General features: G+C 58.0%; 49 protein-coding genes (2 of these 49 only partly in view). 28 read left to right on the forward strand and 21 right to left on the reverse strand.

Annotated elements, in window-relative coordinates:
- Nucleotides 1-12,342: the 5' portion of an Ig-like domain-containing protein gene (locus NUX24_RS05745; RefSeq protein WP_257830207.1), read on the reverse strand. Its footprint begins 5,664 nt before the window's first position; 12,342 of the gene's 18,006 nt are visible here — the first part of the coding sequence; the start codon lies at nt 12,340-12,342; its stop codon lies beyond the left edge, outside the window.
- Between the two features lie 121 nt (nt 12,343-12,463).
- The gene (locus NUX24_RS05750; protein WP_257830208.1) at nt 12,464-13,801 is read right to left on the reverse strand and encodes a TolC family outer membrane protein; all 1,338 of its coding nucleotides are present in this window, start codon (nt 13,799-13,801) and stop codon (nt 12,464-12,466) included.
- A gap of 738 nt (nt 13,802-14,539) precedes the next feature.
- Between NUX24_RS05750 and NUX24_RS05755 the strand changes: the two genes are divergently transcribed.
- Nucleotides 14,540-15,283 (forward strand): DeoR/GlpR family DNA-binding transcription regulator, encoded by a 744-nt coding sequence (locus tag NUX24_RS05755; RefSeq protein ID WP_047651235.1) that lies wholly within the window; start codon nt 14,540-14,542, stop codon nt 15,281-15,283.
- A gap of 13 nt (nt 15,284-15,296) precedes the next feature.
- Nucleotides 15,297-16,364, forward strand: coding sequence for an oxidoreductase (locus tag NUX24_RS05760; RefSeq protein WP_257830209.1), 1,068 nt, complete (start codon nt 15,297-15,299; stop codon nt 16,362-16,364).
- A 46-nt stretch (nt 16,365-16,410) separates the two neighbouring features.
- Here the strand turns inward: NUX24_RS05760 and cybB are convergent, their stop codons facing one another.
- Nucleotides 16,411-16,941: a cytochrome b561 gene (cybB, locus tag NUX24_RS05765; protein ID WP_047651233.1), complete on the reverse strand. Its 531-nt coding sequence runs from the start codon at nt 16,939-16,941 to the stop codon at nt 16,411-16,413.
- 189 nt (nt 16,942-17,130) lie between these two features.
- On the opposite strand from cybB, the gene gap reads away from it, so the two are divergent.
- Nucleotides 17,131-18,132, forward strand: a complete 1,002-nt coding sequence (gene gap / locus NUX24_RS05770; RefSeq protein ID WP_214575723.1) for a type I glyceraldehyde-3-phosphate dehydrogenase — start codon at nt 17,131-17,133, stop codon at nt 18,130-18,132.
- Nucleotides 18,133-18,172: 40 nt separating this feature from the next.
- Here the strand turns inward: gap and NUX24_RS05775 are convergent, their stop codons facing one another.
- Nucleotides 18,173-18,976 carry a YdcF family protein gene (locus NUX24_RS05775; protein WP_257830210.1) on the reverse strand — a complete coding sequence of 268 codons (804 nt, stop codon included), beginning with the start codon at nt 18,974-18,976 and terminating at the stop codon, nt 18,173-18,175.
- Nucleotides 18,977-19,179: 203 nt separating this feature from the next.
- On the opposite strand from NUX24_RS05775, the gene NUX24_RS05780 reads away from it, so the two are divergent.
- The 4 genes from NUX24_RS05780 (at nt 19,180) to NUX24_RS05795 (ending at nt 24,049) form a co-directional block, all read left to right on the forward strand.
- Nucleotides 19,180-20,832 (forward strand): MFS transporter, encoded by a 1,653-nt coding sequence (locus NUX24_RS05780; RefSeq protein ID WP_257830211.1) that lies wholly within the window; start codon nt 19,180-19,182, stop codon nt 20,830-20,832.
- Between the two features lie 22 nt (nt 20,833-20,854).
- Complete coding sequence (locus NUX24_RS05785; RefSeq protein ID WP_257830212.1) at nt 20,855-21,934, forward strand: HlyD family secretion protein; 1,080 nt, start codon at nt 20,855-20,857, stop codon at nt 21,932-21,934.
- Nucleotides 21,934-23,313 (forward strand): efflux transporter outer membrane subunit, encoded by a 1,380-nt coding sequence (locus NUX24_RS05790; protein ID WP_257830213.1) that lies wholly within the window; start codon nt 21,934-21,936, stop codon nt 23,311-23,313. Before NUX24_RS05785 ends, NUX24_RS05790 begins: the two co-directional genes overlap by 1 nt.
- A 76-nt stretch (nt 23,314-23,389) precedes the next feature.
- Nucleotides 23,390-24,049, forward strand: coding sequence for an O-methyltransferase (locus NUX24_RS05795; protein ID WP_257830214.1), 660 nt, complete (start codon nt 23,390-23,392; stop codon nt 24,047-24,049).
- Nucleotides 24,050-24,090: 41 nt separating this feature from the next.
- Here the strand turns inward: NUX24_RS05795 and hrpA are convergent, their stop codons facing one another.
- A complete protein-coding gene (gene hrpA, locus NUX24_RS05800; RefSeq protein ID WP_257830215.1) occupies nt 24,091-27,993 on the reverse strand; it encodes an ATP-dependent RNA helicase HrpA in 3,903 nt (1,300 codons plus the stop codon).
- Between the two features lie 205 nt (nt 27,994-28,198).
- On the opposite strand from hrpA, the gene azoR reads away from it, so the two are divergent.
- Together azoR and NUX24_RS05810 are read left to right on the forward strand one after the other, a co-directional pair.
- A complete protein-coding gene (azoR, locus tag NUX24_RS05805; RefSeq protein ID WP_008502313.1) occupies nt 28,199-28,804 on the forward strand; it encodes an FMN-dependent NADH-azoreductase in 606 nt (201 codons plus the stop codon).
- Between the two features lie 89 nt (nt 28,805-28,893).
- Entirely contained in the window at nt 28,894-29,580 is a 687-nt protein-coding gene (locus NUX24_RS05810; RefSeq protein WP_257830217.1) for an RluA family pseudouridine synthase, read from the forward strand.
- Between the two features lie 7 nt (nt 29,581-29,587).
- On the opposite strand, the gene NUX24_RS05815 is transcribed toward NUX24_RS05810, so the two are convergent.
- Nucleotides 29,588-30,127: a DUF2058 domain-containing protein gene (locus tag NUX24_RS05815; RefSeq protein WP_257830218.1), complete on the reverse strand. Its 540-nt coding sequence runs from the start codon at nt 30,125-30,127 to the stop codon at nt 29,588-29,590.
- A gap of 268 nt (nt 30,128-30,395) precedes the next feature.
- Between NUX24_RS05815 and NUX24_RS05820 the strand changes: the two genes are divergently transcribed.
- The 4 genes from NUX24_RS05820 (at nt 30,396) to NUX24_RS05835 (ending at nt 33,862) form a co-directional block, all read left to right on the forward strand.
- Nucleotides 30,396-30,917 (forward strand): DUF2778 domain-containing protein, encoded by a 522-nt coding sequence (locus tag NUX24_RS05820; RefSeq protein WP_047651224.1) that lies wholly within the window; start codon nt 30,396-30,398, stop codon nt 30,915-30,917.
- Between the two features lie 253 nt (nt 30,918-31,170).
- Nucleotides 31,171-31,662 carry a type VI secretion system tube protein TssD gene (locus NUX24_RS05825; protein ID WP_257830219.1) on the forward strand — a complete coding sequence of 164 codons (492 nt, stop codon included), beginning with the start codon at nt 31,171-31,173 and terminating at the stop codon, nt 31,660-31,662.
- A 173-nt stretch (nt 31,663-31,835) separates the two neighbouring features.
- Nucleotides 31,836-32,810: a DUF1852 domain-containing protein gene (locus tag NUX24_RS05830; protein ID WP_257830220.1), complete on the forward strand. Its 975-nt coding sequence runs from the start codon at nt 31,836-31,838 to the stop codon at nt 32,808-32,810.
- A 23-nt stretch (nt 32,811-32,833) separates the two neighbouring features.
- Nucleotides 32,834-33,862, forward strand: coding sequence for a methionine synthase (locus tag NUX24_RS05835; RefSeq protein ID WP_023311627.1), 1,029 nt, complete (start codon nt 32,834-32,836; stop codon nt 33,860-33,862).
- Between the two features lie 4 nt (nt 33,863-33,866).
- On the opposite strand, the gene NUX24_RS05840 is transcribed toward NUX24_RS05835, so the two are convergent.
- A complete protein-coding gene (locus NUX24_RS05840; RefSeq protein ID WP_126328473.1) occupies nt 33,867-34,799 on the reverse strand; it encodes a LysR family transcriptional regulator in 933 nt (310 codons plus the stop codon).
- Between the two features lie 95 nt (nt 34,800-34,894).
- On the opposite strand from NUX24_RS05840, the gene NUX24_RS05845 reads away from it, so the two are divergent.
- Nucleotides 34,895-35,329: a DMT family transporter gene (locus tag NUX24_RS05845; protein ID WP_047647834.1), complete on the forward strand. Its 435-nt coding sequence runs from the start codon at nt 34,895-34,897 to the stop codon at nt 35,327-35,329.
- Between the two features lie 3 nt (nt 35,330-35,332).
- Nucleotides 35,333-35,791, forward strand: coding sequence for a DMT family transporter (locus tag NUX24_RS05850; RefSeq protein WP_214575711.1), 459 nt, complete (start codon nt 35,333-35,335; stop codon nt 35,789-35,791).
- Between the two features lie 2 nt (nt 35,792-35,793).
- Here the strand turns inward: NUX24_RS05850 and NUX24_RS05855 are convergent, their stop codons facing one another.
- Genes NUX24_RS05855 through NUX24_RS05890 form a run of 8 tightly spaced genes read right to left on the reverse strand, consistent with a single transcriptional unit; the run spans nt 35,794 to nt 41,668 of the window.
- On the reverse strand, nt 35,794-36,321 hold the full coding sequence (locus NUX24_RS05855; protein ID WP_257830221.1) for a DUF3833 domain-containing protein: 528 nt from the start codon (nt 36,319-36,321) through the stop codon (nt 35,794-35,796).
- Entirely contained in the window at nt 36,318-36,842 is a 525-nt protein-coding gene (locus tag NUX24_RS05860; protein WP_257830222.1) for a hypothetical protein, read from the reverse strand. Before NUX24_RS05860 ends, NUX24_RS05855 begins: the two co-directional genes overlap by 4 nt.
- On the reverse strand, nt 36,839-37,324 hold the full coding sequence (locus tag NUX24_RS05865) for a DUF2878 domain-containing protein (protein WP_047651217.1): 486 nt from the start codon (nt 37,322-37,324) through the stop codon (nt 36,839-36,841). The genes NUX24_RS05860 and NUX24_RS05865 overlap by 4 nt, the downstream gene beginning before the upstream one ends.
- Nucleotides 37,321-38,541 carry a cyclopropane-fatty-acyl-phospholipid synthase family protein gene (locus tag NUX24_RS05870; protein WP_257830223.1) on the reverse strand — a complete coding sequence of 407 codons (1,221 nt, stop codon included), beginning with the start codon at nt 38,539-38,541 and terminating at the stop codon, nt 37,321-37,323. Before NUX24_RS05870 ends, NUX24_RS05865 begins: the two co-directional genes overlap by 4 nt.
- Nucleotides 38,538-39,260: a DUF1365 domain-containing protein gene (locus tag NUX24_RS05875; RefSeq protein ID WP_257830224.1), complete on the reverse strand. Its 723-nt coding sequence runs from the start codon at nt 39,258-39,260 to the stop codon at nt 38,538-38,540. Before NUX24_RS05875 ends, NUX24_RS05870 begins: the two co-directional genes overlap by 4 nt.
- 1 nt (nt 39,261) lies before the next feature.
- Nucleotides 39,262-40,521: an NAD(P)/FAD-dependent oxidoreductase gene (locus NUX24_RS05880; protein ID WP_257830225.1), complete on the reverse strand. Its 1,260-nt coding sequence runs from the start codon at nt 40,519-40,521 to the stop codon at nt 39,262-39,264.
- Nucleotides 40,518-41,237 (reverse strand): SDR family NAD(P)-dependent oxidoreductase, encoded by a 720-nt coding sequence (locus NUX24_RS05885; protein ID WP_047651213.1) that lies wholly within the window; start codon nt 41,235-41,237, stop codon nt 40,518-40,520. Before NUX24_RS05885 ends, NUX24_RS05880 begins: the two co-directional genes overlap by 4 nt.
- Entirely contained in the window at nt 41,234-41,668 is a 435-nt protein-coding gene (locus NUX24_RS05890; RefSeq protein ID WP_047651212.1) for a nuclear transport factor 2 family protein, read from the reverse strand. Before NUX24_RS05890 ends, NUX24_RS05885 begins: the two co-directional genes overlap by 4 nt.
- 257 nt (nt 41,669-41,925) lie before the next feature.
- Here NUX24_RS05890 and NUX24_RS05895 point away from each other — a divergent pair, with 257 nt between their 5' ends.
- Together NUX24_RS05895 and NUX24_RS05900 are read left to right on the forward strand one after the other, a co-directional pair.
- Complete coding sequence (locus NUX24_RS05895) at nt 41,926-42,123, forward strand: hypothetical protein (protein ID WP_023311615.1); 198 nt, start codon at nt 41,926-41,928, stop codon at nt 42,121-42,123.
- A 1-nt stretch (nt 42,124) separates the two neighbouring features.
- Nucleotides 42,125-42,913, forward strand: a complete 789-nt coding sequence (locus NUX24_RS05900; protein ID WP_257830226.1) for a hypothetical protein — start codon at nt 42,125-42,127, stop codon at nt 42,911-42,913.
- 89 nt (nt 42,914-43,002) lie between these two features.
- On the opposite strand, the gene NUX24_RS05905 is transcribed toward NUX24_RS05900, so the two are convergent.
- A complete protein-coding gene (locus NUX24_RS05905) occupies nt 43,003-43,380 on the reverse strand; it encodes a helix-turn-helix domain-containing protein (RefSeq protein WP_257830227.1) in 378 nt (125 codons plus the stop codon).
- Nucleotides 43,381-43,470: 90 nt separating this feature from the next.
- Between NUX24_RS05905 and NUX24_RS05910 the strand changes: the two genes are divergently transcribed.
- Nucleotides 43,471-44,250, forward strand: a complete 780-nt coding sequence (locus NUX24_RS05910; RefSeq protein ID WP_033145455.1) for an SDR family oxidoreductase — start codon at nt 43,471-43,473, stop codon at nt 44,248-44,250.
- A gap of 51 nt (nt 44,251-44,301) precedes the next feature.
- Here NUX24_RS05910 and NUX24_RS05915 read toward each other — a convergent pair whose 3' ends face one another.
- The gene (locus NUX24_RS05915) at nt 44,302-44,880 is read right to left on the reverse strand and encodes a TetR/AcrR family transcriptional regulator (RefSeq protein WP_257830228.1); all 579 of its coding nucleotides are present in this window, start codon (nt 44,878-44,880) and stop codon (nt 44,302-44,304) included.
- Nucleotides 44,881-44,983: 103 nt separating this feature from the next.
- Here NUX24_RS05915 and NUX24_RS05920 point away from each other — a divergent pair, with 103 nt between their 5' ends.
- On the forward strand, nt 44,984-45,451 hold the full coding sequence (locus NUX24_RS05920) for a DUF1348 family protein (protein WP_047651208.1): 468 nt from the start codon (nt 44,984-44,986) through the stop codon (nt 45,449-45,451).
- A gap of 39 nt (nt 45,452-45,490) precedes the next feature.
- On the opposite strand, the gene NUX24_RS05925 is transcribed toward NUX24_RS05920, so the two are convergent.
- Nucleotides 45,491-46,027 carry an ester cyclase gene (locus NUX24_RS05925; RefSeq protein ID WP_047651288.1) on the reverse strand — a complete coding sequence of 179 codons (537 nt, stop codon included), beginning with the start codon at nt 46,025-46,027 and terminating at the stop codon, nt 45,491-45,493.
- 38 nt (nt 46,028-46,065) lie between these two features.
- Nucleotides 46,066-47,178, reverse strand: a complete 1,113-nt coding sequence (locus NUX24_RS05930; RefSeq protein ID WP_257830230.1) for an alkene reductase — start codon at nt 47,176-47,178, stop codon at nt 46,066-46,068.
- A 99-nt stretch (nt 47,179-47,277) separates the two neighbouring features.
- On the opposite strand from NUX24_RS05930, the gene NUX24_RS05935 reads away from it, so the two are divergent.
- From NUX24_RS05935 to NUX24_RS05970, 8 genes are all read left to right on the forward strand, one after another.
- Nucleotides 47,278-48,189, forward strand: coding sequence for a LysR family transcriptional regulator (locus tag NUX24_RS05935; protein ID WP_257830231.1), 912 nt, complete (start codon nt 47,278-47,280; stop codon nt 48,187-48,189).
- Nucleotides 48,190-48,272: 83 nt separating this feature from the next.
- Nucleotides 48,273-48,587 (forward strand): PTS sugar transporter subunit IIB, encoded by a 315-nt coding sequence (locus tag NUX24_RS05940; RefSeq protein ID WP_047651206.1) that lies wholly within the window; start codon nt 48,273-48,275, stop codon nt 48,585-48,587.
- 236 nt (nt 48,588-48,823) lie between these two features.
- Nucleotides 48,824-49,438, forward strand: a complete 615-nt coding sequence (locus NUX24_RS05945; RefSeq protein WP_126328458.1) for a TetR/AcrR family transcriptional regulator — start codon at nt 48,824-48,826, stop codon at nt 49,436-49,438.
- A 74-nt stretch (nt 49,439-49,512) separates the two neighbouring features.
- Nucleotides 49,513-50,622, forward strand: coding sequence for an efflux RND transporter periplasmic adaptor subunit (locus NUX24_RS05950; protein WP_257830233.1), 1,110 nt, complete (start codon nt 49,513-49,515; stop codon nt 50,620-50,622).
- Complete coding sequence (locus tag NUX24_RS05955) at nt 50,619-53,708, forward strand: efflux RND transporter permease subunit (RefSeq protein ID WP_257830234.1); 3,090 nt, start codon at nt 50,619-50,621, stop codon at nt 53,706-53,708. Before NUX24_RS05950 ends, NUX24_RS05955 begins: the two co-directional genes overlap by 4 nt.
- Nucleotides 53,709-53,742: 34 nt before the next feature.
- On the forward strand, nt 53,743-54,336 hold the full coding sequence (locus NUX24_RS05960; protein ID WP_023335591.1) for a TetR/AcrR family transcriptional regulator: 594 nt from the start codon (nt 53,743-53,745) through the stop codon (nt 54,334-54,336).
- Between the two features lie 73 nt (nt 54,337-54,409).
- A complete protein-coding gene (locus tag NUX24_RS05965; RefSeq protein WP_257830235.1) occupies nt 54,410-55,009 on the forward strand; it encodes an NAD(P)H-dependent oxidoreductase in 600 nt (199 codons plus the stop codon).
- Nucleotides 55,010-55,308: 299 nt separating this feature from the next.
- On the forward strand, nt 55,309-55,851 hold the full coding sequence (locus NUX24_RS05970; RefSeq protein WP_047651202.1) for a cysteine hydrolase family protein: 543 nt from the start codon (nt 55,309-55,311) through the stop codon (nt 55,849-55,851).
- Between the two features lie 64 nt (nt 55,852-55,915).
- Here NUX24_RS05970 and NUX24_RS05975 read toward each other — a convergent pair whose 3' ends face one another.
- Entirely contained in the window at nt 55,916-56,392 is a 477-nt protein-coding gene (locus NUX24_RS05975) for a WbuC family cupin fold metalloprotein (RefSeq protein WP_257830236.1), read from the reverse strand.
- 268 nt (nt 56,393-56,660) lie between these two features.
- Between NUX24_RS05975 and NUX24_RS05980 the strand changes: the two genes are divergently transcribed.
- The gene (locus tag NUX24_RS05980) at nt 56,661-57,131 is read left to right on the forward strand and encodes a hypothetical protein (RefSeq protein WP_257830237.1); all 471 of its coding nucleotides are present in this window, start codon (nt 56,661-56,663) and stop codon (nt 57,129-57,131) included.
- A gap of 47 nt (nt 57,132-57,178) precedes the next feature.
- Here the strand turns inward: NUX24_RS05980 and NUX24_RS05985 are convergent, their stop codons facing one another.
- Nucleotides 57,179-57,433, reverse strand: partial view of a LysR substrate-binding domain-containing protein gene (locus NUX24_RS05985; RefSeq protein ID WP_257830238.1) — the 3' end only. 669 nt of this gene lie beyond the right edge of the window; only the last 255 of its 924 coding nucleotides appear in the window; its start codon lies off the right edge, out of view; the stop codon is at nt 57,179-57,181.

The following is a 57,433-nucleotide window of genomic DNA, read 5'->3' on the forward strand; positions in this document are numbered from 1 at the left end:
CACGGTGGTGGTGTACTGGTTCGAACCGATGGTGATGACCAGCTTATCGCCGACGCTCGCGCCGGTTGCCGTGCCGCTGACGATCTGCGCCTGCCCGTGCTCCACGCTGTTGATGACGTCATCGCCCGCGACAGCGTTAAAGCTGACGGTCGGCGGCGTGGTATCAAGCGTAATCGCTTTGCCCGCGCTGCCCGGGTTACCCGCGGCGTCGCTCACGCTGACCTGCACGGTGTAGCCGTTATCCGCCAGAGCGGACAGGTCGGTACCCGGCACGTTCACGCTCCAGATTCCACCCTGCTGCACCTGCGCGGTATAGCTCTTACCGCCCAGCGCCACGGTGACCGTCTGACCGACTTCCGCCGTGGTGGTGCCGGAAATAGCCACGCCCGCAGACGCTTCGCTGGCGTTAATCACGTTATCGCCCGCGACCGTATCGATGGTCACGGCTGGCGCGGTCGCATCCACGCTGTACTCCCGGCCCGCAGAGGCGCTGTTGCCGTGCGCGTTGGTGACGCTCACCTGCACGCTGGCATCGCCGTCCTTCAGGCCCGCGAGATCCGCAGACGGCACGGTGGCCGTCCAGTTACCGTCAGCGTCCACTTTCGCGGTGTACGTCTTGCCGCCGAAGGTGATGGTAACGGTCTGGTTTTCCTCCACGTTCGAGGTGCTGCCGGACAGGACCAGATCCGCGCCTTTCTCCGCCGCGTTAATCACGTCGTCGGTGGCAATCGCATCGATGCTGACGGCAACGGCAGACAGATCGACGGTGACATCGTGGCTGATGGTCACCAGGTTGCCCGCCGCGCTCTGGCCTGCAACGGTCACGGTGACCGTACCTGCTGAGAAGGCGCCGACGTCTGCCGCCGGGATCGCCGCGCTCCAGGTGCCGTCTGCCAACACGGAGGCCGCATAGGTTTTTCCGTTGACGGTGACGGTGAGCGTGGTGCCTGCCGCCAGCCCGTCGCTGGAGCCGGTGACGATCAGATTCTGCCCGTGCTCGATGCTGTTGATCACATCGTCGCCCGCCACGGTATCGACGCGCAGGCCCGGCAGGCTGGCGTCGATAGTGATTTCGCGCTCGCCCGCGCCGGTGTTGCCGTGGCCGTTGGTGACGGTCGCCGACACGGTCAAATCACCGTTGCCCAGCGCGGTCAGGACGGATTCCGGCACGTTAACGGACCAGGTCAAATCGTTCTGTACCGTCGCGGTGTACGTATTGCCGCCAATGGATACGGTGACGGTATTGCCCGCTTCCGCGTTCGCTACCTTGCCGCTGATGGTCTGGCCAGTTGCCACTTCCGCCGCGTTGATGACGTTATCGCCCGCAATGGTGTTGATGGTAACGGTCGGCAGCGCGGTGTCGACCAGCAGGGTCGCCGTATTGCTGACGCTGTTGCCCACGCCGTTGGTCGCGGCTGCGCTCAGGGTGTAGTTGGCTTCGCCCAGACCCGCGAGATCCGCTGCCGGAACCGTCAGGCTCCAGGAGCCGTCTGCCGCGGTCGTGGCCGAATAGTTTTTGCCGTTGAGGGTCACGGTCACCACGGTGCCTTCCGCCAGGTTGGCGCTGGTGCCGCTCACGCTCAGATCCTGACCTTTTTCCAACGCGTTCAGCACGTTATCGCCGCTGATGGCGTTGAACGCCACGGACGGCAGACCGGTATCGACGGTCACGTTATGCGTGCCGGTGCCGGTATTGCCCGCCGCGTCGGTGACGGACGCCGTGACGGTCACGGTGCCGTCGCTGAGGCCGGAAATCACGCTTGCCGGTACGCCGACGCTCCAGTTCCCCACCGCGTCCAGCACGGTGGTGTAGGTCTGACCGTCGATGGTCACGGTGACCTTATCGCCCGCTGCCGCGCCGGTGGCGGTGCCGCTGATGATGTGCGCCTGGCCATGCTCAACAAGGTTAATCACGTCGTCGCCCGCCACGGTGTTGATGGTCACCGCCGGAACGGTGACGTCCACTGTCAGGTTGTGATCAACGGACGCCGGGTTACCCGCCTTGTCGCTGACGCTTACGGTGACGGTCACGCTGCCGTCCGTCAGGGCCGCAACATCGGCCGCCGGGACGTTCAGCGTCCAGCTGCCGTCCGCGCCTGCGGTTGTTGTGTAGTCTTTGCCGTTCAGCGTCACGGTCACCGTCTGGCCCGCTTCGGCGGTGGTGGTGCCGGACACGGTCAGGTCGCTCTTCGCTTCGGCGGCATTCAGGATATCGTCGGTCGCCAGGGTGTTGATGGTCACGGACGGCGCGGTCGCATCCACGCTGTACTCGCGGCCCGCCGAGGCGCTGTTGCCGTTGACGTTGGTGACGCTCACCTGCACGCTGGCATCGCCATCCTTCAGACCCGCCAGATCCGCAGACGGCACGGTGTAAGTCCAGTTACCGCTGTCGTCTACTGTCGCGGTATAGATTTTGCCGTTCAGGCTGATGGTCACGGTCTGCCCGGCTTCCACGTTGGTGGTCGCACCGGACAGCACCAGATCCGCGCCCTTCTCCGCCGCGTTAATTACGTCGTCGGTGGCGATGGCGTTGATGCTGATGGCAACGGTCGCCAGATCCACCGTCACGTCGTGGCTGATGGTAATCGGATTGCCCGCTGAGCTGTCGCCGGTCACGCTGATTTTGACGGTGCCTTCCGGCCACGCGCTCACGTCGGTAGACGGAACAGCTGCACTCCAGGTGCCGTCCGCCAGCACCGTGGCCGCATAGTTTTTGCCGTTGACGGTGACGGTCAGCGCCGTGCCTGGCGCCAGCCCGTCGCTGGATCCGCTGACGATCAGGTTCTGCGCGTGCTCGATGCTGTTGACCACGTTGTCGCCCGCCACGGTATCGACGCGCAGACCCGGCAGGTTAGCGTCGATCGCGATCTCGCGCTCGCCGGTGCCGGTGTTGCCGTGTCCGTTGGTGACGGTCGCCGTCACGCTCAGGCTGCCGTTGCCGAGCGCCGTCAGCACGTCTGACGGCACGTTGACGGACCAGGTCAGATCGTTCTGCACCGTCGCGGTGTAGCTGTTGCCGCCAATGGTCACGGTCACGGTATTGCCCGCTTCGGCATTCGCCACGGTGCCGCTCAGCGTCTGGCCTGCGGCCACTTCCGCCGCGTTGATGACGTTATCGCCCGCCACGGTGTTGATGGTAACGGTCGGCAGCGCGGTGTCCACCAGCAGGTTCGCGGTGTTGCTCACGCTGTTGCCCACCCCGTTGGTGGCGGTCGCGTTCAGGGTGTAGTTGGCCTGACCCAGACCGGCCAGATCCGCTGCCGGAACCGTCAGGCTCCAGGTGCCGTCTGCCGCCGTGGTGGCCGTGTAGTTTTTACCGTTGAGGGTCACGGTCACCACGGTGCCTTCCGCCAGGTTGGCGCTGGTGCCGCTGACGCTCAGATCCTGACCCTTTTCAACCGCGTTCAGGACGTTGTCATCGCTGATGGCGTTGAAGCTGACCGAAGGCAGACCGGTATCAACGGTCACGTTATGCGTGCCGGTGCCGGTGTTGCCCGCCGCGTCGGTAACCGACGCCGTGACGGTCACGGTGCCGTCGCTGAGGCCGGAAATCACGCTTGCCGGTACGCCGACGCTCCAGTTACCTGCCGCGTCCAGCACGGTGGTGTAGGTCTGGCCGCCGATGGTGACGGTCACCTTATCGCCCGCTGCCGCGCCGGTGGCGGTGCCGCTGATAACGTGTGCCTGACTGTGTTCAGCCACGTTAATCACATCATCACCCGCGATGGTGTTGATAGTGACCGCAGGAACGGTCACATCCACCGTCAGGTTGTGGTCTACGGACGCCGGGTTACCCGCCTTGTCGCTGACCGATGCGGTAACGGTGACGCTGCCGTCGGTTAATCCTGCCAGATCGGCCGCCGGAACGTTCAGCGTCCAGCTGCCGTCCGCGCTGACGATTGTTGTGTAGTCTTTGCCGTTCAGCGACACGGTCACCGTCTGGCCCGCTTCGGCGGTACTGGTACCGGACACGGTCAGATCGCTCTTCGCTTCGGCGGCATTAAGAATGTCGTCCGTCGCCAGGGTGTTGATGGTCACGGACGGCGCGGTCGCATCCACGCTGTACTCGCGGCCCGCCGAGGCGCTGTTGCCGTTGACGTTGGTGACGCTCACCTGCACGCTGGCGTCGCCGTCTTTCAGACCCGCCAGATCGGCCGCTGGCACCGTGGTCGTCCATTTGCCGTCGGCGCCTACGGTCGCGGTGTAGCTCTTGCCGCCGAAGGTGATGGTAACGGTCTGGTTTTCCTCAACGTTCGAGGTCGCCCCGGAGAGCACCAGATCCGCGCCCTTCTCGACGGCGTTAATCACGTCGTCGGCGGCAATCGCATCGATGCTGATGGCAACGGTCGCCAAATCCACTGTCACCTCATGGCTGATGGAGACCGGATTACCGGCGCTGCTCTGGCCCGCAACGGTGACGGTGACCGTGCCTGCATTCAGCGCACCCACGTCCGCAGCCGGGATCGCCGCACTCCAGGTGCCGTCCGCCAGCACGGTCGCAGGATAGGTTTTGCCGTTAACGGTCACGGTCAGCGCCGCGCCCGCCGCCAGCCCGTCGCTGGTGCCGGTAATAATCAGGTTCTGCCCGTGTTCGATGCTGTTGATCACGTCGTCACCCGCCACGGTATCCACGCGCAGGCCCGGCAGGTTAGCGTCGATAGTGATATCGCGCTCAGCGGATCCGCTGTTGCCGACGCCGTTGGTCACGCTGGCCGACACCGTCAAATCGCCGTTGCCCAGCGCCGTCAGCACGTCCGACGGCACGTTAACGGACCAGGAGAGATCGCTCTGCACCGTGGCGGTGTAGCTGTTGCCGCCAATGGTCACGGTCACGGTGTTGCCCGCTTCGGCATTCATCACCTTACCGCTGATGGTCTGCCCGGCTGCCAGCTCCGCCGCGTTAATCACGTCATCGCCCGCAATGGTGTTGACGATCACGCCCGGCAGAACGGATTCCACGTTCACGGTGTGCGACGTGCTGGTATTGTTGCCAACGCTGTCCGTTGCCGATGCGGTGACGGTGTAAAGCGCCTCACCCAGCTGACCGACTTCGCTCGCCGGAACGGTAGTCGTCCATTTCCCGTTATCGTCCACCTGCGCGCTGTACGCTTTGCCGTTCAGCATCACGGTCACCACCGCGCCCGCCGCCAGGCCGGAAGCCGTACCGGAGAGGGTGAGATCCTGTGTTTTCTCAGTATTGTTGATCACATCGTCACCGGAAACGGTGTCAATGGTCAGCCCCGGCGCGGTCAGGTTCACCTCCACGCCGTGCGTGGCGCTGTTGCTGTTGCCCGCTTTATCGGTCAGCGCCGCGGTAATGGTGTAATCCCCGGCGGCCAGCGCGGTGACGTCCACCGCAGGCACGCCAACGCTCCAGTTGCCGGAGGCATCCAGTGTGGCGGTGTACGATTTGCCGTTGAGGGTAACGGTGACCACATCACCCGCCGCCGCGCCGGTCACGGAACCCGTGACAATCAGGGCCTGCGCATGCTCGGCGCTGTTGATCACGTCGTCGTCGGAAACGGTGTGGATGGTCAGCTGCGGAACGGTGGTATCCACCAATACGTCGCGATCCGCAGAGGCCGGGTTGCCTGCCTTATCCGATACGGCGGCGCTGATGGTGTAGTTGCCGTCGGTAATACCGCTCAGATCCGCGGACGGCACGGTCACGCTCCAGCTGCCGTTAGCCTCAACGGTGGTGGTGTAGTCCACGCCGTTCAGCGTCACGGTGACGGTCTGGCCCGCTTCGGCGTTGGTCACGCCGTTAACGACCAGATCCTGCTGCGCTTCGGCCGCATTGATGATGTTGTTGTCGCTGACAATTTCAATAGATACCGTCGGCGCGGTGGCGTCCACGCTGTACTCGCGGCCTGCCGACGCGCTGTTGCCGTTCACGTTGGTGACGCTTACCTGCACGCTGGCATCGCCGTCCTTCAGGCTGCCCAAATCGGCAGACGGTACGGTCGCCGTCCAGTTGCCGTCGGCATCCACCGTCGCGGTGTACGACTTGCCGCCGAAGGTGATGGTGACGGTCTGGTTTTCTTCTACGTTGGTGGTGGAGCCGGACAGCACCAGGTCCGCGCCTTTCTCCGCCGCGTTGATTACATCGTCGGTGGCGATGGCGTTGATACTGATGGCAACGGTCGCCAGATCCACCTTCACGTCATGGCTGATGGAAACCGGATTGCCCGCCGCGCTCTGGCCGTCCACGGTCACGGTGACCGTGCCCGCATTCAGCGCGCTGACGTCCGCCGCCGGAATGGCTGCCGTCCAGGTCCCGTCCGCCAGCACGGTGGCCGCGTAGGTTTTGCCGTTGACGGTGACCGTTAACGCCGCGCCCGTTGCCAGGCCTTCGCTGGAGCCGGTGATAATCAGATTCTGGGCGTGCTCAATGCTGTTGATCACGTCGTCGCCCGCTACGGTATCGACGCGCAGGCCCGGCAGGTTGGCATCAATGGTGATGTCGCGCTCGCCGGTTCCGGTGTTGCCGTGGCCGTTGGTGACGCTGGCTGACACGGTCAGATCGCCGTTCCCGATGGCGGTTAAGACCGTAGACGGCACGTTGACCGACCAGCTCAGATCGTCCTGAACCGTCGCGGTCCAGATGTTGCCACCAACTGAAATAGTGACAGTGTCACCGCTCGCCGCGCCGCTTACTTTGCCGCTCAGGGTCTGACCGGCAGCCACTTCCGCTGCGTTGATAACATCGTCCGTGGCGACAGGGTTGATGGTGACCTGCGGCAGCGCGCTGTCGACCAGCACGCTGTGGCCGGTGCTCGCGCTGTTGCCTGCAGCGTCGGTTACGCTCGCCGTCACGACGTAGCTTGCTTCGCCCAACGCGGAGACGTTTGCCGCCGGAACGGTAACGCTCCAGTTCCCGCTGGCGTCGGTAGTCGCCGTATAGTTAATCCCGTTCAGGGTCACTATGATGCTGGTTCCGTCCGGCTGGTTGCTGGTGCCGGACACCAGCAGATCCTGGCCTTTCTCGGTCGCGTTGATCACGTCGTCAACCGCCAGGGTATTGATGGCAACCACCGGCGCGGTCAGGGAAACGTTAAACGCGTGCGTCTCGGTGGTGCTGTTACCGGCTTTATCGGTGAGGGTCGCGGAGATCGTCTGTTCGCCGTTAACCAGCGCACCTACGTCCGCCGCCGGAACGCCCACGCTCCAGCTGCCGGACGCGTCCAGCATGGCGGTGTAGTCTTTGCCGTTCAGGGTCACGGTAATCACGTCACCCGCCTGCGCGCCCGTCACCTTACCGGAGACGATCAGCGCCTGGCCGTGCTCGGCAATATTCACGACGTCGTCGCCCGCAACGATGTTGAATGAAATCTGCGGTACGGTGGTGTCGACCAGCACCGAGGAGCCCGCGCTGGCCGGGTTGCCAGCCTTATCGGACACGGTCGCCGTGACCGCCGCGCTGCCGTCGGCGATGCCTGCCATATCCGCCGCAGGCACGTCCAGCGTCCAGCTGCCGTCCGCCTGCACCTGCGCGGTGTACTGATTGCCGTTGAAGGTCACGGTGACCGTCTGGCCTGCTTCGGCAGTCGAGGTGCCGCTCAGGGTCAGATCCTGCGCCGCCTCAGCCGCATTAAGCATGTTATCGCCGCTGATGGTGTTAATGGTCACCGTCGGCGCGGTGGTATCGACGCTGAATTCCTGCGCCGAAGACGCCGCGTTGCCGTTCACGTTGGTGACGGTGACCTGCACGCTGGCGTCACCGTCTTTCAGGCTGCTCAAATCGGCTGCCGGAACGGTCCAGGTCCAGTCGCCGTTGGCATCCACCGTCGTGGTATAGGTTTTACCCGCGAAGGTGATGGTCACGGTCTGACCCGCTTCAACGTTGGACGTGGTGCCGGAAAGCAGCAGATCCTGGCCTTTTTCCGCCGCGTTGAGCACGTTATCGTCGGTCACGCTGCTGATGGTGATGGCGACAGGCGCGAGATCGACGTCCACGACGGTGCCGATAGCCACCGGGTTGCCGGAAGCATCCTGCGCGCTTGCCTTGATATCCAGCGAACCGTCCGTCCACTGGGACACATCAGCCGCCGGTACTGCCGCCTGCCAGGTACCGTCCGCCAGCACCGTTGCAGAATAGGCTTTACCGTTAATGGTCACGGTTACGGCGCTGCCCGCCGCCAGATCGGTGCTGGTACCGGACACAATCAGGTTCTGGGCGTGTTCGATCGCGTTAATGACGTTATCGCCCGCGACGGTATCAATGCGCAGCCCCGGAAGCTGGGCGTCGATGGTGAAGTCGAGAGAAGAAGAGCCGGTATTGCCGTGGCCGTTGGTCACGCTGGCGGATACGGTGAGGTCGCCGTTGCCGAGCGCGGTGAACTGGCTCTCACTTAACGGCAGGCTCCAGGTGAGATCGTCCTGCACGGTGGCCGTGTACGTCTGGCCGCCAAGGATGATAGTGACAGTGTCACCTGACGCCGCGTTCGTCACCTTACCGGTCAGGGTTTGCCCTGCCGCCACTTCCGCTGCGTTAACGATATTGTCGCCCGCCAGGGTGTCGATCGTGACCACCGGCAGCGAGCTGTCCACCAGCACATCGTGCGTGGTTGAGGCGCTATTGCCTACGTTATCCGTGACGCTCGCCGTCACGGTGTAATGGGCTTCTCCCAGCGCGCTTACGGCCGAGGCCGGTACGGTCACGCTCCAGTTTCCGCTGGCGTCAGCGGTGGCGGTGTACTGAATGCCGTTCAGAGTCACCGTAATGGTTGTGCCTTCCGGCTGGTTGCTGGTGCCGGAGAGCAGCAGATCTTCGCCCTTCTCGGTCGCGTTGATCACGTCGTCCGCCGCCAGCGTGTTGATACCGATGACAGGCGTCAAGGTGTTCACCACCACATCCAGCGAATTGCTTCCGGTGTTGCCGGATCTGTCGGTCACGGAGACGTCGATAGTCCAGGTGCCGTCGGTCAGCCCCTGTACGACGGATGCCGGCAGGCCAAGGCTCCAGTTGCCGGATGCATCCACCACGGTGGTGTAGTCGACGCTGTTAATGGTGATGGTGACCAGGTCGCCCGCCGCCGCACCGGTGACGGAACCGCTCAGGATCTGCGCCTGTGAATGGGCGAGCTGGTTTACGGTGTTGGTGTCGGTGACAAAGTCGTTGATGGTCACCTGCGGTACGGTCGCGTCCACCAGACCCACGCGATCGGCGCTGCTGGCGTTGCCCGCCACGTCGCTGACGGTGGCCGTCACGGTAACGATGCCATCCGTCAGGGCACCCACATCTGCCGCCGGGACGCTCAGCTGCCAGGTACCGTCCGTCTGGACCGTGGTCTGATACGTTTTGCCGTTCAGCGTCACGGTGACCGTCTGGCCGGGTTCCGCACTGCTGCTGCCGCTTAACAGTAAATCCTGCTGCGCTTCAGCGGCATTGATGATGTTGTCGGCGGTCAGGTTATCGAGCGTAATCGCCGGAGGCTGCGTATCCACCGTGACCACGCGCGACGCGTCGGCGCTGTTGCCGCTGACGTTAGTGACGCTGACGCTCACCTGCGCGCGCCCGTCGATCAGGGTTTCCATGGCGCTGGCGGGTACGGTCAGGCTCCAGGAGCCATCCTGCTGCACCTGCGCGGTGAAGGTCTGGTCGGCGAATTTCACCACCACGGTCTGCCCCGCCTCCACGCCCTGCGTCTGGCCGGAAAGGGTTAAATCACTGCCTTTTTCTGCCGCATTCAGCAGGTCATCGCCGGAGACGGTATCAATGGTGACCGCCACGGCGTTCAGATCGAGTTCAATCGGGTGTTCAGCCGCAACCGGATTGCCCCAGGCATCTACCGCGCTGACGCTAACCGTCATGCCGCCCGCCGTCCAGGCCTGCAGGTCCGCCGCCGGAACGCCGATCTGCCAGTTGCCGCTGGCGTTCACCGCGGTAACGTACTCCACGCTGTTGATGGTGACGATAATCTGCGTGCCTGCGGCCAGATGGGTGCTGGAGCCGGTGACGCTCAGATCCTGCTGCTGTTCGATGGCGTTGATCACGTCATCGCCGGAAATGGTGTTCACGCGCAGACCCGGCAGCTCCGCGTTGATGTTGATATCACGCTCGCCGGTGCCGGTATTGCCGTGCCCGTTGGTGACGGACGCGCTGAAGGTTAAATCCCCGTCGCCGAACGCCTGAAGATCCGCTGACGGGATTTTCACGCTCCAGGTCAGATCGCTCCCAACCGTTGCGGTGTAGCTCTTGCCGCCGGCTGTGATGGAGACGGTATCGCCCGCCGCCGCGCCGGTGACGCGACCGCTGAGGGTTTGTTCGACGCCCGCTTCGGCGTTATTGACCAGGTTGTCGCCCGCAAATGTGTTGATGATGACCTGCGGAAGTACGGTATCCACCAGCAGATTCGCCTCGGCAGAACCGCTGTTACCTACGCTGTCGGTCCCGCTGACGCTGACGGTATAAAGCGTGTTCGCCAGATTCAGGACGTCGGAAACCGGCACCTGGACTGCCCAGATACCGTTTTCTACGGTGGCCTGATAGCTGACGTTGTTGAGCGTCACGGTGATGGCGCTGCCGTCCGGCAGATTGCTGGTGCCGGTCAGGCTCAGCGGCTGCATCGCCTCCTGGGCATTCAGCACGTTGTCCTGGCTGATGGCGTCAATCGTAAATTCCGGCGGGTGTCCACTCAGCGTAATGCCGTGCGTGGCGCTGCCGGTGTTGCCTGCCGCGTCAGTGACGGAAACCGAAAGCGTGTGGTTGCCTTCACCCAGCGCGCCCAGCACGGACGCCGGAACGCCCACGCTCCAGCTGCCGTCCGCCAGCACCACGCCGGTGAAGGTCTGGCCGCCAAGGGTCACGGTGACCACATCGCCCGCCGCCGCGCCGCTCGCCAGCCCGGAGATAATCTGCGCCTGGCCCTGCTCGCTGATATTGAGTGTATCGTCGCCCGCCACGGTATGGATGGTGACGACCGGTGCGGCGGTATCCACCGTGAAATCTGCCGTTACGGACGAGCCGTTGCCCGCTTTGTCGCTAACGTTAACCGTCAGGGTGTGATTGCCCTCATTCAGCGCCTGCACGTCGTTCACATCAAGCGTGACGGACCAGGTGCCGTCGCTGCCCACCGTGGCGTTATAGTTTTTACCGTTCAGCGTGACCGTGACGATCTGACCGGCTTCCGCGTTCGTTTTACCGGTCAGGGTCAGCGGCTGGTTGTGCTCAGCCGCATTAATGATGTTGTCCTGCGCGAGGGTATCGACAGAGAGGGTTGGCGCAGTGGTATCCACGCCAATCGTCTGGCTTCCGCTGACGGTGTTACCCGCCGCGTCTTTGCCGCTGACGTTGACCGTCCAGGTACCATCGCCCAGCGCCTTCGCGTCTGCCGCAGGCACGTCAACGCGCCACGCGCCGTCTGCTCCCACTTCAGCCGTGTAGGTTTTGCCGTTCAGCGTCACGGTGAGTTCGGTACCCTGCGCCAGGTTTTTGCTGGCACCCGAAAGCGTAAAGCCCGCGGATTGCTCGCTGGCGTTCAGCACGTTATCGCCCGCCGTGGTGGCCAGCGTAATGGCGGCTTCGGCGGTAGAGACCGTCACGGTGATACTGCCCGCTGAGGTGGTTTTACTGCCGTCGATCTGCACGACTGACCAGGTGTGCTCCCCGTCCGTCTGGGTCGGTAACATTACCGTCCAGGTGCCGTCTTTACCGACCATGGTGCTGGCAATGGTGCTGCCGCTGCTGTCTTTGATCTGGATGGTCGCACCCGGCTGACCGGTGCCGCTAAAGGTTGGGTTGCTGTCGTCCGTGATCTCGTTTGCACTCAGCACGCCCTGCTTGTCACCCGCTTTATCCGAGAGCAAGAAGGTCGGCGTAGCGCTTTCAACTTCTTTGGTGTTATCAATAACTTTCGTTTTAGTTTCGCCGTCACCGCCGTTTGCCAGCAGCGCCCCGATGGCACCGCCACCTAATGCCGCTCCCGCAATCCAGCCCCACGGGGCGTCGCTTAAGACGCTTTCCTGCTCGAGGAAAGGCTGAATGCTGCTAATCGGTGTGGCCTGCGCGGTTAACTCGGTCACCGCAGCACCCGATGCTTCCCCGGTATCGGCAAAAGAAATATGCGTCAGTTCCTGACGATCGTTGAATACCAGCTCTGACTGATTATGCGTTTCAGGATCTTCAACAAAATAGTTATTGCAGCGAATAACGCTGCCATCTTTCATATAAATGAGGAGATCTTTACCCTGGCGGACATAGCGCACCACATCCTGAGCAGAACCCTGGATTTCAATCACGCTCGGGGATGAAATAGAGACCGACAGATTTCCTTCGCCGGTTAATTTCGTTTTCTCCGCCGTTTTGCGAATGATGACATCAACAACTTTTACGTTACTCATATTCTTCTCCTTGCAGGTGTACGGATTCCTGTGGATATGTCCACCAGACGGATGTAGCTATCCCTGGGAAAAAACACCCATTATTGTCAGACTTATTTCGCGCAGAAAGGCGCGTCTTTTTTTAACTCAAATCGGGTAATTTTGCGGCTGCGTTTTTCTCTATTCCGATAAGCGGCATCAAATTATCAACCGCGGAAGCAAAATTAATTGCCGAACTCCAGCCGTCATACTCGGCGAGTATTTTCGCTGAGGTGGCCTGCCAGACATCCTGCTCAACGCTGAGCAGATCGTTAATGCTGCGCTTGCTCAGGGTGTATTCATTTTTATAAACATCGCGGGCCCGCAGGGCATTTTCCAGCTGCTGCTTTCCGGCCTCCATTCTTCCCCGTGCGCCGGTCCAGTCCGCCTGCGCGACGGAGGCTTTTTGCAGGACATCAAAACGCGCCTGATCGACCTGAGAAGAGGCCATGGCCCGTGCGCCTTCAGCCTGCCGAACGCGAGCGGAAACCGCGCCCCCCTGATACAGCGGCGCGTCGATATTGAGCTGGATCTGGTCGTCCCAGTACGAACGGTTGTCCGATTCATAACGGGTGCGCCCACCCTTCAGGCTTAACGTCGGCCAGTGCTGGGACTTCGCCGTTTCCACGCCATACTGAGCCGAACGTTCCATGTTCTGCGCGGCCATCACCGCCGGTATCAGGGAATAATCGATGCGGTTGAGCGAGTCAGGCTCCACGGCAAGATTCGCGGGCACCGGCGAATAAGCCTCTGCCTGCATTCCGGTTAATACCGCAAGCCTGGCGCGCGCGCTGTTTAAGGCGGCGTGATACTGCGCGACCGTCGCCTGCATGCCGGCAATGCGCGTGCGGGTCTGAAGCTCATCGGAGGTGGAACTCACGCCCGCGTCTGCGCGCAGCTTTGCCAGCTGCTCGACGTTTTTGAGCGCCTGAACGTTATCAATTGCCGCCTGCAGCAGATCGGAATAGCGTTTGACCTCTACATAGCTCAGCGCCGTTTTCTCCGCCACGTCCGAAAGCGTGCCCATCAGCTGATAGCGGTAGCTATCGCGCTGGGCGGAGGACTGGCTGATGCTGTTATTGGTTTTGCCAAAATCGTACAGCAGCTGCGTCAGGCTCAGCCCCCAGGCGGCTGAATTTTTCAGCGACCCGCTGGAATCGGTGGTCTGGCTGTGCCCTGTACTTCCGTTCAGCGATATTTGCGGCATCCAGCCGCTGCGCGCTTCATCTATTTGTGCCTGGCCAATGCCTAATTGCGCGGCCTGTTGACTAATTGACGGATCGCGATCGATCGCAAAAAGAATACTTTCTTTTAAGGTTGTCGTGGCAACCGGGGCAATGCCCACCTGACTGCTATTGGCGTACGCCGTATTTATGGCTAATGAAATGAATGCCAGTGCTGCTGTAAATCGGCGTAACATAGGCTTTCGTAATATCGTCATGTTATCTCCCTGACTCTGAGTGTTACTCAAGCAAATACCCAAGAAGAGGTATAGATAATTAGACAAATATCTTATTTAGCTACCTTGCTGAATTTAAGGTAATACTCCCCACACCCATTTCCATTGGAGATGAGATCTGCCTGCGTCTAATTTCAATTAAGAATTTACTTATTTCTTAAAGTGGTTAGCAGCATAACAAAATGCGGTATAGCCCACTACACCCACAATGTTAATGCGGTGTTACAAATAAGAAAAAACATGGGGTTTCTGGACAAAACCCTGAAAATAGACTTTCAAATGAAACATATAAACCCACTGTTATTTAAGGAAAATTCCTAATTCGTAATATGCACATTTTTGCGTTAATTTCAGCGCGGGTCAGACACAAAGATTTTCAAAGAAGTGTCAGTTTAAGTAACCCGGCGGATTTGATTGAAATTAAAAACCATTAAATAACTAATGTAAGCAATTAAATACCAATAATTATGGATAAATCAGCTTTTTATTCCACCCAGAAGCAATGTACTGGTTGCATAATCCAAACCGTTAAATAAAACATAACAATAACATAGTGATTAACATTCTAAACGGCTTACTTATACCTGCTTAATAATATTTTAATAATCACGCATCTGAATCATCATGCCTCTGCACATCGTCCTAAGGACATTCCTCTTCTCTCTGCGGCTAAATGCTGTATTATGCAAACTATTGCAACATTTTGCAGGAATACCCCCCATGCACAAAACCGCTCGTCAACGCTACGTCCTGGATTTACTCAGCGAGCAAGGCCAGGCCACCATCACCGAGCTGGCAGAAAAGCTGCAGGTATCAGCGGACACCATCCGTCGGGATCTGACCGACCTGGAAAACCAAGGCCTTGCGCAGAAGAACCACGGCGGAGCCATCGCGCTCAACCTTTCCGCTATGAATCGTCATGGACGCAACACGCTGCTGCCGGAGACCAAACAGCGCCTGGGTAAGCTGGTTGCAAAGCAGGTTCCACCGGGCTCCACCCTGTTTCTGGATGCCGGAAGCACGGTGATGGCCGTCGCCACCTTTCTTCAGGGGCCGCTCACCGTCATTACCACGTCGCTGGATATCGCCCAGCATTTTAGCGACCGGGAAGATATTGAGCTGATCCTGCTCGGCGGGAAATGGGACCACAAGCAGCGACTGTTTGCCGGAAGCGCCACGCTGTCTTTGCTGTCCCGGTATCGGGCAGATATCGCCATACTTGGGGCGTGCGCCATTCATGCCGAACTCGGGTTGAGCGCCGGTAAAGAAGCGGATGCCGAGGTTAAACGCGCGATGCTCGACGCAAGCCATGCGCACTGGATTGTCGCCGACCACCTGAAAATTAACCGCTGCGAGCCGTATCTGGTTTCCGGGTTATCCAGCATCCAACAACTCTTTTTAGATCGTCCCTGGCCTGAGCTTGGGGACCATAGCGCACTGCAGGTTACGGTGTGCGCGAATTAACGTGGAGAAGGTCATGAGTAAAGTTCAAACAATCAACATTGCGCTGATCGGGTATGGATTTGTCAGTAAAACCTTCCATGCCCCGCTGATCCAGTCTGTGGACGGGATTAAGCTGGCCGTGGTCTCTTCTCGTGATGAAGAGAAGGTTAAACGCGACCTGCCGGACGTACAGGTGGTGGCAACACCGGAAGAGGCTATTCAGCATCCTGATATCGATCTGGTGGTGATTGCCTCCCCCAACGCCACGCACGCCCCGCTGGCGACACTTGCCCTGAACTCGGGTAAACACGTGGTCGTGGATAAACCTTTTACCCTCGACATGCAGGAAGCCCGCGACCTGATTGCGCTGGCGGATGAAAAGCAGCTGCTGCTCTCGGTCTTCCACAACCGCCGCTGGGACAGCGATTTCCTCGGCATTAAGCAGATTATCGAGCAAGGCACGCTCGGCAAGGTTAAACACCTGGAATCGCACATCGACCGTTTCCGCCCGGAAGTTCGCGTACGCTGGCGCGAGCAGAACGTACCCGGGAGCGGTCTGTGGTTTGATCTGGGTCCTCATCTGATTGACCAGACGCTACAGCTCTTTGGCCTGCCGCAGTCGGTTCAGGGGAATATCGCGACGCTGCGCGACGGCGCAGAAATTAACGACTGGGCGCACGTGGTCTTAAACTACCCGGAGCATAAGGTCATTCTGCACGCCAGCATGCTGGTGGCTGGCGGTACGGCACGCTTTACCGTCCACGGGGACAAGGGCAGCGTGGTAAAAGCCAGAATCGATCAGCAGGAAGCGCAGCTGCTCTCAGGGGTAACTCCCGGCAGTGAAGCCTGGGGCGAAGACAGCGACAGCATGGTGTTCTTTGGGGCTGACGGCTCACCGCAGACGATCCCTACCCCGAAAGGCGATCAGCGCCAGTATTACGTCAACGTACGTGATGCGCTGCTCGGGAAAATCACCAATCCTGTCCACCCTGTTGAGGCACTGGCGGTGATGGCCGTATTGGAAGCGGCGGTGAAGTCGTCGGAGACGGGGTCAACGCAGCCGCTGGCGTTAACTGATGAAGAGCGTGCGCTACTGAGTTAAAAAACAAGCCGGGTGGCGCTGCGCCTACCCGGCCTGTTTTTCGCCTTTATTGACGCTTATTCGGCATCATGCGCAGGAGGGTATTATCTTTCCAGAAATAGTGGTGCATCAGCGCCGCCGCCGCGTGCAGGCCAATCACAAAATAGCCCAGGTTCGCCAGCGTCTCGTGCCACTCTTTCAGCACATCAACCAGGTCAAAATTGGACTCCGCCGCATGCGGCATCGCCAGGCCGAAAGCAAACCATTCGCTTCCCCGGTTATACATCATCACAATGCCAATCAGCGGCAGCGCAATAAATAGCAGATACACCACCAGGTGCCCCAGATGGGACATCCCCGTCACCATCGCTTTTGGCTTCGGCTGAATCGGTGGCGCGCGGAATTTCAGGCGAACCAGCAGACGCGTCACCATCAGCACCAGGATACTGATCCCGCACGAGACGTGGATCATATTGATCGCTGGACGCGCGGTGCGAGGGAAGAAACCTTTGAACTCCATGGCGCAGTAGGCGACGATGATTAACAGAAACACCAGCCAGTGGATGCCGATTTGCAGGCTTGTATATTTAGTGCGCATGTCATTTCCCGATTAAAAACAGTTATCGCGCCAACATAATCCCCTTTCCTTAAAAATTCATTAACTTTTCTGTATGGTTTTTCAAATACTTCCTCCCGCATGAAGCATCTTCAATTGCCGCCCTGTCCGTGATGGTCTAAGCCTGGATGAGTTCAAACTGTCGTATCGACACGTTTACAGGAGAACACCATGAGTAAAATTGGCATTAACGGCTTTGGACGCATTGGGCGCCTAGTACTGCGTCGCCTTCTTGAAACCCAGGACAGCAATACCGTCGTCGCCATCAACGACCTCACCTCACCGAAAGTGCTGGCCTACCTGCTCAGGCATGATTCCAACTACGGTGGCTTCCCGTGGAGCGTCGATTTCACCGAGGATGCGCTGATTGTGGACGGTAAAACCATTGCGGTGTACGCCGAAAAAGAGGCGAAGCACATTCCGTGGAAAGCCGCAGGCGTGGATATCGTCGTGGAGTCCACCGGCTTTTATACTTCAGAAGAAAAATCACGGGCGCACCTGGACGCCGGCGCGAAGAAAGTGCTGATCTCTGCGCCAGCGGGTGAGATGAAAACCATCGTCTACAGCGTGAATGACGACACCATTGACGCCAGTGACACCATTATTTCCGTCGCATCCTGCACCACCAACTGCCTCGCCCCGCTGGCGAAAGCCCTGAACGATGCGTTTGAAATAAAAGTGGGCACCATGACCACCATTCATGCCTATACCGGTACGCAGGCGCTGGTGGATGGCCCGCGCGGGAAAGACCTTCGCGCTTCGCGGGCGGCAGCAGAGAATATCATTCCCCACACCACCGGTGCGGCAAAGGCCATCGGTCTGGTGATCCCTGCGCTCAGCGGCAAGCTGAAAGGCCACGCGCAGCGCGTGCCGGTAAAAACGGGTTCGGTCACCGAGCTGGTGGCGATTCTCGGCAAGAAAGTGACCGTTGAGGAGATCAACGCCGCGCTGAAAAAGGCGACGCAGGGCAATAAATCGTTCGGGTATACCGACGAAGAGATTGTGTCGTCCGATGTGATTGGCTCGCATTACGGTTCGGTGTTTGACGCCACGCAGACGGAGGTGTCAGAAGCGGGAGAGCTGCAGCTGGTGAAAGCCGTCGCATGGTATGACAACGAGTACGGTTTTGTGACGCAGCTGGTGCGGACGCTGGATAAGTTTGCGGCGCTGTAATATGTTCCCCCTCTCTCCTGAGAGGGGGTTTACTGAATATTCAGAGAAGCGAGCGTCTGGCCAACGCATCCGCCAGGACCGGGTCCTGCTTTAACTGTCCCCATGCGGCAATCACCGCCTCAGGGAATTCAACATGCGCGATAAAATCCCGCCCGGCCGGACCATAGCCGTTAACGTCATCATACAAACGCGGCAGCTCACCCAGAACCAGTGAAATGTAGCGGTCAACGGGCCACAGTCCGCTATTGCCCGCGCTAAATTCCACGCCCTCTTTGCCATTTTGCAGCGTTGGCGTAAACCCGGGATGGCTTATCCACTGCGGTGATACGGGCTCATCCCGGCAAACGCGGGCAAACGTCGCCATCGTACGGCGCTGCATCGTCGGGTCCTGCACCACCAGCACCCGCCCGGTCACTCGCTGATGCTGTTTCAGCATATTCCAGCTGAAGCGCGCGTTTTCACCGCAGTTGGTGGATTGATCCTCAACCCACAGCTGCGCCTCGGGGATCTGCCAGAACGCCCGCGCAATGTCGGCAAGAATGCTCGCTTCGGCCCGCCCCGTGACCGGTACGGTGTGATAACGCGGATGACTGCCGATGGCGGCGTATAAAAAGGTGGTTGAATGCCCGATGCCGCCGCTAATCAGAAGCGGCACGTCTTTCTGAGAGGCAATCCGGCAGGCCGCCTCAATGGTTGGGATCACCGCGTTTCCTGCCAGGATGACCGCATCGACGTCCGGTTGCTGGCGGCTGCCGCTCAGGTCATCCTGCGCCAGCCATTCACCGACAGTATTGATGGCCGCCAGCGTGGCATCCGGCAGGATGGGAAAATGGGGCTGTTCCATGATGAACTCCTTCTCTCTATTCCTTCAGGGTAGCGACTTCAGGTTCTCAACACAACGGCGACATCGGGCCGCTCTTTTTCCTTAAACTTCCCTTCTACATTTGATTAACATGCGTAAATCATATTCACTTGAATTATCATTTGCGGCAGACGTAGAATCGCTAGCCCGCTAATTATTCAATCATTTCTAAGGTAAACGACGTTATGCGCCTGCCCGAACGCGACCCTTATGCTCCTCGCGAGTGGCAGCCACATGAGAAACCCGCCCTGCTGGGTTCCCCTTCCACGCCCGAGCACAGTATGCCAAAACGCATTGCCTACGGCGTCGTGGGCCTGCTGGTGTGCCTGACGGGCGCGCTGGGGAATGCGGTGGTGACCGCCAACCTGCAAAACCTGCAGGGGACCTTCGGGGCCTGGTCGACCGAAATCGCCTGGCTTCCCGCGGTCTACGTCATGACCAACATCTCTATCAACCTGCTGCTGGTCAAGTTCCGCCAGCAGTACGGTCTGCGCGCCTTCACGGAAGGTTTTCTGGTGCTGTACGTGCTGGTGACCTTTTTCCACCTGTTCGTTAACGATCTCAGCTCGGCGCTGATGGTGCGCGCCGCGCATGGGATGGTGGCCGCCGCGCTCAGCTCGCTGGGGATTTACTATCAGATCCAGGCCTGGCCTGCGAAGCACCGCCTGAAGGCGCTCACCATCGGGATTACCGGCTCATCGCTCGCCATTCCTCTGGCCCGTCTGTTTTCCACCGAACTGCTACAGTTGGACGAATGGCGCGGGCTCTATTTCTTCGAGCTGGGGCTGGCGCTGATCTCCCTGGCCTGCGTGATAGCCTTAAAACTGCCCCCGGGTGACAGGCGCAAGGTCTTTGAGAAGAAAGACTTTATCACCTTCTTTTTAATGGCTCCCGGAATGGCCCTGCTCTGCGCCGTGCTCTCGCTGGGCCGCCTTGACTGGTGGTTCGAGGCGCCGTGGATCGGCTGGTCGCTGGCGCTATCGCTGGTGCTGATTGTGGCCGCCATCGTCTTTGAACATAACCGCGCCAACCCGCTGCTTAACACCCGCTGGCTGTCGAGCGGCAGCATCGTCCGTCTGGGGCTCATCATGCTGCTGATCCGTATCGTGCTGGCGGAGCAAAACACCGGCGTCATCGGCTGGCTGCAGTACGTGGGGTTACAGAATGAGCAGATGACCCACCTGGCGTGGTCTATTTTCGCCGGGATCGTCTGCGGGATAGTCACCAGCTGCCTCACAATTAAGCCGGCCAAACTGGCGTGGCCAATTATCACCTCTCTGGCGCTGATGATTGTCGCCTCGCTGCTGGACAGCCAGTCCAATAACCTGACCCGGCCGGATCAGCTGATGCTCAGCCAGTTCCTGCTGGGCTTCGGCAGCGCCTTCTTCCTGGCGCCCGCCATGCTGGCGGCCATTGGCGGGGTGATCGCCGATCCGCGCAACCTGGTCAGCTTCTCGGTGCTGTTCGGCATGAGCCAGAACCTCGGCGGCCTGCTGGGCTCCGCGATCCTCGGAACCTTCCAGACCTGGCGCGAGAAGTACCATTCCAGCCTGCTGGCGGACCAGCTCACCACGCTCAATCCGCTGGTCAACGAGCGTATCCAGATTTACACCCAGATGTACCGGAGCCTGATTGGCGACAGTTCGCTGCTGGGAACGCAGGCGATCACGCAGCTGCAAACGGTGACGACGCTTGAGGCGAATATTCTGGCTTACAACGATACTTATCTGCTGACGGCGGGCATCGCTGCCGCCACGCTGGTCTGGATTTTATGGCGCCTGTTGCGCCTGCGCATCACTGCCCGTATGGCGCTGAAGAACGCCACCGGCAATAAATAATTGAAATATTTCTGGAGAGTTTATGAGTCAGCAGGATGCCGCTAAAGAGCAGGCCAACACCCGCAAAAATGTGCGCATTGTTTCCGTTTTCACCGCCGCTGCCATCGGCATCGTCGGCGTGCTGGTGATCCTTTACGCGTGGCAGTTGCCGCCGTTCACCCGCCACGCGCAGTTTACCGACAACGCCTACGTGCGCGGCCAGACGACGTTCATCAGTCCCCAGGTGAATGGTTATATCACCGAGGTGAAGGTTCAGGACTTTGTGCAGGTCAAAAAAGGCGACCTGCTGCTGCAGATCGATGACCGCATCTATCGTCAGCGCGTGCATCAGGCCGAGGCACAGCTGGCGATGAAAATTGCCGCGCTCAATAACAACCTGCAGCAGCGTAAAAGCGCCGAAGCGACGATCGCCAAAAACGACGCGGCGCTGAAAAATGCCCGCGCCCAGAGCCTCAAAACGCAGGCGGATTTAAAGCGCGTTAAGGATCTGGCGGCTGACGGTTCGCTTTCCGTACGCGAACGCGATGCGGCGCTGGCCAGCGCGGCCCAGGGCAGCGCCGATATCGAGCAGGCCAAAGCCTCGCTTGAGATGTCGCGTCAGGATCTGCAGACGGTGATTGTGAACCGCGGCGCGCTGGAGGCAGATGTCGAAAACGCGAAAGCGGCGCTTGAACTGGCACAGATCGATCTGCAAAACACGCGTATTGTGGCGCCGCGCGACGGCCAGCTGGGTCAGATCGCCGTTCGTCTCGGGGCGTACGTGACCGCCGGGACCCACCTCACCACCCTGGTTCCGCCGCAGCACTGGGTTATTGCCAATATTAAAGAGACCCAGCTTGCGGAGCTGCGCGTTGGTCAGCCTGTCAAATTCACCGTTGATGCCCTGAACAACAAAGCGTATCAGGGCCGCGTGGAGAGCATCTCCCCGGCGACCGGCGTGGAGTTCAGCGCCATCACGCCGGACAACGCCACCGGCAACTTTGTCAAAATCGCCCAGCGTATTCCGGTGCGCATCGAGGTGCTCGGCAAGCCAGAGGACTCCGCGCTGCTGCGTCCGGGTATGTCGGTACAGGTGACCATTGATACGCGGGAGGCGAAGTAATGATCCTTCGCCCGATAGCCGCGCTGGTGGCAGCGGTCATGCTGGCCGGATGCCAGTCCGTTGACGTGAAACAGGCGCAGCCGACGCTGCACATCCCCACCCAGTGGCGCACCGTCTCCGGCCCTGCCAGCCCCGCGGAGCAGCTCTGGTGGCGCAATTTTCACGACAACAACCTCAACCGCTATGTGGATCAGGCGCTACAGCATAACAGCGACGTGCTGATCGCCCGCGAACGGATAAACGAGTATCAGGCGCGGGTCTTCGCGGCCGACGGCAGCCTGTTTCCGTCGCTTGACGCGGGCGTAACGGGGACGCGTGCCCGTTCACAATCCGCCGCGACCGGGCTGCCGGTTTACGGCACATTGTACAGAGGGAGCCTGACGGCGAGCTACGACGTGGATATCTGGGGCGTCAACCGCAGCACGGCCAATGCCGCCGAGGCTTCGCTGGCGGCGCAAAAAGCCGCCGCCGCCGCCGCGGATTTGACCGTCGCGTCTTCGGTTGCGTCCGGGTATGTCACCCTGCTCTCGCTTGACGAGCAGCTGCACGTGACCGAATCCACGCTGAAATCGCGAGAAGAGGCATTTAACCTCGCGAAACGTCAGTTTGAGACGGGCTACAGCTCGCGTCTGGAGCTGATGCAGTCTGATTCCGAACTCCGCTCAACGCGAGCGCAGATTCCCGTGCTGCAGCATCAGATTGCGCAGCAGGAAAACGCCCTCAGCCTGCTGCTGGGAAGCAATCCCGGGGCGGTAGCGCGCAGCGGAAGCTTTGAGGCGCTAACGCCGCTGACGCTGCCGTCGCAGCTGCCGTCTACTCTCCTGAACCGTCGGCCGGATATCGTTCAGGCCGAACGCCAGCTGGTGGCGGCCGACGCCTCGCTTGCCGCGTCGCGCGCGAGCCTGCTGCCGTCGATCAACCTGACCGCGACAGGATCGATACAGGATCGCACCCTGTCCGGCCTGCTGGACAACCCGCTACAGCTCTGGAGCGTCGGGGGCAGCATTCTTGCGCCGCTGCTGAACCGCCAGGCGCTGAATGCGCAGGTGGATATTTCCCAGTCCCAGCGTAACCAGGCGCTGTACGCCTATGAAAAAACCGTGCGTAACGCGTTTGCCGAAGTGAACAACAGCCTTGATGCTATTGCGCGCTATCAGGAACAGCTGACCGAGCTGCTTGCCCAGCAGGATGTGGCGCAGGAGACGCTGCGCATTGCGCAGAACCGCAATCGCAACGGCTACTCCTCCTATCTGGACGTGCTGGACGCGCAGCGCACGCTGTACTCGGTGCAGACCAGCGTGGTGCAGGTGAAAAATAACCTGCTGCTGGCGCAGATCGATTTGTATAAAGCACTGGGCGGCGGCTGGAAGAGTGCATGAACCCGGCTTGCGCGCTGATGCCCTCACCTCGCCCCTCTCCCACAGGGAGAGGGAGAAAAATCCAAGGAGTCAATCTATGCGTCAACAATGGTCTGCAGTAGATAATTACATGATTTCTTCGCTGATCCCTGGCGATGACGTGCTCAGTCAGGTACTGGAAAACAACAAGCGCGCCGGGCTGCCCGAGCACGACGTGGCGGCCAATCAGGGACAGCTGTTGGCGCTGTTCGTGCGCATGACGCAGGCAAGACGCGTTCTTGAGATCGGTACGCTGGGTGCTTACAGCTCGATCTGGATGGCGCGCGCCCTGCCGCCGGACGGGAAGCTGATTACGCTTGAGGCCGATCCCACACATGCCCGCGTTGCGCGCCAGAATATTCACCTCGCGGGGCTGAACGATCGCATTGAACTGATTGAAGGCCCGGCGCTGAGCTCGCTGGAGAATTTCGGTGAGGTTCCGCCGTTCGACCTGATCTTTATTGATGCCGATAAGCCAAACAATCCCGGCTATCTGGAGTGGGCGCTGCACTACTCCCGTCCCGGCACGGTGATAATCGGCGATAACGTGGTGCGTGACGGAGAGGTCATTAACGGGCAAAGCGACGACGCGCGCGTACAGGGCGTGCGGCGTTTTATCGAAATGATTGGGGATAACCCGCGCCTAACCGCCACCGCGCTGCAAACGGTGGGGGTTAAGGGATGGGATGGGTTTACGCTGGCGATGGTGAACGGGTGAAAATGATCCCTCTCCCACAGGGAGAGGGATAAAACCGGGTTTTAAGCGGAAATCTGCTCCATCGCCTGCAGGATACGCTTATCCGAAATCGGATACGGCGTACCGAGCTGCTGGGCAAAGAAGCTGACGCGCAGCTCCTCGATCATCCAGCGGATCGCCTGCACGTCTTCATCGTCGCGGCGCGCCGGCGGCAGCTTGTTGAGCCACTGCTGCCACGCCTGCTGCAGGCTCTCCACTTTCAGCATCTGCGCGCGATCGCGGTGCGGGTCGATAGCCATTTTTTCCAGACGTTTTTCAATCGCCTGTAGATAGCGCAGCGTATCGCCGAGACGGTTGAAGCCGTTGCCGGTGACAAAGCCGCGATAGACCAGCCCCGCCATCTGCGCCTTCACGTCCGAGAGCCCCAGCGCCATGGTCATATCCACGCGCCCCTTCAGGCGCTTGTTGATATTGAACACGGCGGTAAGGATCTGCTCGACCTGTTTGGCTATCTCCACCACGGTGTCGTTCAGCTCCGCGCGCACCTTTTCATGAAGCTGAGCAAAGCCCTCTTCCGTCCAGACCGGACCGCCCGCCTCGTGGATCAGCTTGTCCACGCCGCAGGAGATGCAGTCGTCAATCAGATCCAGCACCTTGCCGTACGGGTTGAAGTACAGCCCGAGCTTGGCTTTGTTAGGCAGCTTCTCGTGCAGATACTTGATCGGCGACGGGATGTTGAGCAGCAGCAGGCGACGCAGCCCGCGCCACATCATCTGCTGCTGTTCCTGCGGATTATCAAACAGTTTGATCGCCACGCTGTCGCGCTCGTCCACCAGCGCCGGCCAGGCTTTGACCTTATAGTTACCGCGCTTCTGTTCGTAGCTTTCCGGAAGCTGACCAAAGCTCCAGATATGCAGCCCGCTCTGCTCGATGCCGTCGTCCGCCACCGCAGACAGCGTTTCCTGAACTTTGCCTTTCAGCGCCTCCTTCAGCTCGCTCAGCGAACGCCCTTCCAGCAGCTTTTTATTTTTATCGTCCACCACGCGGAAGCTGATTTTCAGATGATCGGGCACCTGATCCCAGTTCCAGTCTTCACGGTCGATGGTGGTGCCGGTCATGCGCCGGAACTCGCGCTCGAGCGCGTCCAGCAGCGGCAGCTCCAGCGGCGTGACGCGGCCCAAAAACGCTTCCGCGTAGTTTGGCGCAGGCACAAAGTTACGGCGCACCGGTTTCGGCAGGGATTTGATCAGCGCAATCACCAGCTCGCGGCGCAGGCCGGGAATTTGCCATTCAAACCCGCCTTCATCGACCTGGTTTAACAGCGGCAGCGGAATGTGGACGGTCACGCCGTCGGCGTCGGCCCCTGGCTCAAACTGATAGGTCAGACGCAGCTTGAGGTTGCCCTGATGCCAGAAGTTCGGGTAGTCGAGCTTGCTGACCGACTCCGCGCCCTCTTTAATCAGCATGCTTTTTTCGAAGTTGAGCAGGTCCGGCGTCTCTTTGCTGGCCTTCTTCCACCAGCTGTCGAAATGGCGGGCGGAAATCACATCATGGCTAATGCGCTGGTCGTAAAACTCAAACAGCGCCTCATCGTCCACCAGAATGTCGCGGCGGCGCGATTTATGCTCCAGCTCTTCCACTTCGGCGCGCAGCTTCAGGTTTTCACGGAAGAAGGCGTGGCGCGTCTGCCAGTCTCCCTCCACCAGCGCGTGGCGGATAAACAGCTCGCGGCTGAGCGCCGGGTCAATCTGGCTGTAGTTGACCTTCCGCGCGGCAACCACCGGCAGGCCGTAAACGGTCACCTTCTCGGTCGCCATCACCGCACCCTGCGCGCGCTCCCAGTGCGGTTCACTGTACGAGCGCTTAAGCAGATGCTGCGCCACCGGCTCCACCCATTCCGGATCGATACGCGCGGCAATGCGCCCCCACAGGCGGCTGGTTTCAACCAGCTCGGCGACCATGGTCCATTTCGGCGGCTTCTTGAACAGGCCGGAACCGGGGAAGATGGAGAAACGGGCGTTGCGCGCGCCGGTATACTCCTGCTTCTCGGCGTCCTTCATCCCAATGTGGGACAGCAGGCCGGTCAGCAGCGCGATATGGATTTCGCGATACTCCGCCGGCTCGCTGTTCACCGGAATGCCCAGCTCTTTCACCACCTGGCGCAGCTGGGTGTAGATATCCTGCCACTCGCGCACGCGCAGGTAGTTGAGGAAATCCACGCGGCACTGGCGTCGGAACTGGTTCGAGGAGAGCGCTTTCTGCTGCTCGCCGAGGTAGTTCCACAGGTTCACGAAGGCGAGGAAATCGGACTCTTTGTCGTGGAAGCGGCGGTGCTTTTCGTCAGACGCCTGCTGCTTGTCCATCGGACGCTCGCGCGGGTCCTGAATAGAGAGCGCCGAGGTAATGATCATCGCTTCGCGCACGCAGCCGTGCTTCTGCGCTTCCAACACCATACGGGCCAGACGCGGATCCACCGGCAGCTGGCTGAGCTGGCGGCCCAGCGGCGTCAGCTTGTAGACCGTCGCCTGCTCGTCGGTGGTAATGGCGCCGAGCTCTTCCAGCAGGCGTACGCCGTCCTGTATGTTGCGTTTGTCCGGCGCTTCGACGAACGGGAACGCCGCGATGTCTCCTAGCCCCAGCGCGGTCATCTGCAGGATAACGGACGCCAGGTTGGTGCGCAGAATTTCCGGATCGGTGAATTCCGGGCGCGACAGGAAATCGTCTTCGGAATAGAGACGAATACAGATCCCTTCCGACACGCGGCCGCAGCGGCCTTTACGCTGGTTTGCGGAAGCCTGAGAGACCGGCTCAATCGGCAGCCGCTGAACCTTCGTGCGATAGCTGTAGCGGCTGATGCGCGCCGTGCCCGGGTCGATCACGTATTTGATCCCCGGTACGGTCAGCGAGGTTTCCGCCACGTTAGTCGCCAGGACGATGCGGCGCCCGCCGTGCGGCTGGAAGACGCGGTTCTGCTCGCTGTTTGACAGACGGGCGTACAGCGGCAGGATCTCCGTGTGGCGCAGGTCGCGCTTGCTGAGCGCATCGGCGGTGTCGCGGATTTCGCGCTCGCCGCTCATGAAGATCAGGATGTCGCCCGCACTTTCGTTGCCCAGCTCGTCAACGGCATCGAAGATGGCCTGCAGCTGGTCGCGCTCGGTATCATCCGCCTCTTCAACGATCGGGCGATAGCGCACTTCCACGGGATACGTGCGTCCTGACACCTCGATAATCGGCGCATTGTTGAAGTGCTTCGAGAAGCGCTCCGGGTCGATGGTCGCGGAGGTGATGATGATTTTCAGATCCGGGCGACGCGGCAGCAGCTCTTTCAGGTAGCCGAGCAGGAAATCGATGTTCAGGCTGCGCTCGTGCGCTTCGTCAATGATGATGGTGTCGTACTGCATCAGCAGACGATCCTGCTGAATTTCCGCCAGCAGAATACCGTCGGTCATCAGCTTGACCATGGTGTTATCGCTAACGTGGTCGCTGAATCGCACCTTGTAACCGATGCAGCCGCCCGGCTCCGTCTGCAGCTCTTCGGCGATACGGTTCGCCACGGTACGCGCCGCCAGACGACGCGGCTGGGTGTGGCCAATCAGCCCTTTCAGGCCGCGCCCCAGCTCCATACAGATCTTCGGCAGCTGAGTGGTTTTCCCCGAACCGGTTTCACCCGCGACAATCACCACCTGGTGGTCGCGGACGGCCTCAAGGATGTCCTGTTTTTTCTGGCTGACGGGCAGGTTTTCCGGGTAGGTAATCGCCGGGCGCGCGGCTTCGCGCAGCAAGACTTTCCCTGCCGCCTGTTCAATCTCTTTCGCCATCTCCTGGTAAATGGCCTGTTGAGCATCAGGATTTTTAACCTTCTTAACGCCGTGCAGACGACGGGCGAAGCGCTGTTTGTCGCGCAGCATCAGAGAATCGAGCTGTTGCAGGAGCATCGGGAAGGTCAATTTTTGTTGTTCTGTCATAGCGTTAAAGGGCAGTACACGCCCTGATAAATTCTCTTTTTAATGATTGCTATAGAGTACCACAATGACGCCTTTCGCGCCTTATTCAAAAAATTCGAACATAGGCTTCGATATATTGCGCTATCTCTATGGCAGGATTGTGAATAGAGTGTCAACAAGCAACGGGGCAACCCCCTTCAATCAAATGCAAAAACAGGAATCACCCATGAGCAAAGTATTAGTTTTGAAATCCAGTATTCTGGCAGGGTACTCTCAGTCTGGTCAGCTGTCTGATTACTTCGTTGAACAGTGGCGTGAACAGCATTCTGCTGACGAAATCACCGTGCGTGACCTGGCTGCAAACCCAATTCCTGTGCTGGATGGCGAGCTGGTTGGCGCGCTGCGCCCAAGCGATGCACCGCTGTCTCCACGTCAGCAGGAAGCCCTGGCCCTGTCCGACGAGCTGATTGCTGAGCTGCAGGCGCATGACGTTATCGTTATCAACGCCCCAATGTACAACTTCAACATCCCTACCCAGCTGAAGAACTACTTCGACCTGGTGGCGCGTGCTGGCGTAACCTTCCGTTACACCGAGAACGGCCCTGAGGGTCTGGTGAAAGGCAAACGTGCGATCGTCCTGACCAGCCGCGGCGGTATTCATAAAGATACCCCAACCGACCTGGTTGCGCCGTACCTGAGCCTGTTCCTGGGCTTCATCGGCATCACTGACGTGAACTTCGTGTTCGCGGAAGGTATCGCTTACGGTCCGGAAGTGGCGACCAAAGCGCAGACCGATGCGAAAGCCGCCATCGACAGCCTGGTAGCAGCCTAAGATTTTGCCCTCTCACCGCCTGGTGGGAGGGTTTTTCTTTTCCCCGCATTTCGTTATCATCCGCTCCCACTCTCCAGCCGGGCGGCCTGATGTCTGCGATTATTGATTCTTTTATAGCCCCACCGTGTCACGACGACATTCAGATCCTCTGGCAGGATGAACATCTGCTGCTGATCGATAAGCCCTCCGGTCTGCTCAGCCTCTCGGGCAAAAATCCGCAAAACCTTGATTCCGTCCATTATCGTCTGGTCCAGACGTACCCCGGCTGCACGCTGGTACACCGCCTGGATTTCGGCACGTCCGGGCTGATGGTGGTTGCGCGCAATAAGGCCATCAACGCGGCGCTGTGCCAGCAGTTCAGCCAGCGCAGCGTGGAGAAAGTCTACAGCGCCCTGCTTTGCGGTCATGTGGAAAACGACGAGGGAATAATAGACGCGCCGATTGCCAAAGACCCGGCGCTGTTCCCGCTGATGTCAATCTGCCCCATCAGCGGAAAACCCGCCCGCTCCCGCTATCGGGTGGTGGAACGGTTTTATCAGGGTACGGGACTGCCGTTAACGCGGGTGATACTGACGCCGGAGACCGGGCGAACCCACCAGCTGCGCATTCACTGTCAGCAGCTGGGGCACCCAATTCTGGGCTGCGATCTGTATGGCGGTCTTGAAGCGCCGGGGGCTGAGGATACGCCCCGGCTGATGCTGCATGCCAGCGAGTTGAATTTTATTCATCCCGTGAGCGGAGAGCCGGTTAACGCCCGTCACGCCGCCCCGTTCTGAACGCGGTTTACCACATCAAATCGTCAGGGATTTTGAAGTCCGCGTACGGATCGTCTTCGTCCTGCTCTTCCTGGCTGAGCGCGCTGTTTAGCACAATGCTGTCGGCATCGCGCTGGGCAATTTTATCGGCCACCACCGCCGGAATAATCGCGTATTCACAGTCGCCGCTGGCGTTGATGACCAGACGGGCAATCGCCAGACGGCCATTAATCAGCTGAGCCTGGGTTTGCTTGTCGACGTCGATTTTTTTGATCAGATTACTGTCGGTGAAGTTAAAGGTGATGTTGCCCCTTGAAACGGTGATGCGGTTCATCTCAATCAGCTGCTTCACCTGTGCCTTAAACTCTTTCGCCAGCACGGCCTGCTTCTGCTGTTCGCTCAGCAGCTTGTCGCGCTCGATCTGCGCCTTCTTGTTCTCTTCTACCGCTTCACGGGCCTCCCGCGCCTGAACGCGTGATTTCTTTGCCGTGCGCTGCACTTTTGCCGCTTTCTTGCTGCTGACGAGGCCCGCTTTCAGCATCTGCTCTTGTAAGGTGAGTTTTGTCATAATTGTTTCTAAACCGGTTGGAAATTTTGGGGATTATAGCGGGAATTACAGAGCGTGTGCCAGAGAAGTAGGCATGGCGCTTTGTTGCCTGAGCCTTGTTTATTCTTTATTCAGCGTTTACTACCGTTACGGCCGCAAGAGTGATTAAAAATTGTCAGGTCATTTTCTTAAAAAAAATGAGCATCTCATAAATATGATGTGAGTTGAATATCTGTACCCGCTTCAGGCGTAGGCTGCTTTTCTCTTATTAAAAGAGTAAGGAGAAAATATGGCCTTAAAAGGAACAATGCTGCTTAACGGTGCTGACTATGCGCCTTTTAACCTGCACGGCGTCGGCGTGTTTATGGCCCATTCCGGGCAGGGAATTTACAGAAACAATGGATTATGTGGTGCTATTAAAGGCTCAGGCCCAATTCCCCCAGGGAAATACTGGATTGTTGACAGAGGGACTGGAGGTTTCTTTTCAGGGTTAAAAGCGAAGGTTCAGGATCGGTGGAACAAGGTTAGATCCGGGGCAGAATTTGGCCGCGATGAGTGGTTTGCTTTATACAAGGATGACTGGGGTATCGATGATGGCACCTGGATTGATAACGTCTATCGGGGTTTGTTTCGGCTGCATCCGGGTACGCTATCTGAGGGATGTATCACGATTGCCCATGATTCTGATTACGCATTGATCCGCAATGCACTGATGAGTACGGAACTTATTCAGGTTCCCTGTATGCGTTCACTGATGGCACGCGGCTGGGTTGAGGTGATTGAAAGTGGCTACAGCAACACTTGTCCGTAAATGGGGCATCAGGCTATTCAAAACGGTCTGGTTTATATGCATCAGCATTATAGTAGGCCGCATATTGGGACCCGCTGAACGCTATCTTGATCATGACGTGGCCTCATCTATATGTGATTTTATTTATGGCGACGTGAATGCAGAAACAATATATGAGACATATACCAATATCGATATTTTAATCGTACTGACCCTCGCAACGGTTATTTATCGCTTAACAACACTGCTACTCAATAAAATAAGGAAATAAAGAATGCCAATTCCTCCCTACATGTGGCTAAAAGACGATGGTGGAGCAGATATTAAAGGTTCCGTTGATGTTCAGGACCGTGAAGGTAGCATTGAGATCATAGGGCTGAGTCATGGCCTTAACCTACCGGTAGACAGCGCTAACGGCAAGATCACCGGCACGCGTCAACACTCATCCATGCGGATTGAAAAGGAAGTTGATAGCTCCACGCCCTATCTCTATAAAGCAGCATCTACCGGTCAGGCGCTTAAAAGCGCTGAAATCAAGTTCTATCATATTAATGATGCCGGACAGGAAGTCTGTTATTACACCGTCTTGATGGAGAACGTAAAGGTTACGGGTGTTAACTGCAGCGTGCCGAACGTGAAGATCGCTGCCAACAATAAAATGAACCATATTGAAAGCGTAAGTTTGCAGTACGAAAAAATCACCTGGCGCATTGTCGACGGCAACATCATGCACAGTGACGCCTGGAATGAACGTCTTACAGCATAACGCTAAGGGGCGCGATGCCCCTTACTCTTCCTATCCCAGCATGCGCGCAACACTGTTCATGAACTTCCCTCATGTTGCATTGAAATTAAGTCACTTCCCCTGCGCCGCGGGCTAAGGCATAAATTATGCATCGGTAACTTCTTAGCAACATGAACTTAGGATGCATAACCACAATGAGCAAAGCTTTCACATATACCCTTAAGCGCAGTTGCTTCGATGAGAATTACAACCCGTCAGAAAATACGCGTACGACCACCAACTTTGCCAACCTGGCGCGCGGGGAAAAGCGACAGGAAAACCTGCGCAATACGCTGGTGATGATCAACAACCGCTTTAACGCCCTGGCGCGCTGGGATAACCCAAACGCCGATCGCTACGCGGTTGAGCTGGAAATCATCTCTGTCGACTTGAACATTGGCGCGGAAAAACCGTTCCCGGCCATTGAGATATTGCAAACCACGATTGTCGACAAAAAAAATAACCAGCGTATCCCTGGCATCGTCGGAAATAACTTCTCTTCTTACGTGCGGGATTATGATTTCAGCATACGCCTGCTGGAACACAACAAGAACCAGCAGCACTTCAGCATTCCGGAAAAGTTTGGCGAACTGCACGGCAATATTTTCCGCCACTTTGTGAGCTCGCCGGAATACAAAGAGAACTTCAGCAAGGGTCCGGTGATCTGCCTGAGCGTCTCCAGCAAAGACACCTACCGCCGCACCGGTAACCAGCATCCTGTGCTGGGCGTTGAGTATCAGCCGGATGGCGAGTCGCTTACGGAACAGTACTTCGCGAAGATGGGCCTGAAGGTTCGCTATTTCATGCCGGAAAACAGCGTGGCGCCTTTCGCGTTCTTCTTTACCGGGGATTTGCTGAGTGACTACACCGATCTGGAGCTGATTGCCACCATCAGCACGATGGAGACGTTCCAGAAGATCTATCGCCCGGAAATTTATAACGCAAACTCGGCGGCGGGACTGTGCTACCGACCGGATCTGAACCAGCAGGATCACTCCTTAACCAAAATTGTTTATGACCGGGAAGAGCGTAGCCGACTGGCGATTGAACAGGGTCGCTTTACCGAAGCGTACTTTATTAAGCCTTACCAACACATTCTTGAGCAGTGGTCTGATAACTACACGCTTTAATTCATCAAAAAAGGTCTTTTATTATGAAAACATTGCTCCCGACTTCTACCGCTGGCAGCCTGCCAAAGCCGACCTGGCTTGCGCAACCTGAAACCCTGTGGTCACCCTGGAAATTACAGGATCAGGAACTCCTGGCGGGCAAGCAGGACGCGCTGCGCCTGTCCCTGGATGAGCAGATCCGCGCGGGAATCGATATCGTCAGCGACGGAGAACAGACCCGCCAGCACTTCGTCACCACTTTTATTGAACACCTGAGCGGCGTGGATTTTGAAAATCGCCAGACGGTGCGCATTCGTAACCGCTACGACGCCAGCGTGCCGACCGTGGTTTCAGCCGTTGCGCGTCAGAAACCGGTATTCGTGGACGATGCAAAGTACCTGCGTCAGCTCACGGACAAGCCGATCAAATGGGCCCTGCCCGGGCCGATGACCATGATCGACACCCTTTACGACGCGCACTATAAAAGCCGCGAAAAGCTGGCCTGGGAATTCGCCAAAATCCTCAATCAGGAAGCGCGTGAGTTAGAGGCCGCAGGCGTCGATATTATTCAGTTTGATGAACCGGCATTTAACGTCTTTTTTGACGAGGTGAACGACTGGGGTATCGCCGCGCTGGAGCGCGCCATTGAAGGGCTGAAGTGCGAAACCGCGGTACACATCTGCTACGGCTACGGCATCAAGGCCAATACCGACTGGAAAAAGACGCTCGGCTCAGAGTGGCGCCAGTACGAAGAGGCCTTCCCTAAGCTGCAGACCTCTAATATCGACATTATCTCCCTGGAGTGCCACAACTCCCGCGTACCGATGGATCTGCTGGAGCTGATCCGCGGTAAAAAGGTGATGGTCGGCGCGATTGATGTGGCAACCAACGCCGTTGAAACGCCGGAGGAAGTCGCCGATACGCTGCGTAAAGCGCTGCAGTTCGTCGATGCCGACAAGCTTTACCCGTCAACCAACTGCGGCATGGCTCCGCTTTCCCGTCAGGTGGCTAACGGCAAGCTGAAAGCGCTTAGCGCCGGCGCAGAAATTATCCGCAAGGAGCTCGGCGCGTAATCCCTTACGTTTGCCAGTAGAGCGGCGTGCCGAAAAACGCCACGTAATAATCAATCACCGCCCTGACGTTCAGGGGCGGATGACGTGCGTTAGGATAGATCGCCGCAATATAAAGTTGCTCCGTGTTGATGGCGCACGCCATTTCCGGCATAAGGGCAACCAGCTCGCCCCGCTTCAGCCTGTCGCCAATCAGCCAGTCCGGAAACAGGACGATCCCCATCCCGCCCAGCGCGGCAATGAGCAGCGATTCCGCATTATTGGACGTCATCAGCGGCGCGACCGGATAATGCACCCAAGTCTCCCCTTTGCGACGCACGAGCCAGCGGTTAGGCCCGGACGAACCGCGATAGACCAGACATTTGTGCTGGCTCAGCTCGGCCGGATCGGTCGGGACGCCGTGTTGACGCAGATACTCGGGCGATGCGGCGAGGTGGTAGCGCTGCTGCCCAAAAACACGGGCGTGGAACGTCGAATCCGTCAGCGTGCCAATGCGGAAGATGAGATCGGCGGCATCCCGGTGCGGGTCGATAAAGTCATCGGTCAGCGTCAGCTCAATGGTTAACCGTGGATAACGCTCGGCCAGACCTGCCAGTCCGGGCGCAACGTGTCTCTGTCCAAAAAATACCGGCCCATTTATGCGGACCGTGCCGGAGGGTTCGGTCGAACGTTCATCCAGCTCACGACGCGCCTCTTCGAAGTTATCGACCATCGCCCGGGCATAGCGGATAAACAGATGCCCGCTTTCCGTGGGGATCACCGCCCGGGTATTGCGATAGAACAGCTGCTGGCCGAGCGCGTCCTCAAGCTGATGAACAATACGCGACACCTGCGAGGCAGATATTCCCTCTCGTCGCGCAACGACGGAAAAGTTCTGCGTTTCATAGACCGCAATAAACAGCAGCAGTGAGCGAAGGTTCATGCTTCCGGCATCTGACATTAATGCATTTCCTGCAAAGGTGTTTCCTGCATTATGGCATTTTTCTCACGGGTCTACCGACGTAATCTTCTTCGCCTGAAAACGGAGGAAGAAGAATGCAGTTTGTTTTGATTTTACTGGTGATTGCCGGCGGGATGGGCCTCTCCGTCGAGGCGGGTCTGCTGGGGCCGCTGGGCGGCGAAGTGGGTGACTTATGGGCGACGTTCAGCATCTTCGGCGTGGGTGCCGCGCTGACGTTTCTGCTGATGCTGTTTTTCAGCCCGCGCAGCAGCCCGTCTTTTTTCGCCCAGCCCGGCTGGCAGCTGCTCGGCGGCGTGCTCGGCCCTGTTTACGTGGTTATTCTGACTATCGCCACGCCGACCATCGGCATCGCTCTGACGATGATTGGCATTCTGGCTGGTCAGGTCTTTAAAAGCCTGATTATTGACCACTTTGGCCTGCTGGGTACGCCGCACAGGAAGATAAACGCAAAACGTATCGTGGCGCTGGTTTTTATTATTGCGGCACTGGTTCTGGTCGCACAGGGGTAACGTATGACACTGATTATGATTCTTCTGGCCGTCTGCGGCGGCGCAACGCTGAGCATTCAGGCCGCGATTAACGGACAGCTCGGCAGCAATGTCGGGGTATTTAAAAGCGCGTTTCTGACGTTTTCCGTCGGCGCGCTGGTGACCGCCCTGCTCATTTTCTTCTTTGAGCCTAAGCAGGCGGTCACGCTGCTGGACGTGCCGAAATGGCAGCTCCTTGGGGCGATGTTCGGCGTGCCTTACATTGTGATCATGGTCGTGGCGGTGCAGCGCATCGGTACCGCCGTCGCCACGGTGGCGGTGATATTCGGCCAGCTCGCCATGAGTATGCTAATTGATAACTTTGGCTGGTTGAACAATCCCGCGATTCCGTTTTCGCCGAGCCGTCTGGGCGCGGTGGTTTGCCTGGGGGTTGCCCTGTACTTCATTTACTCCAGCAGCAAAACCGGCAATGTTAGCGACTAAGCTTACGTCTTCCGGGTGAAAAACAGCGTCACCGTGGCGACGGTGACGCCAAATTTCTTCATCTCAGTTTTATTAAACAGATGGGTCTCATCCTGCAGGTACATCCAGTCGTCAAACTTCAGCAGCCAGGTGCTCCCGTTGGCTTTTACATTCATGCTGTAATGCCAGTTAAAGGCGTTGCCTGCGGCCTGCCCCGTGGCAACCCCGTCAATGTCCCCTGCCGTCCCCTCGTAGCGATCGTTCCCCACGCGCCGGATGTGCCAGACCCGCTGCTGCTTCTTGCCATCGTCGTAGACGAAGTGCTCGTTGAGCGTCAGCGTATCGCCGATAACGTCTCCGGCAATTTCAACGTGGAAGCGGCGGATCTGCTTGCCGCTGCGATCCTGCACCATCCCCCACGCTTCGGTTTTGCCCTGGAAGTAGTGGAAGATATCAAGCCGCGGCTGCTGCTGGCGATACTCGGCCACTTCAGTGCTACAGCCCGCCAGCAGCATCGTGAATGCCAGCGCCATCATCAGGATACGTTTCATTTTTGGCCTCCGATTAACTGCTGACGCAGCTCAGGATATTGTGTGCGGGGATCGAGCCAGATGGCCAGAAAACGGGTGCTGAACGCTTCAGACTGGCGCGGTCCGAGTGGAATAAAGGATGTTTGCGCCGCTGATGCGCGATACCAGAACTGCCCCTCCCCATCGTTGAGAACAAACGCCAGCTGTGAGCCCGGGCGGACATCCGGCCACAGCGACTGGAGCATCCGTAGCCAGGCTTCGCTTTGCGGTTCCTGCGTCAGGACCCCCTGCGCCTGCCACTGATCGCGGGTCGCCTCGACCAGTTCATCGCGATCGATGTCGCGCGCATAGGTAATAATCAGCGCCTGATCCTGGTCCTCCCGACCATAACGCCCGTCGGGGGTGCGGAGCTGAGAGGTATAGACCGCGAACGGCCCCCAGGTAAGCGTGGCGTCTCCCACCTTCCGCCACGCCAGCCAGTCGGCGGCCTGGGCAACGGGAACAACCAGCGTAAGACAAAGCAGCAAAAATGCAGCTCTCATTTTTGTCTCCCCATCAGCAGGTGGAAAAACAGCATCAATACCAGCCACCCCGGCGCCATCCAGCTGACGACGATAAAGGTTGGCTCCAGAAACGTGATGGCACCCAGCCGCTCGCCAAACAGATAAGCCACCGGCCCCCCCACGGCGGCCAGCAGGGTCAGCAACCAGCCGGGCAACGTGGTGGTGCGCGTCAGCTGCGTCCAGACGGAGGCAAACATCAGCCATAATGCCACCATCCATAGCGGCATCAGGGACTCGCCCGTGAAGGCAATCAGTCCCGTCAGCGCCCAGAGCGTATCCAGCAGACTCCCCGCCGCGGCCAGCCCAATGGCGTAAAACCGGTATACAGGCGGCAAGAGCAGACACGCCAGGATCGCCAGCGCAATCCAGAAAATCAGGCCCTGTTCGCGAAAGATCACCACCAGCGCCCAGTAAAGATCGAACGCGACGGCCAGCAGGAAGACCTGAAGATATCGTCTCATACGCGCTCGGCGGTCAGCTGCACCACGCTAATGGTGCGAGCGTTAAACCCGGCTTCACAGTATCCAAAGTAGTACAGCCACATGCGGCGGAACCGTTCATCGAAGCCGAGCTTTTCAATCTCCTGCCAGGCATGGACAAACCGCTGCCGCCAGTGGGCCAGCGTGCGGGCGTAGTCGGGGCCCATGTCGAAAAGATTGCGCACTACGAAATCGGTGTGGCGGGTCATCAGCTCGTTCATCGCGGTGATGCTCGGCAGGAAGCCGCCGGGAAAAATGTAGCGCTGGATAAAATCGACGCTTTTGCTGTAGTCGCGATAGCGCTGGTCCTGAATGGTAATGGCCTGAATCGCCATCCGTCCTCCCGGGCGCAGACGCGCCTGGCAGGTGCGGAAGAACGTGGGCAGATAGCGTTGCCCGACGGCCTCAATCATCTCTATCGAGACCAGCTTGTCGTACTGTCCGGTGAGGTCGCGATAGTCGCAGAGCAGCACCTCAACCCGATCCTGCAGCCCGGCGCGGGCGATCCGCTCTGCCGCCCAGATGAATTGCTCCTGCGACAGCGTGGTGGTGGTCACGCGACAGCCATAATGACGGGCGGCGTATTCCGCCATCGCGCCCCAGCCGGTGCCAATTTCCAGCAGGTGATCTGCCGGGCTCAGCGCCAGCTGTTCGCACAGGCGCGCCATTTTCGCCTGCTGGGCCGCCGTGAGATCCTGCTCATCCTCAGTAAACAGCGCGCTGGAATAGAGCAGCTCTTTATCCAGAAAATGGGCATAGAAGGTATTGCCCAGATCGTAATGGGCGGCAATATTTTCACGCGCCTGCGCGCGGGAGTTACGCCGCGTCCAGTGGCGTATCCGCTCCAGCGGCCTGCCGAACAGACGGAACCCGTTTTCCAGACGGCCAAGCACCTCGCCGTTGAGCGCGAGCAGCTCCAGAAGCGGCGTAAGTTGCGTGGTTTCCCATTCGCCGTCCATCCAGGCTTCTGCCGCAGCAAGGCTCCCGCCCGTTAAGACGCGCCAGTAGACGCCGGGCGTGAGGATCTGCACGTCGGCGTGCAGCGCGGAGGATGTCTCACCAAAATGAAAGGTCTGCGCCCCTTCACGCAGCGTGAGCGAGCCGCCGCGAATACCGCTTAGCAGCCTGAAAAGCAGCCAGCGCGCGATGCGTACATTGCGCGGGATATCGGGTTCTAACGCAAAGACGGGATCGGTCATGAGCGTTCACTCCTGCTGACGGGATGGTTATACAGCGGCACGCGCTTGAGCCACAGGCGCAGCGCCTGCCAGTAAATGGCAAAAACGGTTTTCAGGGTCATGAGCGGAATGCGCAGCAACAGCGAGCGCAGCGCGGGGCGCGTCAAAGGCTCCCGGCGCAGCGCCAGCGTGGCGTCAAAAACCTTCGCTTCCTGATGATTTTCAATGTGCATATGCAGCGTGTTATCCGGGTCGTTAAAGCGCCAGTGGTAGATCATGTCCATCGGGTTGAAGGGGGAAACGTGAAACGCTTTTTCCGTCGGCTGCGCATCCTGTCCGTTGACGGCATAGTAATGGCGTTCATTCCACGGCGTGTTGCGAACCTCCGCCAGCACCCAGCGCAGCGTCCCCTTCCCGTCGTAGCAGTAGTAAAAGTTGACCGGATTGAAATGAAAGCCGAAATAGCGCAGCTGCGTCAGGAGCATCACCCGCCCGTCCGGACGTTCCCCGGTCAGGCTCTCCAGCCTGCTCAGCACGTTCTCTTTGAGCGGCGTGCCGAGCGGATAGTCCGCGTCGTGGAACGAGGCGGCGGCAAAGCGATTGCGCCGCACGCCGACGGACGGCAGCAGCGGCAGTTCATCGAGATCCAGCCAGGCCATAAAGACGCTGTAGCTGAATTCGTGTGTTTTCGGCTGAAGGCGGCGGTGGCGTAATACGCCGTGGTAGAGGCAGCTGTTCATCTCAGTTCCCCTCTCCGACCGCTATCGCGTTGACCACGTCCAGCGCGCTGCGCACGCCGTCTTCATGAAAACCGTTGTACCAGTAGGCCCCGCAGTACCAGCTCCGGTTATGACCGTTGATCTCGCCGCGCCGCGCCTGCGCCCGCCAGCTTTGCGGGTTAAACAGCGGATGTTCATAGACAAAGCGTTGCAGAACGAAGCGTTCATCCACCGGCGCGTCCGGGTTGAGGGTGACGCAGAACAGCGGACTATCCTCAGGCAGCCCCTGCAGGATGTTCATGTTGTAGGTGACGCAGGCGCTGGTCTGCTCCTGCGCGCTCAGGCGGTAGTTCCAGCTGGCCCACGCGCGCCGCCGCTCCGGCAGCCAGCGCGGGTCGCTGTGTAAAATGACCTCGTTGCGCTGCCAGCCGATATCGCCCAGCACCTCGCGCTCTGCGGGCGTCGGGTCATCAAGCATCGCCAGAGCGCTGGCGGAGTGGCAGGCAAAAATCACCCGATCGAAGGTATGGCTGCCGTTTTCAAGCTGAAGCGTAACCCCGTGCTCGTGGCGGTTCACCCGCTGCACCGGTGAATTGAGATGCAGATTCAGACGGTCGCCCAGCTTGTCGAGCATGGCGCGGATATACTCCCGCGAGCCGCCCGGCACCACGTACCACTGCGGGCGCTGGGTGATATCCAGCAGCCCGTGGTTCTGGAAGAAACGTAAGAAAAGCGGCAGCGGGAAACGCTTCATCTCCTGCAGCGACGAGGACCAGATGGCGGCCCCCATCGGCAGAATGTAGTGGCGCGCAAAAAACGGCGTGAAGCCGTGCTGTTCCAGAAACGTTTGCAGCGTGGCGTTCGGGTCCACCTCCCCCTCCAGCGCCTGCTTTGCCAGACGATTGAAGCGGACGATCTCCCCGAGCAGCCGCCAGAATGCAGGATTCACCAGGTTTCGGCGCTGGGCAAACAGCGACGTCAGGGTGTGGCCGTTGTACTCCAGCCCCGTCGCCGGATTGTGCACCGAAAAGCTCATCTGCGTTTTTTGCCCGCTGATGCCCAGCTCGCTGAGGAGGCCCATAAAGCGCGGATAGGTTCGATCGTTGTAGACGATAAACCCGGTATCGATCGCGTATGTGCCCTGTGGCGTCGAGACGTCAACCGTTGCGGTATGGCCGCCGGGCGTGGCGCCCGCTTCAAACAGGGTCACCTGATGGTGCCCGGCCAGGCGCCAGGCGCAGGTCAGCCCGGCGATGCCGCTGCCGATAATTGCAATATTCATGAACGCACCATCCTGCGCAGCAGCGCGCGCTGAAGAAATGCCGGTAACCCGGAGAGCGCACGCAAAATAAAGCCGAACCCGGTGGGGAACGCGATATGCATTTTCCCTGCCGCCAGCCCGGTACGGATCGCCTTGACCGCCTCGTCAACGCTCACCCTGCCAGGCATGGCAAAGTCGTTTTTGCGCGTCAGCGGCGTATCAACAAAGCCCGGCGAGACCACCGTGACTGCAATTCCTTTTGGCTCCCAGTCCAGGCGCAAACTCTCGGCAAACCAGCTCAGGGCCGCTTTGGACGCGCCGTAGGCCTCTGCCCGTGGGAATGGCAGCCAGTGGGCCATAGAACTTACCAGCACCACGCGGTTGCCAGCCGTCAGCTGCGGCTGCAGCGCGTCAAGACAGTTCACCGGGCCAAGGAAATTTGTCGCCATAACCCGCTCCACCAGCGCCGCGTCCACCACGCCTCCATCGAGATATTCGCAGGTACCGGCGCAGAGAATTATCAGATCGGCGTAGCTGCCGGTCAGCGCCTGGCGGCAGGCGTCCCTGTCGGTCATATCGAACAAGCGAACGGTGAGATTGGGGCAGGTCTGATGCAGCGCGTCGAGGCGCGCCGGATCGCGTCCGCAGGCAATCACGTGGTAGCCGTCTGCGGCAAAGGATTTCGCCAGCCCGGCGCCAATACCCGAGCTTGCGCCGGTGATCAGCACCGTTTTCATGATTTGACCCTCCGCTTCACGCCGCGTACCGCCCAGCCAAGCAGAGGAAGATGTTCGTAGATCATCTCTCCCGCATCGTAGTAGTCGCGCTGGTGGGTGATGAGATCGTTTTCCGTCTCCACCACCGAACATCCCGGCAGTTCGAGCGGCTCGCCTCCGGCAATGCGCGGATGCGACCAGTGCATGACCCAGGTCACAGCAAACCGGTTCTCGCTGCACAGCGGCGTATCGATGGTAAAACGGCAATGCTCGACGTTGGCCAGCAGATGGGTGAAATAGCGCTGAAGCGCGAAAATCCCGTCATGTTCGCCAAACGGATCGATAAGCGTGGCATTCGAATGGTAAAGCCCGACCAACGCCGACGGCGGCTGGCTATCCAGTGCGGCGTAGTACTCAACAAACCGACTCACGACAGAGGGCAACGTACTCATGGGTCACATCCTGGCTGTAAACAACGTGGCGTAATCGCATAATTAAAACTTACACAATTACTGTTATTTGTCCAAGTTTGTGTCGATCTATTTTTTATTTTGAATACATATCAATCATTTAAAGGAAGGCAAAAGAGTGGATTTTTAGGCCGGGTAAGGCGTGGCCGCCACCCGGCTTTAACTTTCAGGATTTCCTTAAGGCAAATTCGCCGGTCTTCTTCCAGGCTTATCCTTTTTAATTCATACGGATGCCTGACATGAAACGTTTCTTTCTCTCCCTTTTCTCCAGCCCGGAATCCTTACTGCAGGTGATGAGCCAGCAGGAAATCATTGAAGCCGTCGAAGATGGCGATCGCATCATTATCGACCAGGACGGGAACGCCTCCGTGAACTACAAAAGCAACGAGGTGCGGCAGGATTTTCTGCGTCACGTCAACATGCTGAAGAGGGCCTGATATGGGAACGGCGATATTTATGGTGCTGATGGTATGCGGGTACTGGTACACCAGCCGCGACCTGTCGACCCGCTTTAAAATCAAGCGCTCCTTTGGCTGGGACGTCTATTTTCTTGTGGCGCTGTACGGCTGTATTTTCGTTCTGCAGGGGGTGATTGCCACCGGTCTGCTCTGGCTGCTCCTGCTCGCCCTTTCCGCCGCCAATAACGCTTTTCACTTTGCCTCGCCGAAATATACCGACTGGCAAATCGACTTTATGAACTGGAGTTTTTTAGGCATTCAGGCGCCGGTGGTCGTGATGCTGGCGTTCGCCATCCTGTTTTGCCTCTACCGCTCTAACTGGGCAGGCAGCGCCAGGCTGGACGGCGAAAGCCGGAAAAAGCTCTACAAACGTCTGGCGCAGTCGAGCGGTATTGAACAACTGCTGTATCAGTGTATGGAGCAAGGGGAACTGGCGCAGGTCACGCTCCGGTCGAGGCGGATTTACGTCGGCATGATCCACACCGCGACGCTGGAATATGAAAAAACGGCCAATATCGTGCTGATCCCGATGTTAAGCGGGTACAGAGATGCGAAGACGATGAACTTTCGCATCGAGAATAACTACAGCAGGTGGTATGCGGAGCATGACATCACGCTCGACTCCGAGCCCCGCAGCGCCATGTCATTCCGCAAGGTGATTTTACTCAATCAGATTGAGAGCCTCTCGCTGTTCGATCCCGCCAGCGCCAGCGCGCTATCGCTGGCGCAGCGGGACGAGAGCTCTCATTCTAAAGAGATATCCCCATAATCCTGAGTATGCTCTGCTGCAAGGGGTCATGGACGCTCTCCGTGCTAAAACCCGCGTTAACGAAAGGCGAATGACAACAATTTAAGGTGTCATTCCCCGTTGGGAATGTTGAGAGCACTTCCATCGGTTGCCTGGCTCGCGTAATTCTCGCGCTTTTCTGCCCATTTCAGCATGGCATCAAGCGCCGGACATAATGCCTGCCCCCAATCGGTGAGGCGATATTCCACTTTCGGTGGCACTTGCGGGTAGACCATCCTCGAAACGATACCATCGGATTCAAGTTGCCTGAGCTGCTGCGCCAGCATCTTCTGGGAAATACCGGGGATCAGTTTTTCGAAATCAGAGTAGCGCTGCACTTTTCCGTCGAAAAGATGAAAAAGAATAATTAATTTCCAGCGGCCTTCCAGCAGCCGTAACACTTGCTCCACGCCGCTCGCGGCAGATTCCGGACTATATAACTTACTCATAATTCAGTAGCTCACTTTTTCGTGCGTACTTGTCAATTTCTCAGTCTATGTTGAATATACCTGTACTGTAAATAACGGGAGTACAAGGTTATGTCATTAGACATTGATTTTAAAGGCAAACGCGTGCTTGTTACCGCTGGCACGAAAGGGCTCGGAAAAGCGGTCGTCGGGCTTTTAAAACAGCTCGGTGCAACGGTATTCACCACTGCGCGCCACGAGCCGGACGTAGATGTCGCAGATACTTTTGTCGCCGCTGACCTTACGACGGTCGCAGGATGTGCCGCTGTCGCATCTGCAGTTCAGGAACAGATGGGAGGCGTCGACGTGATTATCCATGTTGCGGGCGGTTCAACCTCACCCGGTGGCGGTTTTGCTGCGCTTGGCGAAGAAGAGTGGCAGCAGGAGCTCAATCTTAATTTGTTGCCTGCAGTACGCTTAGATCGCGCCCTGCTTCCCGGAATGCTCGCGCAGGGAAATGGGGTGATTATTCACGTGACGTCTATTCAGCGCGAACTGCCGTTACCGGAATCAACAACGGGTTATGCGGCGGCTAAAGCAGCCCTCTCAACATACAGTAAAAGCCTTTCAAAGGAAGTCTCACCAAAGGGCGTTCGGGTGGTGCGCGTTGCGCCCGGCTGGATCGAAACTGAAGCGGCAGTTGCACTGGCGGAGAGGCTGGCAAAGCAGGCAGGAACAGACTACGAAGGCGGCAAGCAGATTATTATGAAGGCGTTAGGTGGAATACCGCTCGGACGCCCTGCCAGACCGATTGAGGTGGCCAACCTCATCGTCTTCCTCGCTTCATCGCATGCTGCGAGTATCACAGGTACTGAATTTGTGATTGATGGCGGCACCATTCCGACAGTATAACGCGGGTGCTTAATCGGCTCGGTGCGAGAGTTGATTAAGCACCGGGGAATATCACTGTTCGGACAGTTTCTCCAGGCCCTTTTTTAACGCATGTCTTACCGTTTCTGAATCCATGCCCATTTGTGCATGAATAATTGCGCCGTCAATGAGCAGCATGATTTCATTGACGACGCGCTCATCAGCACTCTTAGTCAGCAAGGCAATAATTTTCTTTGTTTCTGACTTATGACTGCGGCATATCTCTTTAATTTCGCTTTCAATATCTTCCGATTTCGCCTCTGCGCTGGCGTTGATAAACGCGCAGCCGTGGAACTCGGGCGAAATAAACCATTCATAAAGCGTTGCAGATATCGCATCAGCAGGTATTTCGCCTTCATCGAGATGTCGACGCAGCGTGGTCTCAAACCAGTTAATCCATATTTCATGCCGATAGTGCAAATAGGCAAGAATAAGCAAGCTCTTACTCGGGAAATGGCGATAAAACGTCACCTTGGTCACTTTAGACGCTTTAATCAGCGTATCCACCCCCGTCGCCCTGAAGCCCGTGGAATAAAACAGATCGTGCGCCGTGAGTAATATTTTATCTCTGACGCTGATTTTTGCATCGTTGCCTGCGGGTTCTGTTTTCACTTTTGGCTAGCCTCAAAAAGAATGTTGACAGCGTTATTTTACAGGCATAGATTAGCGCAAGTAGACAGACCTGTCTACATAATATAACGCTGAGGTAATCGCAATGAACACACGCCCTCCTTTACCGCCCTTCACTCGTGAAAGCGCCATCGAAAAAGTCAGGCTGGCAGAAGACGGCTGGAACAGCCGCGACCCGGCGAAAGTCGCGCTTGCCTATACGCTGGATACCCAATGGCGTAACCGCGCAGAGTTCGCCACCAACCGTGAAGAAGCCCAGGCGTTTCTGGCGCGGAAATGGAAAAAAGAGCTAGACTATCGTCTGATTAAAGAGCTCTGGGCATTTACGGAGAATCGGATCGCGGTGCGCTATGCCTATGAATGGCATGATGATTCCGGCAACTGGTTCCGCTCTTACGGCAATGAAAACTGGGAGTTTGAGCCGGACGGACTGATGAAGCGCCGCTTTGCCTGCGTAAACGATATGCCAATAAAAGAATCCGAGCGCCTGTTCCACTGGCCGCTGGGCAGACGTCCGGACGATCACCCTTCGCTGAGCGATCTTGGCTTATAGGATTTTTGCATCACTCCGGGCCGCCCCGGAGTGATGAATTTACAGCGCGCCCAGCTGTTTCATCAGCGTCAGGTTGTCCTCAATATGCCAGTTAGCCACGATCTTACCGTCACCAATCTCATAAATATCCGTGGCGATAAAATCTATTTTCTGCCCATTTCCTTTCAGCTTGCCAAATGTTCCGGTAAATGTGCCGTAAAAATGTAAATGCGAAACCACGCGATCGCCTGAAATAATCATTTGCTCAACGTCACAACGCAAATCTGGTACGGCTGCGCGAAACGCACGGGAAGCTAAAATAGCGCCTTCCGGCCCCTGCTCACGCCCTTCCGGAGGCGTTTTATCAATAAATCCAGCCGCCAGGGCATCACGCGCCAGTGTTTCATTACCGGTATTCCAGAACGAGGCATATTCTCTGGCGACGGCTTCATTCGCCTTTAATTGAGCCTGTGGCAAGCTGGTGTCTGCAATAAGCTGCTTTGGCTTCACCCATTCTGCCTGGGCCGAATACGCAGCGCCCGACAACCCAATAAAAAAAAGCGCCGCAAGAACGGGACGTAAATATGTTGACCCCATGCCGGAGATACCGCCGATAATAAAGGTTTTATGGTTCATCATGTTTCCTCCTGCAGAGTGTACGTTGGGTAATCGGTATATCCCGTGGCGGTGCCGCCAAACAGCGTGGCGGGGTCGCGCACCTGGGCGAGAGGCAGCTGGTGCGCCAGCCGGTGGGGTAAATCCGGGTTGGCAATAAACGGCCGTCCGAAGGCAATCAAATCGGCATAGCCGACAGCAAGGATCTTTTCCGCTTTTTCAAGGTTATAGTTACCCGCGACGATAAGGGTTCCGCTAAACGTCTCGCGTAGCGATTGTCGGAACTGCTCTGGCACCTGCGGCGCATCATCCCAGTCGGCTTCCGCCAGGTGGATGAACGCAATCCCTTCTTGTTCACACCAGGCCGCGAGAGCGAGTATGGCTTCCGTCACCTGCGGATCGTTCATCCCGCGCTGGGTAATAAACGGTGAAAGGCGGATGCCCGTACGCTCGCGGCCAATGGCCTCGGCAATGGCGCTTAACACCTCCTGGGCAAAACGGATCCGGTTCGCCAGCGTGCCGCCGTACTCATCCGTGCGTTTGTTTGAGGTTTGCCGCAGAAACTGGTCGATCAGATACCCGTTTCCGCCGTGAACCTCCACGCCGTCAAACCCGGCCTGAACGGCATTCAGTGCCGCCTGACGATAGTCCGCGATGATGCTGTGAATATCCTTGCGCGAAAGGGTTCTCGGCTGCGGGCAGTCAACCATCTGGCCTTCGCCCTGTTCATTCACCACCCACACCTGCGCGTCCGGCGCCAGTGCTGACGGGGCGACGGGCAGACCATCCTGATGAAAGCTGGCGTGCGACATTCGCCCGACGTGCCAGAGCTGCGAAAAAATCACCCCGCCCGCCAGATGCACGGCGCCCGTCGTGAGCTGCCATCCTGAAACCTGCTCAGGCGAATGGATGCCGGGCGTCCATGAGTATCCCTGACCCTGAGGCGAAATCTGGGTGGCTTCCGTGATGATTAATCCGGCGCTGGCCCGCTGCCGGTAATACTCCGCCATCAGCGCTGAGGGAATATTTCCCGGCTGAATTGAGCGCGCGCGGGTCATCGGCGCCATGACGATACGGCTTTTCAGGTCTTGCTGACCCAGCCTGTAGCGTTCAAAAAGTGAGGTACGTTGCATGTTTTCATCCCTTATGGTTTGGATGAAATCACTTTACAGTCGGCATCTGATTTTGATAATTGCGCTAAAATCAGATGCACTTTTCGGAAAATATGAATAATGGGTAAACTTGAAGACATGGCGTTACTGGTGGAAGTTGCCGAGGCTGGCGGTCTTTCCGCCGCCGGGCGACGCCTGTCGCTTTCCCCTGCCACCATGACGGCCAGGCTGAAGGTGATTGAGGAGCGTTACCAGACGCGCCTGTTTCACCGCTCAACGCGATCCATCACGCTGACCCGCGCCGGGGAAGAGTTTTATCATGCCGCACTGCGCGTCCTGGAAGAGGTGCATCACGCCGAGTCGTTACTGACGCAAAAGGAAGGCGTGCTCAGCGGCAACATTCGCCTTTCTGCACCCTCGGACTTTGGCAGACAGTATCTTAGCCCCGCCGTCGTAGAATTCTCCCGACGCCATCCCGACGTTAAATTTTTCATCTCGTTAAGAGAACACGTTGAGGACCTGGTCGCTAACCGGCTGGATATGAGCGTGCGTTTTGGCAACCTGCCGGACAGCAGCCTTGTCGTCAGAAACATCCGCCCGAACCATCGGGTGCTGGTCGCCTCCGGGGCGTATCTTAACGAATGCGGCATCCCCGCCACGTTTGCCGATTTAGCCCAGCACCGGTTCCTGGCGCTTGAGTCTCAGGGCGTGGTGATGAACGAATGGCGCTTTGAAAAAGATGGCGAGGAAAGCGTCGTTCGCGTAGAGCCAGCCATGGTGTGCGACGACGGGGCATTGCTTCGTCAGTGGGCTCTCAGCGGGGCTGGCATTGCGGGGAAATCGTGGTGGGACGTCAAAGACGATGTTGAAACCGGACGGCTCACGGTACTGTTTGCCGACAGCTTCACCGGCTTTAGCCGATACGATCGCAAAGATGTCGGACTGCAGTTTGTTTACCCCCAGCGAAAGCTGCAGCCGCTTCAGGTTACGGCTTTTAGCCAGTTTTTTCTCGACTGGCTAAAAGAACATTAATTTGTCGCCAAAATAAGAGATAGCGCGCATTTCGCTGACACCCTCAGGACTACTCTGTGTGCGGTTTTCAGGAGGAACAAAACATGAAAAAGCTTCTGATATGTTGTTTGTTTGGTAATACCGCAAACTCTCTCGCCAAAAAGATGCAGTCTCTGGCAGAACGCGAAGGCTATCCGCTGATGATTAGCGCTGTTGGGCTGGATAACTTCGCCAGCGTCGCACCCGCTTTCGATGGTTTCCTCGTCGCGCCGCACATTCAGTACAAACTCGATGAGATAAAAGAAACGGTGGGTAATACGCGCTCAATCGCCATTATTGAGAGCCTGCCCTATGCCTCTCTCGACGCGAGGAAAGTATTGGATTTCGTGAAGGAACAGATGCCTGAACTGGCTGCCTGACAGATAAGGCCGCATCGGTTTTGCGGCCTCCTCAAACGGTTATGTTCAGTGCAAGGGAACTGCGCTGAAACCCTCGCTTTTATCAGACAGATAGATGCCGTAGTGCAAGAAAAATGGTGATACACTTACCGCACATGGTTGATCGTCCCGTCTGAACGGCGCATGGTAATATCGGTAACCAAATTACAAAATGGTCACTCGTTGTTAATCGTAGCCTGTCACGCTAAGCTTAAATAATGACTAAAAATATGAACCCCCCATCATCACGCGGCCCCCTTGACCACGCTGTCAGAGAGCAAATCGTCGAAGCGGCTTTTGAGCACTTCGGCCACTACGGCTATGAAAAAACCACCGTCGCAGAACTGGCGAAATCCATCGGTTTTTCAAAGTCCTACATTTATAAGTTTTTCGATTCTAAACAGGCTATCGGCGAGGTGATCTGCGCTAATCGCCTGGAGCTGATCATGGCGGCGGTGCTTTCCGCCATTGAGGATGCGCCGTCAGCAAGCGAAAAACTCCGCCGCCTTTTCAAAGCGCTCACCGAGGCGGGAAGCGAGCTGTTTTTCCACGACCGTAAGCTTTACGACATCGCCGCCGTCGCCGCGCGCGAGCAGTGGCCGTCGACAGAACGGTATGCAGAAAGCCTGATGAAGCTGATTGAGAGCATCATTATCGAAGGCAGGCAGGCCGGCGAGTTTGAAAGAAAAACGCCGCTGGATGAGGTCACTCAGGCTATCCACATGGTGATGTGTCCTTTTATCAATCCCGTACAGCTACAGTACAACCTCGAAATGGCTCCCACCGCGGCGGTGCTTCTCTCTTCACTCATTTTAAGAAGCCTTGCCCCCTAATTTGTGACCATTGACTTTTTTGGTCACTGGCCAGAAAATGCGGAAACCGTCCTGTTACGTCGAAAAGGTTTCCCATGCTCAGGCTTACTTCAGCCCGCGTTGCCGTTTGTCTCCTGCCGTTTGCCCTGGTGGCGTGCGGCGATATTTCCGCAAGTGACGATCCGCGCACCAAGCCACCGCTTGTCCGATCCGCATCCGTCGAGCTTGCGAACAACAGCGCCCGCGCCTTCACGGGCGTGGTGGTCGCAAGAACGCAAAGCGATTTAGGTTTCAGAGTCCAGGGAAAAATCCTTGAGCGGCTGGTCGATACGGGGCAGACCGTCAAACGGGGCCAGCCCTTGCTGCGCCTTGATCCGGTTGACCTGAAGTTACAGGCTCAGGCGCAGCAGCGCGCGGTGGATGCGGCTCAGGCGCGCGCGAGAAAAGCCTCCAGCGATGAGGCGCGCTATCGTGGACTTGTGGCATCCGGCGCGGTGTCTGCCTCGGAGTATGACCAGATCAAAGCGGCGGCCGATACGGCCAGGGCCGATCTCAGCGCCGCCCGGGCGCAGTCCAGCGTGGCGCAAAACGCCACGGGCTATGCCGTGCTGCTGGCGGATTCGGACGGCGTGGTTATGGAGACGCTCGCCGAGCCGGGTCAGGTCGTCAGCGCCGGACAGGTGGCGATCAGGCTCGCCAGAGCGGGGCAGCGTGAAGCGCTCGTCCAGCTTCCGGAAACGCTGCGTCCTGCCGTCGGCAGCGAAGCGCAGGCCACGCTGTATGGCAATGAAAAACATCCGGTCACCGCAACGCTGCGCCTGCTGTCTGACTCGGCCGATGCCGCGACCCGCACGTATGAAGCCCGCTACGTGCTGGATGGCCTGCTGGCGAACGCGCCGCTGGGGGCGACCGTCACGCTGAACATTCAGGACCATAAAGCGGAAGGTCAGGTCATGCAGGTCCCGCTGGCTTCGCTCTATGATGCAGGAAAAGGTCCCGGCGTATGGCGCATTTCCTCCCGGCCGGCAAAGGTCGCATGGACGCCCGTCAGGGTGCTGAGCGTGGGTGAAGATGCGGCGCAGGTCACGGGCGGCGTGAAGCCCGGTGAGAAGATCGTTGCGTTAGGCGCCCATCTTCTGCACGAAGGTGAGGTCGTCAGGCTTGCTGAGCAACGCAATGCCGCCCTGGCGGAGAACACACCATGAGCGGAAGCCGCTTTAACCTTTCGGCGCTGGCCGTCCGCGAACGTTCCGTCACGCTGTTTCTGATCGTTCTGGTCACGATTGCCGGAATTTACGCCTTCTTTGGGCTGGGACGCGCGGAAGATCCCCCCTTCACGGTTAAGCAGATGACGGTGATTACCGTCTGGCCGGGCGCCACCGCGCAGGAAATTCAGGATCAGGTCGCCGAGCCGCTGGAAAAGCGCCTGCAGGAACTCAAATGGTATGACCGTACCGAAACCTATACCCGTCCCGGCATGGCGTTTATCACGTTGTCATTGCAGGACAAGACCCCGCCAGCCGAAGTGCAGGAGGAGTTCTATCAGGCGCGTAAGAAGCTTGGAGATGAATCTCAGCGACTTCCGGCGGGCGTCATCGGCCCGATGATCAATGACGAATTCTCGGATGTCACCTTTGCCCTCTTTGCCCTGAAAGCGAAAGGCGAACCGCAGCGACAGCTGGTGCGCGATGCCGAAGGCCTGCGCCAGCAGCTTCTGCACGTTCCCGGCGTGAAGAAAGTGAACATTATCGGCGAACAGGCCGAGCGGATTTATATCTCCTTCTCCCATGACCGTCTGGCGACGATAGGGCTCTCACCCCAGAACATTTTCAACGCCCTCAACGGCCAGAACGCGCTAGCCGCGGCGGGTTCCATTGAGACCCGAGGCGCGCAGATTTTTATCCGCCTGGACGGCGCGTTTGATGAACTGCAGAAAATCCGCGATACGCCTTTTATTGCTCAGGGTAAAACGCTCAAGCTGTCCGATGTGGCAACGGTTGAGCGAGGCTACGAAGATCCCCCGACGATGCTGATACGCAATCAGCATGAACCCGCCCTTCTGCTGGGCATCGTGATGCGTGAAGGCTGGAATGGTCTGGCGCTGGGTAAAGCGCTGGATACGGAAACGGCGAAAATAAATGATAGCCTGCCGCTGGGCATGTCCCTGACCAAAGTTACCGATCAGTCCGTGAATATTCGCTCGTCGGTCGATGAGTTCATGATTAAATTCTTCGTCGCCCTGCTTGTGGTCATGGTGGTCTGTTTTGTCAGCATGGGCTGGCGCGTGGGAGTGGTCGTTGCGGCGGCGGTCCCGCTGACGCTGGCGGTCGTCTTCGTGGTGATGGAAGCCGCGGGAATAAACTTCGACCGCGTGACGCTAGGCTCCCTGATCCTCGCCCTCGGTCTACTGGTTGACGATGCCATTATCGCCATCGAAATGATGGTGGTGAAGATGGAGGAAGGTTACGACAGAATCAAAGCCTCGGCCTACGCCTGGAGCCACACCGCCGCGCCGATGCTGGCCGGTACCCTGGTGACGGCCATTGGCTTTACGCCGAATGGCTTTGCGCAGTCGACCGCCGGGGAATACACCAGCAATATGTTCTGGATTGTCGGCCTCGCCCTGATTGCCTCGTGGTTTGTCGCGGTGGTGTTCACGCCGTATCTTGGGGTGAAGATCCTGCCGGCGATCCCTAAAGTAGAAGGGGGTCATGCCGCCATCTATAACACGCCTCGCTATAACCGTTTTCGGCAGCTGCTTGCCCGCGTTATCGCCAGAAAATGGCGCGTGGCCGGGTCGGTGGTCGCCATTTTCATCCTGGCCGTGCTCGGCATGGGGCTGGTTAAAAAACAGTTCTTCCCGACCTCCGATCGCCCGGAAGTGCTGGTTGAGGTGCAGATGCCCTACGGTACCTCGATTGCGCAAACCAGCGCCGCTACCGCAAAAATAGAAGCGTGGCTGGGCCAGCAGCCCGAAGCCAAAATTGTCACGGCCTATATTGGTCAGGGTTCACCCCGTTTTTATCTGGCGATGGCGCCAGAACTGCCCGACCCGTCTTTTGCGAAAATCGTGATCCTGACGGACAGCGAGACGTCGCGCGAGGCGCTCAAGCTCCGGCTGAGGGAAGCTGTCGCCAACGGCCTTGCCCCCGAAGCGCGCGTGCGGGTGACGCAGCTGGTGTTTGGCCCGTACTCGCCCTTCCCGGTTGCCTGGCGCGTGTCGGGGCCGGATGTCGAACAGGTGCATGACATCGCTGACAGGGTGAAAGCCGTGCTTCAGGCAAGCCCGATGATGAGAACCGTCAACACTGACTGGGGTTCGCGCGTTCCCGTCCTGCATTTCACCCTCGATCAAAACCGCCTGCAGGCGACCGGCTTAACCTCCAGTGCCGTTGCCGATCAGCTTCAGTTTCTGCTCTCAGGCGTGCCCGTCACCTCCGTGCGGGAAGATATTCGCTCGGTGGAGGTCATTGGCCGCGCGGCGGGAGATATCCGTCTTGACCCGGCCAAAATTGAGGGCTTCACCCTTGTCGGCAATGCGGGACAGCGCGTTCCGCTGTCTCAAATCGGCAAGATTGAGATCGGTATGGAAGATCCGATCCTGCGCCGTCGCGATCGCACCCCGACGATTACCGTGCGGGGCGATATAGCTAACCATCTTCAGCCACCGGATGTGTCGGTCGCCATCATGAAGCAGCTTCAGCCGATTGTTGATGCGCTGCCGGCCGGGTACCGTATCGACATGGCGGGTTCGATTGAGGAATCGGGCAAAGCCACGCAGGCAATGATCCCGCTGTTCCCGATCATGATTGCCCTGACGCTGCTGATCATCATTTTGCAGGTACGCTCAATCTCAGCGATGGTGATGGTGTTCTTAACCGCGCCGCTGGGGCTGATTGGCGTAGTGCCCGTGCTGTTGATTTTCAATCAGCCGTTTGGCATCAACGCGCTGGTCGGTCTGATCGCCCTTTCCGGCATTCTGATGCGCAATACGCTAATCCTGATCGGTCAAATCGATCATAACCAGAGGGACGGTCTCGAGCCATTCCAGGCGGTGGTTGAAGCGACGGTCCAGCGCGCGCGCCCGGTCCTTCTGACCGCCATGGCGGCCGTGCTGGCGTTTATTCCCCTGACGCATTCGGTATTCTGGGGCACGCTGGCTTACACGTTAATCGGCGGAACGCTGGGCGGGACGATCGTCACGCTCGTCTTCCTGCCCGCGATGTATGCGATCTGGTTCCGGATCCGCCCGGCGGAACAACGCGTGCAGCACCCTGCAGAAAGCGTGTAAACTACCATGAGTAGATAACACTTCTGAGGAAAGCATGGTTGTTAAGCGCTTAAGAAAAGAGGACCGCCGCGTGCAGCTGCTGGAGGTTGCGCGCGGAATCGTTCGTCAGCAAGGCACGGAAGCGCTGACTCTTGGCTACCTGGCCGAACGCGCCAACGTGACCAAGCCTATCCCCTACGATCACTTTGGCGATCGTGAAGGGCTGCTGATGGCGCTGTACCAGGATTATAGCGACCGGCAGCTGGCGAAATTCCGCGAGACGCTGGCGGTCGACAGCAAAACGCTGGAGAAGACGATCCGCTTTTTCAGCGCCGCCTATATCGACTGCGCCATTAGTGCCGGGCCGGAGACCGGCCCAATCGCCGCGGCGCTGTCCGGATCCCACGCGCTGCAGACGTTTCGTGAGGCATGCGTGGCCGAATGCGCCGACTGCCTGCGTACCGCGCTTTCCCCGTTCGTCGCGCTCAAAGGCGTTCAGGGAGAAGCGGTACTGACGGCCATCATTGGCGCGGCGGACGCGCTCAGCACCGCCGCGGGCAACGGCGTGCTCGCCCGGAACGTGGCGGAAGATACGCTCAGCGGCGCCATGACCGGCGTGCTGGAGACCTACGTGAATAGCACAAAATGATCGCTGGGGGCGGATTGACACCTAAGTTACCAATAGTAATATAGGAGTCAGTTCTCACTCATTCGAGGTCGCTATGTCTGCTACAAATGCCATTAATAACGCACTGATCGTGACGGCTCATCCTGTCGACAATTCGTTATCCCATTCGCTGGCTGACCGCATTGCCGGGAAATTACGCGAGCAAGGTACGCAGGTTGAGATTGCCGATCTGCATGCTGAAGGGTTTAATCCGGCGATGACCCGCGCCGATCTCGATTTGTATCACGGCGATCCGAGCGCTCTTCCCGACGATATTCTGCGCGAGCAGCAGCGCGTCGAGCGAGCGGATATGCTGGTGTTTGTCTTCCCCGTGTACTGGTGGTCGGTCCCCGCGCTGTTGAAAGGCTGGTTCGATCGCGTATTAACCCTGAACTGGGCGTATAAGGTAGCTGACGACGGCAGGATTGTGGGCAGCTTACGGGATGTTCCCGTCCGCCTGATCGCCACCGGCGGCAGCGATCTCACCGGATTCGACAAACACGGCTATTCGACGGCGATTCAGACGCAGATAATCGAAGGCGTGTTTGGCTTCTGCGGGTTGAAGAACGTTAAGCTCGATATCCTTTACCAGGCAGACACGGCGACGCCTGAGCAGGTTGAGGATTTTCTGCAGGGGCTCGAGAACCTTGAATAATCAAAGTCTTCTATCCTAAAAAATGTGCAACGCTTACGGCGCACCTACTTAAGTTGGTGTGTTGAAGCGCATATTTCACCTGCGCTATAACTGAACGTACTTTTTCGCCAATCGCGAAATAAAAACAAAGGTCACTACATGGTTAAGTCAGTTCAGCCAACAACCACCCTCACCACCACCGGAACCTTCGGCGGTGCGAGAGTATCTGTAGCAAACGACTGACAAACAGAACCTCACTCCCCGCCGGCCAGGACGGGGAAATCTCTCTCCGTTCACCACCCTATGAATGGAGAAAGAAAATGGTTTCATCTGACAATGCTCTCTTGATTATCGACATGCAGCAGGGCCTCTTTCGGGGCCCGGTTTCCCCTCGCTCTGCCGATGCCGTTCTGGCCAATATCCGCTTGTTAATCGCCAACGCCCGAGACGCGCAGGTACCCGTCTTTTTTGCCCGCCATATTGGACTGGACGACTCCCCCTTCTCGGAGAAGGGGCCGTTAACACAGCTGATACCCGAGTTGGACGTCCAGGAGCAGGATGGGGTTTTCACCAAGCGCTATCCCAGCTGTTTTCGGGATACCGAACTGCTGCGAGAACTTAATCAGAGAGGCATCAAACAGCTGGTCATTGCCGGGATGAAAACAGAATTTTGTGTCGACACCACCTGCCGGGCCGCACCGGAGCTGGGTTTCAGGACGGTATTGATTTCAGATGCGCATACCACAATGGATAATGCCCATTTATCCGCCAGCGATATTATCGCCCATCACAACAGCACGCTGGCAGGCCCGTTTGTGACGCTGTCGACTGCCGGCGACTGGCATTTTAATACGGTCAGTTGAGTTGGCGGGATCGTCTCTCTCTATCCCGTCGCGCCTTTCTGCGCGTCGGGAAAAGTAGAGAAAATTACAGGGTAAAACCTCCGTCCCCCACCTGCACCTGAGCGTACCATTTCATCAGCTCCGCGGTACCGGGCGCGTTCTCAGCCGGTGACCAGGAGGCAGTATCGTGCTCAGGAACGGGCTGGTAGCCGCCGTGTTTTACCTCAAAAATGACGCCGCCTTTATCCAGCGACAGCACGGCATGCCAGGTACCGGCATCCATCTCCAGAACTTTACACTCTTCGCCTAACACCACCCGCCGGGTCACGTTTCCGCTGTCGTCAAAATTCAGCACCAGAAAGCGACCGCTCAGCGCCGTCAGCAGTTCAAAGGTGTGCGGATGGCGATGGGGACGAACATAGGTGCCGGGTTCCATTGCAATGGCCAGGCGCTGCACCGGGTCGCTCAGCTCAGGATGTAAATTACGATGCGCACGTAAGCGAGGGGAATGTGCGGCCTGCTCGCTTTGCTGCTGCAGGTCACTGAAAGTAATTTGTTTCATATACACCTTTGTTAATGGGGTCAGCGGGCGACAACCCGATTGCCGCAGGACGTTATACCATCCTGAAAAGCCGATGAGCTATGGCGTTTGTGAAACAAAACGCTGCAACGTGAGGATGCGCGTGATCGCCCCCCAAAGCGCAACGTTGAGTAAAACTCACATTGATTCCCACTATTTATCGTTTTTCAAAAGCGACGGTCCTGAAATAACATCCATTCATCCCTGGGATAGATAAAAATAAATATTACCAAGCCTGTATGGAGCTCCTATGACACTCGATGTTTTATTCCATTTAATGAGTATTATCTCGCCTCATAAATATAACCCCGATGCAAATGTGCATGAGCTGATAACGTTACTGTCAGCAGAAAAGGAAAGCTCAGAGGCGTTATCGCCTTTCATCCATCGACTGCACCTTCTCTCTTTCGCCCAAAGCAATCCGGGTAACGCCGAAGAGTTGCTCTCTGCGCATTTACCCAAAGACGACGGGATCCTTCCGGTTCTGGACTTCGCGGACTGGCCCCGGGTGCGTTACGCCGCTTCAGGCGAAGTTCAAACGCCTGAATCTGAGGAGTACTTCCGTGAAATGACGTCGGCTGCCAATATGTTACGCACTGCGCTGATCGACGCAGAGCGCGTAAAGGGGACGCCTGCGCTTTATATTCTGGATAAATTGCTCAACCTGAACAGCGCATTGCCGGAGCGATATAAACAGATGGCGAATATTCCCTACGCATAAATACGTTCCATCTGCGGAATATCCTTCAATAAATATTCCGCCATTTATTAAACCCGCTTTTCATTGAAATCAAAACAGACAATATCCAAAGAGGGCACCACTGGCACATTAAGGTTAAGCCACGCCAGCAACCGTTCAATACTCTGTCCTCTGAGCGAATTTTTGGGCCAGACAAGGTAATAACCATCTCCTGTTGCTATCGCCTCCCTGAAGGGCAGCGCGAGCAGGCCGCTTTTCAGCGCGTCGAGCGTGAGGCGGAGGTCGGCCATCGCCACTCCGTGACCGTGCATGGCGGCCAGGCT

Origin of the sequence: Enterobacter sp. HG048 (genome assembly GCF_024702055.1) — a bacterium.
GTDB classification, from domain to species: Bacteria; Pseudomonadota; Gammaproteobacteria; order Enterobacterales; family Enterobacteriaceae; genus Enterobacter; species Enterobacter dykesii.

What these genes read in the sequence shown, in the direction of transcription:
- NUX24_RS05750 (WP_257830208.1), bottom strand. Translation starts at nt 13,801, where the DNA reads ATGACGATATTACGAAAGCCTATGTTACGCCGATTTACAGCAGCACTG.
- NUX24_RS05755 (WP_047651235.1), top strand. Translation starts at nt 14,540, where the DNA reads ATGCACAAAACCGCTCGTCAACGCTACGTCCTGGATTTACTCAGCGAG.
- NUX24_RS05760 (WP_257830209.1), top strand. Translation starts at nt 15,297, where the DNA reads ATGAGTAAAGTTCAAACAATCAACATTGCGCTGATCGGGTATGGATTT.
- cybB (WP_047651233.1), bottom strand. Translation starts at nt 16,941, where the DNA reads ATGCGCACTAAATATACAAGCCTGCAAATCGGCATCCACTGGCTGGTG.
- gap (WP_214575723.1), top strand. Translation starts at nt 17,131, where the DNA reads ATGAGTAAAATTGGCATTAACGGCTTTGGACGCATTGGGCGCCTAGTA.
- NUX24_RS05775 (WP_257830210.1), bottom strand. Translation starts at nt 18,976, where the DNA reads ATGGAACAGCCCCATTTTCCCATCCTGCCGGATGCCACGCTGGCGGCC.
- NUX24_RS05780 (WP_257830211.1), top strand. Translation starts at nt 19,180, where the DNA reads ATGCGCCTGCCCGAACGCGACCCTTATGCTCCTCGCGAGTGGCAGCCA.
- NUX24_RS05785 (WP_257830212.1), top strand. Translation starts at nt 20,855, where the DNA reads ATGAGTCAGCAGGATGCCGCTAAAGAGCAGGCCAACACCCGCAAAAAT.
- NUX24_RS05790 (WP_257830213.1), top strand. Translation starts at nt 21,934, where the DNA reads ATGATCCTTCGCCCGATAGCCGCGCTGGTGGCAGCGGTCATGCTGGCC.
- NUX24_RS05795 (WP_257830214.1), top strand. Translation starts at nt 23,390, where the DNA reads ATGCGTCAACAATGGTCTGCAGTAGATAATTACATGATTTCTTCGCTG.
- hrpA (WP_257830215.1), bottom strand. Translation starts at nt 27,993, where the DNA reads ATGACAGAACAACAAAAATTGACCTTCCCGATGCTCCTGCAACAGCTC.
- azoR (WP_008502313.1), top strand. Translation starts at nt 28,199, where the DNA reads ATGAGCAAAGTATTAGTTTTGAAATCCAGTATTCTGGCAGGGTACTCT.
- NUX24_RS05810 (WP_257830217.1), top strand. Translation starts at nt 28,894, where the DNA reads ATGTCTGCGATTATTGATTCTTTTATAGCCCCACCGTGTCACGACGAC.
- NUX24_RS05815 (WP_257830218.1), bottom strand. Translation starts at nt 30,127, where the DNA reads ATGACAAAACTCACCTTACAAGAGCAGATGCTGAAAGCGGGCCTCGTC.
- NUX24_RS05820 (WP_047651224.1), top strand. Translation starts at nt 30,396, where the DNA reads ATGGCCTTAAAAGGAACAATGCTGCTTAACGGTGCTGACTATGCGCCT.
- NUX24_RS05825 (WP_257830219.1), top strand. Translation starts at nt 31,171, where the DNA reads ATGCCAATTCCTCCCTACATGTGGCTAAAAGACGATGGTGGAGCAGAT.
- NUX24_RS05830 (WP_257830220.1), top strand. Translation starts at nt 31,836, where the DNA reads ATGAGCAAAGCTTTCACATATACCCTTAAGCGCAGTTGCTTCGATGAG.
- NUX24_RS05835 (WP_023311627.1), top strand. Translation starts at nt 32,834, where the DNA reads ATGAAAACATTGCTCCCGACTTCTACCGCTGGCAGCCTGCCAAAGCCG.
- NUX24_RS05840 (WP_126328473.1), bottom strand. Translation starts at nt 34,799, where the DNA reads ATGTCAGATGCCGGAAGCATGAACCTTCGCTCACTGCTGCTGTTTATT.
- NUX24_RS05845 (WP_047647834.1), top strand. Translation starts at nt 34,895, where the DNA reads ATGCAGTTTGTTTTGATTTTACTGGTGATTGCCGGCGGGATGGGCCTC.
- NUX24_RS05850 (WP_214575711.1), top strand. Translation starts at nt 35,333, where the DNA reads ATGACACTGATTATGATTCTTCTGGCCGTCTGCGGCGGCGCAACGCTG.
- NUX24_RS05855 (WP_257830221.1), bottom strand. Translation starts at nt 36,321, where the DNA reads ATGAAACGTATCCTGATGATGGCGCTGGCATTCACGATGCTGCTGGCG.
- NUX24_RS05860 (WP_257830222.1), bottom strand. Translation starts at nt 36,842, where the DNA reads ATGAGAGCTGCATTTTTGCTGCTTTGTCTTACGCTGGTTGTTCCCGTT.
- NUX24_RS05865 (WP_047651217.1), bottom strand. Translation starts at nt 37,324, where the DNA reads ATGAGACGATATCTTCAGGTCTTCCTGCTGGCCGTCGCGTTCGATCTT.
- NUX24_RS05870 (WP_257830223.1), bottom strand. Translation starts at nt 38,541, where the DNA reads ATGACCGATCCCGTCTTTGCGTTAGAACCCGATATCCCGCGCAATGTA.
- NUX24_RS05875 (WP_257830224.1), bottom strand. Translation starts at nt 39,260, where the DNA reads ATGAACAGCTGCCTCTACCACGGCGTATTACGCCACCGCCGCCTTCAG.
- NUX24_RS05880 (WP_257830225.1), bottom strand. Translation starts at nt 40,521, where the DNA reads ATGAATATTGCAATTATCGGCAGCGGCATCGCCGGGCTGACCTGCGCC.
- NUX24_RS05885 (WP_047651213.1), bottom strand. Translation starts at nt 41,237, where the DNA reads ATGAAAACGGTGCTGATCACCGGCGCAAGCTCGGGTATTGGCGCCGGG.
- NUX24_RS05890 (WP_047651212.1), bottom strand. Translation starts at nt 41,668, where the DNA reads ATGAGTACGTTGCCCTCTGTCGTGAGTCGGTTTGTTGAGTACTACGCC.
- NUX24_RS05895 (WP_023311615.1), top strand. Translation starts at nt 41,926, where the DNA reads ATGAAACGTTTCTTTCTCTCCCTTTTCTCCAGCCCGGAATCCTTACTG.
- NUX24_RS05900 (WP_257830226.1), top strand. Translation starts at nt 42,125, where the DNA reads ATGGGAACGGCGATATTTATGGTGCTGATGGTATGCGGGTACTGGTAC.
- NUX24_RS05905 (WP_257830227.1), bottom strand. Translation starts at nt 43,380, where the DNA reads ATGAGTAAGTTATATAGTCCGGAATCTGCCGCGAGCGGCGTGGAGCAA.
- NUX24_RS05910 (WP_033145455.1), top strand. Translation starts at nt 43,471, where the DNA reads ATGTCATTAGACATTGATTTTAAAGGCAAACGCGTGCTTGTTACCGCT.
- NUX24_RS05920 (WP_047651208.1), top strand. Translation starts at nt 44,984, where the DNA reads ATGAACACACGCCCTCCTTTACCGCCCTTCACTCGTGAAAGCGCCATC.
- NUX24_RS05925 (WP_047651288.1), bottom strand. Translation starts at nt 46,027, where the DNA reads ATGGGGTCAACATATTTACGTCCCGTTCTTGCGGCGCTTTTTTTTATT.
- NUX24_RS05930 (WP_257830230.1), bottom strand. Translation starts at nt 47,178, where the DNA reads ATGCAACGTACCTCACTTTTTGAACGCTACAGGCTGGGTCAGCAAGAC.
- NUX24_RS05935 (WP_257830231.1), top strand. Translation starts at nt 47,278, where the DNA reads ATGGGTAAACTTGAAGACATGGCGTTACTGGTGGAAGTTGCCGAGGCT.
- NUX24_RS05940 (WP_047651206.1), top strand. Translation starts at nt 48,273, where the DNA reads ATGAAAAAGCTTCTGATATGTTGTTTGTTTGGTAATACCGCAAACTCT.
- NUX24_RS05945 (WP_126328458.1), top strand. Translation starts at nt 48,824, where the DNA reads ATGACTAAAAATATGAACCCCCCATCATCACGCGGCCCCCTTGACCAC.
- NUX24_RS05950 (WP_257830233.1), top strand. Translation starts at nt 49,513, where the DNA reads ATGCTCAGGCTTACTTCAGCCCGCGTTGCCGTTTGTCTCCTGCCGTTT.
- NUX24_RS05955 (WP_257830234.1), top strand. Translation starts at nt 50,619, where the DNA reads ATGAGCGGAAGCCGCTTTAACCTTTCGGCGCTGGCCGTCCGCGAACGT.
- NUX24_RS05960 (WP_023335591.1), top strand. Translation starts at nt 53,743, where the DNA reads ATGGTTGTTAAGCGCTTAAGAAAAGAGGACCGCCGCGTGCAGCTGCTG.
- NUX24_RS05965 (WP_257830235.1), top strand. Translation starts at nt 54,410, where the DNA reads ATGTCTGCTACAAATGCCATTAATAACGCACTGATCGTGACGGCTCAT.
- NUX24_RS05970 (WP_047651202.1), top strand. Translation starts at nt 55,309, where the DNA reads ATGGTTTCATCTGACAATGCTCTCTTGATTATCGACATGCAGCAGGGC.
- NUX24_RS05975 (WP_257830236.1), bottom strand. Translation starts at nt 56,392, where the DNA reads ATGAAACAAATTACTTTCAGTGACCTGCAGCAGCAAAGCGAGCAGGCC.
- NUX24_RS05980 (WP_257830237.1), top strand. Translation starts at nt 56,661, where the DNA reads ATGACACTCGATGTTTTATTCCATTTAATGAGTATTATCTCGCCTCAT.